The 56,289-nt window shown below is 38.2% G+C and carries 61 protein-coding genes (1 of these 61 only partly in view); 46 read left to right on the forward strand and 15 right to left on the reverse strand.

Going from position 1 to position 56,289, the window contains the following annotated elements; all coding sequences use genetic code 11:
- Positions 1 to 1,342: 1,342 nt before the first annotated feature.
- The 4 genes from BLR60_RS14335 to mutL all read right to left on the reverse strand — a co-directional run bounded on the left by BLR60_RS14335 (position 1,343) and on the right by mutL (position 5,976).
- A complete protein-coding gene (locus tag BLR60_RS14335; RefSeq protein ID WP_090501019.1) occupies positions 1,343 to 2,455 on the reverse strand; it encodes an endonuclease/exonuclease/phosphatase family protein in 1,113 nt (370 codons plus the stop codon).
- Complete coding sequence (locus BLR60_RS14340) at positions 2,455 to 3,309, reverse strand: rhomboid family intramembrane serine protease (RefSeq protein WP_090501021.1); 855 nt, start codon at positions 3,307 to 3,309, stop codon at positions 2,455 to 2,457. Before BLR60_RS14340 ends, BLR60_RS14335 begins: the two co-directional genes overlap by 1 nt.
- Positions 3,302 to 4,033: a rhomboid family intramembrane serine protease gene (locus tag BLR60_RS14345; RefSeq protein WP_090501023.1), complete on the reverse strand. Its 732-nt coding sequence runs from the start codon at positions 4,031 to 4,033 to the stop codon at positions 3,302 to 3,304. The genes BLR60_RS14340 and BLR60_RS14345 overlap by 8 nt, the downstream gene beginning before the upstream one ends.
- A gap of 107 nt (positions 4,034 to 4,140) precedes the next feature.
- Positions 4,141 to 5,976: a DNA mismatch repair endonuclease MutL gene (gene mutL / locus BLR60_RS14350; RefSeq protein WP_090501025.1), complete on the reverse strand. Its 1,836-nt coding sequence runs from the start codon at positions 5,974 to 5,976 to the stop codon at positions 4,141 to 4,143.
- A 591-nt stretch (positions 5,977 to 6,567) separates the two neighbouring features.
- Here mutL and BLR60_RS14355 point away from each other — a divergent pair.
- Positions 6,568 to 8,202, forward strand: a complete 1,635-nt coding sequence (locus BLR60_RS14355; protein ID WP_090501026.1) for an amidohydrolase — start codon at positions 6,568 to 6,570, stop codon at positions 8,200 to 8,202.
- Complete coding sequence (locus tag BLR60_RS14360) at positions 8,189 to 10,006, forward strand: serine hydrolase domain-containing protein (protein WP_090501028.1); 1,818 nt, start codon at positions 8,189 to 8,191, stop codon at positions 10,004 to 10,006. The genes BLR60_RS14355 and BLR60_RS14360 overlap by 14 nt, the downstream gene beginning before the upstream one ends.
- Positions 10,007 to 10,078: 72 nt before the next feature.
- On the opposite strand, the gene BLR60_RS14365 is transcribed toward BLR60_RS14360, so the two are convergent.
- Both BLR60_RS14365 and BLR60_RS14370 read right to left on the reverse strand, forming a co-directional pair.
- Positions 10,079 to 10,921 carry a DUF6929 family protein gene (locus BLR60_RS14365; protein ID WP_090501031.1) on the reverse strand — a complete coding sequence of 281 codons (843 nt, stop codon included), beginning with the start codon at positions 10,919 to 10,921 and terminating at the stop codon, positions 10,079 to 10,081.
- Between the two features lie 99 nt (positions 10,922 to 11,020).
- On the reverse strand, positions 11,021 to 11,983 hold the full coding sequence (locus BLR60_RS14370; RefSeq protein ID WP_090501033.1) for an isopenicillin N synthase family dioxygenase: 963 nt from the start codon (positions 11,981 to 11,983) through the stop codon (positions 11,021 to 11,023).
- Positions 11,984 to 12,252: 269 nt separating this feature from the next.
- On the opposite strand from BLR60_RS14370, the gene msrA reads away from it, so the two are divergent.
- Complete coding sequence (msrA, locus tag BLR60_RS14375; protein WP_090501035.1) at positions 12,253 to 12,852, forward strand: peptide-methionine (S)-S-oxide reductase MsrA; 600 nt, start codon at positions 12,253 to 12,255, stop codon at positions 12,850 to 12,852.
- 296 nt (positions 12,853 to 13,148) lie between these two features.
- Here msrA and BLR60_RS14380 read toward each other — a convergent pair whose 3' ends face one another.
- On the reverse strand, positions 13,149 to 14,450 hold the full coding sequence (locus tag BLR60_RS14380) for a hypothetical protein (RefSeq protein WP_090501037.1): 1,302 nt from the start codon (positions 14,448 to 14,450) through the stop codon (positions 13,149 to 13,151).
- A gap of 384 nt (positions 14,451 to 14,834) precedes the next feature.
- Here BLR60_RS14380 and BLR60_RS14385 point away from each other — a divergent pair, with 384 nt between their 5' ends.
- Entirely contained in the window at positions 14,835 to 16,352 is a 1,518-nt protein-coding gene (locus BLR60_RS14385; protein ID WP_090501039.1) for a malate:quinone oxidoreductase, read from the forward strand.
- Positions 16,353 to 16,853: 501 nt separating this feature from the next.
- Here the strand turns inward: BLR60_RS14385 and ytxJ are convergent.
- The 3 genes from ytxJ to ribH form a co-directional block, all read right to left on the reverse strand.
- Positions 16,854 to 17,186: a bacillithiol system redox-active protein YtxJ gene (ytxJ, locus tag BLR60_RS14390; RefSeq protein WP_090501041.1), complete on the reverse strand. Its 333-nt coding sequence runs from the start codon at positions 17,184 to 17,186 to the stop codon at positions 16,854 to 16,856.
- 83 nt (positions 17,187 to 17,269) lie between these two features.
- The gene (locus BLR60_RS25330) at positions 17,270 to 17,392 is read right to left on the reverse strand and encodes a hypothetical protein (RefSeq protein ID WP_262502295.1); all 123 of its coding nucleotides are present in this window, start codon (positions 17,390 to 17,392) and stop codon (positions 17,270 to 17,272) included.
- Positions 17,393 to 17,502: 110 nt separating this feature from the next.
- Positions 17,503 to 17,994, reverse strand: a complete 492-nt coding sequence (ribH, locus tag BLR60_RS14395) for a 6,7-dimethyl-8-ribityllumazine synthase (protein WP_090501043.1) — start codon at positions 17,992 to 17,994, stop codon at positions 17,503 to 17,505.
- Positions 17,995 to 18,157: 163 nt separating this feature from the next.
- Here ribH and BLR60_RS14400 point away from each other — a divergent pair, with 163 nt between their 5' ends.
- A complete protein-coding gene (locus BLR60_RS14400) occupies positions 18,158 to 24,553 on the forward strand; it encodes an alpha-2-macroglobulin family protein (protein WP_090501045.1) in 6,396 nt (2,131 codons plus the stop codon).
- A gap of 228 nt (positions 24,554 to 24,781) precedes the next feature.
- On the opposite strand, the gene BLR60_RS14405 is transcribed toward BLR60_RS14400, so the two are convergent.
- Together BLR60_RS14405 and BLR60_RS14410 are read right to left on the reverse strand one after the other, a co-directional pair.
- Positions 24,782 to 25,456 (reverse strand): LytR/AlgR family response regulator transcription factor, encoded by a 675-nt coding sequence (locus BLR60_RS14405; protein WP_090501047.1) that lies wholly within the window; start codon positions 25,454 to 25,456, stop codon positions 24,782 to 24,784.
- A 196-nt stretch (positions 25,457 to 25,652) separates the two neighbouring features.
- Positions 25,653 to 27,191, reverse strand: a complete 1,539-nt coding sequence (locus BLR60_RS14410; RefSeq protein WP_090501049.1) for a sensor histidine kinase — start codon at positions 27,189 to 27,191, stop codon at positions 25,653 to 25,655.
- A 379-nt stretch (positions 27,192 to 27,570) separates the two neighbouring features.
- Between BLR60_RS14410 and BLR60_RS14415 the strand changes: the two genes are divergently transcribed.
- The 7 genes from BLR60_RS14415 (at position 27,571) to BLR60_RS24870 (ending at position 33,029) form a co-directional block, all read left to right on the forward strand.
- Positions 27,571 to 27,918 (forward strand): Spx/MgsR family RNA polymerase-binding regulatory protein, encoded by a 348-nt coding sequence (locus BLR60_RS14415; protein WP_090501051.1) that lies wholly within the window; start codon positions 27,571 to 27,573, stop codon positions 27,916 to 27,918.
- Between the two features lie 68 nt (positions 27,919 to 27,986).
- Positions 27,987 to 28,727: a carboxypeptidase-like regulatory domain-containing protein gene (locus BLR60_RS14420; RefSeq protein WP_090501053.1), complete on the forward strand. Its 741-nt coding sequence runs from the start codon at positions 27,987 to 27,989 to the stop codon at positions 28,725 to 28,727.
- 213 nt (positions 28,728 to 28,940) lie between these two features.
- Positions 28,941 to 30,926, forward strand: a complete 1,986-nt coding sequence (locus BLR60_RS14425) for a M1 family metallopeptidase (RefSeq protein ID WP_090501338.1) — start codon at positions 28,941 to 28,943, stop codon at positions 30,924 to 30,926.
- Between the two features lie 197 nt (positions 30,927 to 31,123).
- A complete protein-coding gene (locus BLR60_RS14430; protein WP_090501056.1) occupies positions 31,124 to 31,531 on the forward strand; it encodes a RidA family protein in 408 nt (135 codons plus the stop codon).
- A gap of 287 nt (positions 31,532 to 31,818) precedes the next feature.
- A complete protein-coding gene (locus BLR60_RS14435; protein ID WP_090501058.1) occupies positions 31,819 to 32,427 on the forward strand; it encodes a class I SAM-dependent methyltransferase in 609 nt (202 codons plus the stop codon).
- A gap of 23 nt (positions 32,428 to 32,450) precedes the next feature.
- Positions 32,451 to 32,672: a VF530 family protein gene (locus tag BLR60_RS14440; protein ID WP_090501060.1), complete on the forward strand. Its 222-nt coding sequence runs from the start codon at positions 32,451 to 32,453 to the stop codon at positions 32,670 to 32,672.
- Positions 32,673 to 32,858: 186 nt separating this feature from the next.
- On the forward strand, positions 32,859 to 33,029 hold the full coding sequence (locus BLR60_RS24870) for a hypothetical protein (RefSeq protein ID WP_167354744.1): 171 nt from the start codon (positions 32,859 to 32,861) through the stop codon (positions 33,027 to 33,029).
- Between the two features lie 509 nt (positions 33,030 to 33,538).
- On the opposite strand, the gene BLR60_RS24875 is transcribed toward BLR60_RS24870, so the two are convergent.
- Positions 33,539 to 33,682, reverse strand: coding sequence for a hypothetical protein (locus tag BLR60_RS24875; protein ID WP_167354745.1), 144 nt, complete (start codon positions 33,680 to 33,682; stop codon positions 33,539 to 33,541).
- A 204-nt stretch (positions 33,683 to 33,886) separates the two neighbouring features.
- On the opposite strand from BLR60_RS24875, the gene BLR60_RS14445 reads away from it, so the two are divergent.
- From BLR60_RS14445 to BLR60_RS14480, 8 genes are all read left to right on the forward strand, one after another.
- Positions 33,887 to 34,198 (forward strand): type II toxin-antitoxin system HigB family toxin, encoded by a 312-nt coding sequence (locus BLR60_RS14445; protein ID WP_090501062.1) that lies wholly within the window; start codon positions 33,887 to 33,889, stop codon positions 34,196 to 34,198.
- The gene (locus tag BLR60_RS14450) at positions 34,182 to 34,541 is read left to right on the forward strand and encodes a helix-turn-helix domain-containing protein (protein WP_090501064.1); all 360 of its coding nucleotides are present in this window, start codon (positions 34,182 to 34,184) and stop codon (positions 34,539 to 34,541) included. The genes BLR60_RS14445 and BLR60_RS14450 overlap by 17 nt, the downstream gene beginning before the upstream one ends.
- 492 nt (positions 34,542 to 35,033) lie before the next feature.
- On the forward strand, positions 35,034 to 35,447 hold the full coding sequence (rpsL, locus tag BLR60_RS14455; RefSeq protein WP_010599925.1) for a 30S ribosomal protein S12: 414 nt from the start codon (positions 35,034 to 35,036) through the stop codon (positions 35,445 to 35,447).
- A 17-nt stretch (positions 35,448 to 35,464) separates the two neighbouring features.
- Entirely contained in the window at positions 35,465 to 35,932 is a 468-nt protein-coding gene (rpsG, locus tag BLR60_RS14460) for a 30S ribosomal protein S7 (protein WP_025145241.1), read from the forward strand.
- Positions 35,933 to 36,061: 129 nt separating this feature from the next.
- Positions 36,062 to 38,176: an elongation factor G gene (gene fusA / locus BLR60_RS14465; protein WP_090501066.1), complete on the forward strand. Its 2,115-nt coding sequence runs from the start codon at positions 36,062 to 36,064 to the stop codon at positions 38,174 to 38,176.
- A 134-nt stretch (positions 38,177 to 38,310) separates the two neighbouring features.
- Positions 38,311 to 38,616 carry a 30S ribosomal protein S10 gene (gene rpsJ / locus BLR60_RS14470; RefSeq protein ID WP_008244591.1) on the forward strand — a complete coding sequence of 102 codons (306 nt, stop codon included), beginning with the start codon at positions 38,311 to 38,313 and terminating at the stop codon, positions 38,614 to 38,616.
- 99 nt (positions 38,617 to 38,715) lie between these two features.
- Entirely contained in the window at positions 38,716 to 38,961 is a 246-nt protein-coding gene (locus BLR60_RS14475) for a hypothetical protein (protein ID WP_143009090.1), read from the forward strand.
- A gap of 123 nt (positions 38,962 to 39,084) precedes the next feature.
- The gene (locus tag BLR60_RS14480) at positions 39,085 to 39,360 is read left to right on the forward strand and encodes a hypothetical protein (protein WP_090501070.1); all 276 of its coding nucleotides are present in this window, start codon (positions 39,085 to 39,087) and stop codon (positions 39,358 to 39,360) included.
- A 377-nt stretch (positions 39,361 to 39,737) separates the two neighbouring features.
- Here BLR60_RS14480 and BLR60_RS14485 read toward each other — a convergent pair whose 3' ends face one another.
- The gene (locus BLR60_RS14485) at positions 39,738 to 40,100 is read right to left on the reverse strand and encodes a hypothetical protein (RefSeq protein WP_090501071.1); all 363 of its coding nucleotides are present in this window, start codon (positions 40,098 to 40,100) and stop codon (positions 39,738 to 39,740) included.
- Between the two features lie 163 nt (positions 40,101 to 40,263).
- Here BLR60_RS14485 and dgt point away from each other — a divergent pair, with 163 nt between their 5' ends.
- Positions 40,264 to 41,607, forward strand: coding sequence for a dGTP triphosphohydrolase (dgt, locus tag BLR60_RS14490; RefSeq protein WP_090501072.1), 1,344 nt, complete (start codon positions 40,264 to 40,266; stop codon positions 41,605 to 41,607).
- 140 nt (positions 41,608 to 41,747) lie between these two features.
- On the opposite strand, the gene BLR60_RS14495 is transcribed toward dgt, so the two are convergent.
- Positions 41,748 to 42,359 carry a hypothetical protein gene (locus BLR60_RS14495; RefSeq protein WP_090501076.1) on the reverse strand — a complete coding sequence of 204 codons (612 nt, stop codon included), beginning with the start codon at positions 42,357 to 42,359 and terminating at the stop codon, positions 41,748 to 41,750.
- 169 nt (positions 42,360 to 42,528) lie between these two features.
- Between BLR60_RS14495 and BLR60_RS14500 the strand changes: the two genes are divergently transcribed.
- From BLR60_RS14500 to rplR, 25 genes are all read left to right on the forward strand, one after another.
- Positions 42,529 to 43,785 (forward strand): prephenate dehydrogenase, encoded by a 1,257-nt coding sequence (locus BLR60_RS14500; RefSeq protein ID WP_090501078.1) that lies wholly within the window; start codon positions 42,529 to 42,531, stop codon positions 43,783 to 43,785.
- A gap of 10 nt (positions 43,786 to 43,795) precedes the next feature.
- Positions 43,796 to 44,389, forward strand: a complete 594-nt coding sequence (locus BLR60_RS14505; protein WP_090501080.1) for a hypothetical protein — start codon at positions 43,796 to 43,798, stop codon at positions 44,387 to 44,389.
- 99 nt (positions 44,390 to 44,488) lie between these two features.
- A complete protein-coding gene (locus tag BLR60_RS14510; RefSeq protein ID WP_090501082.1) occupies positions 44,489 to 44,800 on the forward strand; it encodes a hypothetical protein in 312 nt (103 codons plus the stop codon).
- Between the two features lie 60 nt (positions 44,801 to 44,860).
- Positions 44,861 to 45,241, forward strand: a complete 381-nt coding sequence (locus tag BLR60_RS14515) for a hypothetical protein (RefSeq protein ID WP_090501084.1) — start codon at positions 44,861 to 44,863, stop codon at positions 45,239 to 45,241.
- A 451-nt stretch (positions 45,242 to 45,692) separates the two neighbouring features.
- On the forward strand, positions 45,693 to 46,526 hold the full coding sequence (locus tag BLR60_RS14525) for a sulfite exporter TauE/SafE family protein (protein ID WP_090501088.1): 834 nt from the start codon (positions 45,693 to 45,695) through the stop codon (positions 46,524 to 46,526).
- Positions 46,526 to 46,921 (forward strand): DUF1634 domain-containing protein, encoded by a 396-nt coding sequence (locus BLR60_RS14530; protein WP_090501090.1) that lies wholly within the window; start codon positions 46,526 to 46,528, stop codon positions 46,919 to 46,921. The genes BLR60_RS14525 and BLR60_RS14530 overlap by 1 nt, the downstream gene beginning before the upstream one ends.
- 65 nt (positions 46,922 to 46,986) lie before the next feature.
- Positions 46,987 to 47,580 (forward strand): hypothetical protein, encoded by a 594-nt coding sequence (locus tag BLR60_RS14535; RefSeq protein WP_090501092.1) that lies wholly within the window; start codon positions 46,987 to 46,989, stop codon positions 47,578 to 47,580.
- 417 nt (positions 47,581 to 47,997) lie between these two features.
- Complete coding sequence (locus BLR60_RS14540) at positions 47,998 to 48,270, forward strand: hypothetical protein (RefSeq protein ID WP_090501094.1); 273 nt, start codon at positions 47,998 to 48,000, stop codon at positions 48,268 to 48,270.
- Positions 48,271 to 48,551: 281 nt separating this feature from the next.
- Positions 48,552 to 49,169 (forward strand): 50S ribosomal protein L3, encoded by a 618-nt coding sequence (gene rplC, locus BLR60_RS14545; protein ID WP_057932251.1) that lies wholly within the window; start codon positions 48,552 to 48,554, stop codon positions 49,167 to 49,169.
- 4 nt (positions 49,170 to 49,173) lie between these two features.
- Positions 49,174 to 49,803 carry a 50S ribosomal protein L4 gene (gene rplD, locus BLR60_RS14550; protein ID WP_090501096.1) on the forward strand — a complete coding sequence of 210 codons (630 nt, stop codon included), beginning with the start codon at positions 49,174 to 49,176 and terminating at the stop codon, positions 49,801 to 49,803.
- A gap of 1 nt (position 49,804) precedes the next feature.
- Positions 49,805 to 50,095 carry a 50S ribosomal protein L23 gene (gene rplW / locus BLR60_RS14555; protein ID WP_090501098.1) on the forward strand — a complete coding sequence of 97 codons (291 nt, stop codon included), beginning with the start codon at positions 49,805 to 49,807 and terminating at the stop codon, positions 50,093 to 50,095.
- A gap of 20 nt (positions 50,096 to 50,115) precedes the next feature.
- Complete coding sequence (gene rplB, locus BLR60_RS14560) at positions 50,116 to 50,940, forward strand: 50S ribosomal protein L2 (RefSeq protein ID WP_090501100.1); 825 nt, start codon at positions 50,116 to 50,118, stop codon at positions 50,938 to 50,940.
- The gene (gene rpsS, locus BLR60_RS14565) at positions 50,940 to 51,206 is read left to right on the forward strand and encodes a 30S ribosomal protein S19 (protein ID WP_010599906.1); all 267 of its coding nucleotides are present in this window, start codon (positions 50,940 to 50,942) and stop codon (positions 51,204 to 51,206) included. The genes rplB and rpsS overlap by 1 nt, the downstream gene beginning before the upstream one ends.
- A gap of 7 nt (positions 51,207 to 51,213) precedes the next feature.
- A complete protein-coding gene (gene rplV, locus BLR60_RS14570) occupies positions 51,214 to 51,576 on the forward strand; it encodes a 50S ribosomal protein L22 (protein ID WP_090501102.1) in 363 nt (120 codons plus the stop codon).
- 7 nt (positions 51,577 to 51,583) lie between these two features.
- Complete coding sequence (gene rpsC / locus BLR60_RS14575; RefSeq protein ID WP_090501104.1) at positions 51,584 to 52,429, forward strand: 30S ribosomal protein S3; 846 nt, start codon at positions 51,584 to 51,586, stop codon at positions 52,427 to 52,429.
- A gap of 40 nt (positions 52,430 to 52,469) precedes the next feature.
- Positions 52,470 to 52,892, forward strand: coding sequence for a 50S ribosomal protein L16 (gene rplP, locus BLR60_RS14580; RefSeq protein WP_010599903.1), 423 nt, complete (start codon positions 52,470 to 52,472; stop codon positions 52,890 to 52,892).
- A 73-nt stretch (positions 52,893 to 52,965) separates the two neighbouring features.
- A complete protein-coding gene (rpmC, locus tag BLR60_RS14585; RefSeq protein ID WP_025145217.1) occupies positions 52,966 to 53,178 on the forward strand; it encodes a 50S ribosomal protein L29 in 213 nt (70 codons plus the stop codon).
- A 13-nt stretch (positions 53,179 to 53,191) separates the two neighbouring features.
- Entirely contained in the window at positions 53,192 to 53,446 is a 255-nt protein-coding gene (gene rpsQ, locus BLR60_RS14590) for a 30S ribosomal protein S17 (RefSeq protein ID WP_010599901.1), read from the forward strand.
- Position 53,447: 1 nt separating this feature from the next.
- On the forward strand, positions 53,448 to 53,816 hold the full coding sequence (rplN, locus tag BLR60_RS14595; RefSeq protein ID WP_010599900.1) for a 50S ribosomal protein L14: 369 nt from the start codon (positions 53,448 to 53,450) through the stop codon (positions 53,814 to 53,816).
- A gap of 1 nt (position 53,817) precedes the next feature.
- Positions 53,818 to 54,159, forward strand: coding sequence for a 50S ribosomal protein L24 (gene rplX / locus BLR60_RS14600; protein WP_090501105.1), 342 nt, complete (start codon positions 53,818 to 53,820; stop codon positions 54,157 to 54,159).
- Positions 54,156 to 54,722 carry a 50S ribosomal protein L5 gene (gene rplE, locus BLR60_RS14605; RefSeq protein ID WP_086547740.1) on the forward strand — a complete coding sequence of 189 codons (567 nt, stop codon included), beginning with the start codon at positions 54,156 to 54,158 and terminating at the stop codon, positions 54,720 to 54,722. The genes rplX and rplE overlap by 4 nt, the downstream gene beginning before the upstream one ends.
- On the forward strand, positions 54,722 to 54,991 hold the full coding sequence (gene rpsN, locus BLR60_RS14610; protein WP_025145214.1) for a 30S ribosomal protein S14: 270 nt from the start codon (positions 54,722 to 54,724) through the stop codon (positions 54,989 to 54,991). Before rplE ends, rpsN begins: the two co-directional genes overlap by 1 nt.
- 150 nt (positions 54,992 to 55,141) lie before the next feature.
- A complete protein-coding gene (gene rpsH / locus BLR60_RS14615; protein ID WP_010599896.1) occupies positions 55,142 to 55,540 on the forward strand; it encodes a 30S ribosomal protein S8 in 399 nt (132 codons plus the stop codon).
- 18 nt (positions 55,541 to 55,558) lie between these two features.
- Positions 55,559 to 56,116, forward strand: a complete 558-nt coding sequence (gene rplF, locus BLR60_RS14620) for a 50S ribosomal protein L6 (RefSeq protein ID WP_090501107.1) — start codon at positions 55,559 to 55,561, stop codon at positions 56,114 to 56,116.
- 5 nt (positions 56,117 to 56,121) lie between these two features.
- On the forward strand, positions 56,122 to 56,289 hold the start of the coding sequence (gene rplR / locus BLR60_RS14625; protein ID WP_090501109.1) for a 50S ribosomal protein L18. Its footprint extends 186 nt past the window's final position; 168 of the gene's 354 nt are visible here — the first part of the coding sequence; it begins with the start codon at positions 56,122 to 56,124; the stop codon falls past the right edge of the window.

The following is a 56,289-nucleotide window of genomic DNA, read 5'->3' on the forward strand; positions in this document are numbered from 1 at the left end:
TGCATATCATGAGTTACATCAGTCTATATCAGTTTCTCAACAACCCTGAAAAGCTAAATATCGGACGGAGAGATAACAGCGGTCTAAAAAGAGGGGCCTTGGAAATTGATTTTAAAACATAATCTAACCCAATTAGCCTAAAAACAAAGTATTTTCTTCCTTTGTAAATTTTAACCGGACAACAGTGAACTTGTTTCAGGATCTTCAGTTGGACAATTTATTTATCCTATCAGTTAGTGTCTCACCGACCGAAATAGAATTAGGAAATGATTGGCTTGTGGTTCTTGGCGGTTTTCAGCCCTGCTTTCGCTTATAGTCCCGCTACGCTGCGGGCTATTCCGCTCAATCCATTGCCATGGTTCGTGTCCTCACGCACCATAAAATTGTATTAAGCTTTTATCCCATCGGTTGTTGTCTCGCCGACCGAAATAGAATTAGGAAATGAATGGCTTGTGGTTCTTGGCGGTTTTCAGCCCCGCTTTCGCTTATAGTCCTCGCTACGCTGCGGGCTATTCCGCTCAATCAGGTTTATGCACAGGGGTTCTGCACCCTGCCAGCTCAAAAATTAATGCAACTGCGTCCACCTAGCCCCTGTTGAAGATCGAAAGCTTGATTTTTTCCATCGCCATGGTTCGTGTCCTCACGCACCATAAGATCGTATTAAGCTTTTATCCTATCGGTTGGTGTCTCGCCTACCGAAATAGAATTAGGAAATGAATGGCATGTGGTTCTTGGCGGTTTTCAGCCCTGCTTTCACTTATAGTCCTCGCTGCGCTGCGGGCTATTCCGCTCAATCAGGTTTATGCACAGGGGTTCTGCACCCTGCCAGCCCAAAATTGATGCAACTGCGTCCACCTAGCCCCGGTTGAAGATCGAAAGCTTGATTTTTTCCATCGCCATGGTTCGTGTCCTCACGCACCATAAAATTGTATTAAGCTTTTATCCTATCGGTTGTTGTCTCGCCGACCGAAATAGAATTTGGAAATGAATGGCTTGTGGTTCTTGGCGGTTTTCAGCCCCGCTTTCGCTTATAGTCCTCGTTGCGCTGCGGGCTATTCCGCTCAATCGGGTTTATGCACAGGGGTTCTGCACCCTGAAACCGCAAAAAATGGAATGCTGTTTGGCCCACATAGCCCCCTGCCCGTTGCAGGCGGACGGTTGAAGTGTTACCCTGCAACGAGGTACGAGGAAGCGAAGCGTAAAAGCGGAAAACGGGAAGAAACTTATTGTTTTGCACAGGTATTGCGCTCCAAATGAAAAATCACTACACTACAATCGAAAGCGTGATTTTTTCCATCGCCATGGTTTGTGCCTTTACGCACCATAAGATCGTAATTAAGCCTTAGGGAATAAACTTCAAATCACTCCTTACCGGAAAATGATCAGATAATTTGGCCTGGGTAATTTTGTAATTCAATACCTCGAGTTCTTTGGACGTGGCAATATAATCAATCTGAAAATTAGGAAATTTGCCATTATAGGTTTTACCAAAGCCGTTGCCCTTTTTAATAAAACTATTGTTTAATCCAGCTGTAATTTGGGTAACCACGTAAGATGCTGGTGTATCGTTAAAATCGCCTGCAATAAGATAAGGTGTTTTACACGTGGCCATTTCCTTTTTCATAATATCTACCTGACCGCTACGTTTAAAAAAGGCACTTTTCAGCATTCTTAAAATCCGTTTTGATGGTTGTAGTTGGGTATTCATTTCCTTAACCTTATCCAGGTATTCATAATCCTGTTTTTCGAAAGAAATAGATTGAAAATGCACATTATAAACCCTCAGCGTTTTCCCTTTAATATTTAAATCAGCGTAAATACTCATGTTGCCGGGATAACCCTCAACAAAAGGGATTTTACCAGAATTTTCAATGGGAAATTTGGAAAATATAGCTAAGCCCGTGGCTTCGTAATCGTTTTTATTGGTGGGTACAAAGTAGTAATATTTGGTGTTGAGCAGTGCCTTTAAGCTATCAACCGTATCAAATGCACCTTTGTAGCGGGTAAAAAATTCCTGAAAACAGATAATATCCGGATTTTGGTCTTTCACTACCTGGAGCATCTTTTCTTTTACCGATTCGGTATTGTCTTCGCCATATAATTTAAAACTGTGTACATTGTAGGTCATCATTCTGATGCTATGATCAGCCTTCTCGGTACCGCCTTCATCGCCACCTATGGCAAAGGTTGCTTTTAAAGTTTTAGCACCAAATGCGATAACCAAAATGGTAGCGACGGCGAAAATCCATTTTTTGCTTAAGAACCACCAAACCAGGAAAATAATATTAGCGAACAGGACAAAGGGATAGGCCAGTCCGAAAAAGGCAATAATGGCGTGTTTTCTTGGATCCATATTTCCGGCCAGCACGCCTAAAAGCAAAGCAATTGCCAATAGAACGGCAACAGGCAAGAGGAGTTTATCTATGAAATTGTATTTCTTCTTTTTCGTGGCCATTAATCTTTACTTGCCTTAAATAGTTTTTCTTTTTCTACGGCTGTTAATTTATCGTAGCCAGAAGTTGATATTTTATCTAAAATGGTATCTATCTCCTGTTGCGAGACACCACCTTTGAATTCAGGTTTTTTAACAGGTTTTTCATTCCGAACTACCTTTAGTTTCGGCTTGCGTTCAAAAACTTTGCTCCAATCTCTTCCGTTTTGCAAACTTTTAATGAAGGTGAAGCCTAAAAGTGCACCACCAATATGTGCTAAACTTCCGCCGGCATTTATGGAACCGATAGCAATGAAGTCCAGAATGAAATATACAATGGCAATCCATTTAATTTTAACCTCGCCAAAGAAAAGCAGCATGATGCTGTAATTAGGTACCAGCGTTGCAGCAGCGAAAATAATGGCCATTACGGAGGCTGATGAGCCAATGATGGTTACGCCAGTTAATCCATCAGCATAAACTGGGAATATATTTAATGCAGCAAGGGCAAATAAGCCACCAAACAAGCCGCCCGCGAGGTATACAAAATGAAACTGCCTGCTTTTTAAGAAATTCATAAATATGTTGCCGAACCAAAATAAGCCCAGCATGTTGAACAGAACGTGGAGTATCCCGTCATGAAAAAACATATAAGTGAACAGGGTATAAAAACGTTCGGGAAATTTCGAAATGGCAGCAGGTAAGCCTACATATTCTCTGATCCATAAATTAGCATCGATTGGAATGCGGCCAAAAAATATAATCAGGCCAATAATAGCTGTAACCAAAAACAAGATTACATTAACCCCTATGTAAAAGAACAGTGGGTTGCCCGATTGAAAAACCTTATATTTTAAATCTTTGAAAGTATTATTCATAGAGGGTATAAAATGTATCGTTTTTATCTTTCCATATTTTAACCAGTATAAAGCCGATTAAGGCTCCACCCAGGTGCGCGTAATGAGCGATAGAATCGCCTTCAAACTGGGCAACACCCAAAGATAACTCTACTAAAATATAAATGGGTATAATATATTTAGCTTTTACCGGAACCGGAATAAACATAATAAGTAATTCGGCATTTGGATAAAGCATACCAAAGGCAACCAGTAAGCCAAAAATAGCACCCGAAGCACCAACCATGCCGCCAAAATAGATACTTCTAAGGGTAACTGCCTGCGCCATGGAAAGTTGCGAAGTATTAAACTCCCCTTGAAATAATGCGTTAAGGTTTATCTTTCCATTATTGGTGGCGCTACCTATAATTTGGTGTACCTCATAAGCCTGCACGGCCCACTGTAATGCCAGTGCACCCAAGCCAGTAATAAAATAAAAAATGATAAACTTTTTGCCGCCCCATCTTGATTCGAGAATGCTTCCAAAAGAATACAAAGCAAACATGTTAAAAAAGATGTGAGCTATGCCACCATGCATAAACATATAGCTAATGGGCTGCCATATCTGAAATTTAGGAGAATCGAAATAATATACCGCTAACCGATCATCCAGGTGAAGCGTTGTGAGCAGGTAACTGGCTACGAAAAATAAAACGTTAATAATCAGTAGGTTTTTTACTACCGGTGGAATATATATGTTATTCATTTAATTTTTTTCTTGTTTTTAAGCGGCAAAGTTTAATCTTCAATTGTTTTTCCTAAACCCTAAACCCTAAACCCTAAACCCTAAACCCTAAACCCTAAACCCTAAACCTATTTCTCAAACTTCTTATCCAGCTCTGCCAGGGTAATGGTTTGGATAATCGGTTTGCCACTCACGCTAAAATTAGGTGTTTTACAGGCAAAAAGCTCATCAATCAAGGTGTTCATTTCCTCCTGACCAAGGCTTGTTCCTGCTTTTATTGCACTATTTTTAGCCAGGCTTCTCGCTAAGCTATCGCGTTTACTCAGTTTTAATTCTTGTTGTGAGTTTTTAAAGCCTTCAATCAACTGTTCAAATAACTGCGTTTCATTAATATTGCTGCTGCCCAGATCAACTGGTACACCTTCTACTACCAACGTGTTTTTTCCAAATTCGCGTACATCAAAGCCCAGACTTTTTATATCGTCCAATAAACTTTTGGCCAGTTCAAAATCATTCGCATTAAGTATAATGGTTTGCGGAAATAAACTTTGCTGCGATGCGCCCTTGCGGTCATCCAGATGTACGAGAAAACGCTCATAAAGGATCCGCTCATGTGCCATTTGCTGATCAATAACCATCAAACCCGACTTGATCTGCGAAACAATGTAACGGTTATGCAACTGCATATATTGCTTCTGTTTGGTTTCCAGAACAGTCTCATCAGCATAAATAGACGTTTGCTCTACAACAGGTTGTTCGGTGATATCGTAAAGAGAACCCCAATTTTTGGCACTCGGTTTTGCATCGTAATTTCTTGGCGATGTTGCGTAACCAGAGGTAGAGCTGCTATCGCTGGCAAACGGATTAAAATCGGGATTGAAATTAATGCTGGGTGGTACAATATCTTCAACTGCTTTATGCGTAATCATATTGCTGAAACCAGTTTCCTGATCAAAATCTAAAGTTGGTGAAATATTATACCGACCAATGGAACGTTTTACTGCCGATCTCATGATTGCGTAAATCGACTTTTCATCGAGATATTTAATCTCTGTTTTAGTAGGGTGGACGTTTACATCGATTTTCGACGGATCGATCTCAATGAATAACACATATAATGGGTAGCTGTCATCAGGCAATAACTCTTCAAAAGCAGAGCTCACCGCGTGGTTTAAATAAGGATCTTTAATGAAACGGTTATTCACAAAAAAGAACTGTTCGCCCCTGGTTTTTTTTGCAAAAGCAGGTTTTCCGATATATCCTTTCAGGTTGATGATCGTGGTTTCTTCTTCAACAGGAACCAAACGTTCGTTATAGTTATTGCCAAAAAGATGCACGATACGCTGTTTTAAATTGCCTTTTGGAAGGTTGAAAATTTCAACCCCATCATGATGGAGGCTAAAAAAAACACCTGGATGTGCCAACGCTACACGCTGGAATTCGTCCAGGATATGACGCATTTCTACCGGATTACTTTTAAGAAAGTTCCTTCTGGCGGGCGTGTTAAAAAAAAGGTTTTTAATTGAAATCTGCGTGCCGGGAGAGGTAGCTACCGGTTCCTGATTGGTTACCTGTGCGCCTTCAATAGAAATACACGTACCTATTTCATCTTCGTGCCTGCGGGTTTTCATTTCTACCTGTGCAATGGCCGCAATAGAAGCCATGGCTTCACCGCGGAAACCCATGGTGCGGATGGCGAATAAATCTTCAGCTTTTTTTACTTTAGATGTAGCATGGCGTTCAAAACACATCCTCGCATCGGTAACGCTCATTCCACAGCCATTATCAATAATCTGAATCAGTGCCTTGCCAGCATCTTTTATTACCAGTTGAATTTTGTCTGCACCAGCATCTATCGAATTTTCGAGCAATTCTTTTACAGCAGAAGCAGGTCGTTGAACAACCTCTCCGGCAGCAATCTGATTGGCAACAGCATCGGGCAATAAGTGAATAATATCAGTCATGTAATATGGCAAAGTGAATTTGCTAAATTATGCAAAATAAGCTTAAAGAACCCGATTTGTTTAAAACTCAACATGTAAATGACTGTAGGTAATAGAATTAATTGCTATCTGTCATTCTAAACGTAGTAAAGAATCTTGTAAGGAACAATTTGTTTTTCCTGTCTCGGTTTTTTTGAAAAGCAGGGTCCTGCATCAGTCGGTTCCGGTAGCCCTGCTGTACACTATATCCCGATAGAAAAAATCGGGATGCCGTTCCCATCAGGTTTATTTTACATGGGCCTGCCATTCTTAACCTGGTGAAGAAATTTCTGCTTACTTACTGGTATTTAATCAACTCAAGCTATATTTTCCGTGCTTCTGTATTTCCGTGGCAAAAAATAATTGTTGCTAGTCTTGGAGGCAACGCTAAGTGAAAGGAAAGTGGCTAGGAGACACAGACTGCAACGTATGATAAAAATCCGTGTTTATCTGTGTGCATCTGTGGCAAAAAAAAACTACTTGTCGCTAGTCTTAGCGGCAATACAGTACAAATCCTTCCTGTAAAACCGAATTTACAAATCCAAATGCTTTCAAATTTCTATCTTTATCGATATGAAACCCATCCTATACAGCCTTTTGCTTACTTTACTCTTTACTTCCTGCTCCAAAAAAGAAGCAGTTGATGTAATTGTTTACAACGCGAAAGTTTATACGGTTAACAGTAAGTTTGATACCGTTGAAGCTTTTGCGGTAAAAAATGGAAAAATCCTCGCGCTGGGTAAAAGTGACGAGGTAAAGGGTAAATATACTGCCAAAGAAGAAGTTAATGCCAATGGAAAAGCTGTATATCCAGGTTTTATAGATGCACATGCACATTTTTACGGTTATGGGCAAAGTTTGCAAACAGCCGATCTGCGGGAAACAAAGTCGTGGGATGAAGTGCTTGCCCGTTTAACGGAGTTTGCCAAAACGCATCCTGACGGCTGGTTAATTGGCAATGGGTGGGATCAAAACGATTGGCAGGATAAAGCTTTCCCAACAAACGAAAAGTTAACGGCACTTTTTCCGGGCCGACCGGTGTTTTTAAACCGGATTGACGGGCATGCCGCTATCGCTAACCAGAAGGCATTAGATGATGCGGGTATTAAAAGCGAACAAAAATTGGCGGGTGGCGATATGCTTACTCAAAATGGAAAACTCACCGGTGTGTTAATCGATAATGCTGTGGCCTTAGTAGAACGTAAAATCCCATCACCAGATGCTAAGTTGGCCGAAAAAATATTTTTAGATGCACAAAAAAACTGTTTTGCTGCTGGTTTAACCACCATTGATGATTGCGGTCTGAGTTACCTTGCGGTAGAATTCATCGAAAAACTGCAGAAACAGAACAAGCTGAAAATGAGGTTATATGTTATGCTTTCGGATGAGCCTGATAATTATACATATTTATTTAACCGCGGACCGATTAAAACAGATCGGTTAAATGTCCGGGCATTTAAGGTTTATGCCGATGGTGCTTTAGGTTCGCGCGGTGCTTGCTTGCTGCATCCGTACAGCGATATGCCCAATAAAACCGGTTTTCTGTTAAGCAATAGGAAGCATTTTGAAGAAGTGGCCACAAAAATTGCTGCCAATCATTTCCAGATGTGTACCCATGCCATTGGAGATTCTGCGAATCGGGTAATCCTTAATATCTACAATAAAATATTAAAGGGTAAAAACGACCAACGCTGGCGTATTGAACATGCTCAGGTTGTTAATGCAAAAGATTTTGACCTGTTCGGCAAAACCAGTATTATTCCTTCCGTTCAGCCTACACATGCTACTTCTGATATGTATTGGGCTGAACAACGTTTGGGTGCCGATAGATTGAAAGGTGCTTATGCTTACAAACAATTGTTAAAGCAAAATGGTTGGATTCCCTTAGGTACTGATTTCCCTGTAGAAAACATTAATCCATTATTAACGTTTTATGCAGCAACGGTGAGGGCAGATGCAAAAGGTTTTCCAAAAGGGGGTTTTCAGTTAGAAAATGCGTTTACACCCAAGGAAGCTTTGCGCGGAATGACGATATGGGCAGCAAAAGCCAATTTTGAAGAACACGAAAAAGGTAGTTTGGAGAAAGGTAAGTTAGCCGATTTTGTTATGCTCGATCACGATATTTTGAAATCAACACCACAAAACATATTAAAAACCAAAGTTTTAAAAACCTACCTGAACGGAGAAAAAGTATATGAAGCGAAATAGATTGTGTATTGTAGCTGTAGCATTTTGCTGCAATGTTTTATGTTTAATGGCTTGTGCACAGGATCATACAGCGAATGAGAAAAAATTGGCTATTGCAAATGCAATTGCTAACACAACAGTATTGTTAAACAATCAGGAGGGGATTATTCCCCTAAAATCATTGGAAAAGAAAAACATCGCTTCGGTTAGTCTTGGTTTTGCCTACAGCACCGTGTTTGATAGTTTGGCTAATAAATACGATAAAATAACATCATTTGCTGCCAGTTCTTATAAAGACAACCTGAATTTGAATGATTTGGAAGACGATCTTAAATATTTCAATACCATTTTAATCGCTATTGATGATCAAAATGTTACTAAGGCCAGCTATATCAATTTCATTAATAGTATCAGTAAAAATAAACAGGTGATCATTTCATTTTTTGGTAACGGACCTGGTTTAAAATCATTCGATCTGTTAAAATCACCAATTATATGGACTAACCAAAACAACGCTGATGCTGCGGCCATCGTACCACAATATATTTTTGGAGGTATGGCTGCTTCAAATAAGTTAACCACGGCATATTCTGCCCATTATACCGCAGGTGCTGGTTTTACTACAACAGTTACACGCTTAAAATATACCGTGCCTGAAGATGCAGGTGTAAATGCTAATAACTTAAAAGAAATTGATGCCATTGCTGCCGAAGCAATAGCACAGAGAGCTACCCCAGGGCTGGTGGTTTTAGTTGCAAAAGATGGAAAAGTGATCTTTAATAAGGCTTATGGTACCCATACTTATGATACCAATATGCCAGATAAAGTAACCGACATTTTTGATATCGCTTCAGTAACCAAAATAACGGCAACTACACCAGCGGTAATGCGTTTGTTTGAAGAGGGAAAACTGAAACTGGATACCAATATCGGCGCTTACATCCCAAAGGCACGTACTACACCTATGAACAATATTCAGGTGCGAGAAGTAATGTTGCACCAGGCAGGTTTTATCCCTTACATTCCTTTTCATGATTATGTAAAAGCCGGAGATTATAGCAGAGATTCATCTGCAGCCTTCCCAACCAAAGTGGCTGATAATTATTATATCAAAAAAGGCTTTTTTAAAGATTTTATGTGGCCTAAGATGCTTAATTCGCCAATAAGAACACGTGGTAAATATGTGTATAGCGATATCAGCATGTATGTAATGAAAGATATTGTAGAGCATATTAGTGAAGAGCCTTTAAATCAATATGCCTACGAAAACTTTTACAAACCATTAGGCATGCAAACAGCAGGTTTTTTGCCGCGCAACCGTTTTAAACCGGAGCAGATTATACCAACAGAAATGGACACCTATTTCAGGAAGACATTGTTGGTTGGTTATGTTCACGATCAGGGGGCAGCTTTGGCTGGTGGTGTTTCAGGTCACGCGGGTTTGTTTGCCAGCGCTAACGATCTGGCCATTATTTACCAGATGTTGTTGAATCGTGGTGCCTATGGTGGAATGGAGTATTTCAAAAACTCAACAGTAGATATGTTTACCTCGAAACAGTCAAATGTAAGTCGCAGGGGTTTGGGTTTCGATCGCTGGGATCCGGATAGTACCAAACATTACCCTTCTAATTTGGCTTCGCCGCAAACTTACGGACATACCGGTTATACCGGAACCTGCGTTTGGGTTGACCCATCAAGGGGTTTGGTTTACGTGTTTCTTTCAAACCGTGTTAATCCTAGCGTTACCGATAAACTATCCAATCTGAAAATCAGGGGAAGGATTCAGGATGTGGTAAATAAGGCTATAGACGAGTCGAAGAAATAAAACCTTGGTTTACATCATTCAGAGTTGTCAACTTTAATAGCCACCTAGCTAGAAAGTTGACAATTCTTTTAGCTAAAAATTGATCACCAGTCTGTATATTGACGTTCTAAGTTCTTCGTTATCACGATCTTCACACAATAAAAAAGTTGTATTATGTTCAGTTTGACTAAATAAAGTAATACCTTCAAATTTATGTTTGCCAGAGATTTTATTGCTGAAAGTTAGCTTCAAAGTCTGCAGGTTAATACTGCCAATAAAACTTCCCATAATTTCGCCATCGGCATAAGTCGATTGGCTATCTTCTGCGGTAGCAATGAAAAATATTTCATTTTTTACTAATGCAGCATCGGTAAAAGACGATTCCACGTGATTAATATTTGGAAGCTTAAAATAGTTAAACTGAGTTTGTGGAATTTTAGCTAAATCTGCTCCCTGGGTTTTGAATATGCCGTTCTGTGCTTCTATTCCGTTGCCACGGTTAAAAAGCATCCACTCAGTTCCCGTAAAAATTGCTCCTTCGAGGTTAAAGTTTTGATCATCTATTTTGGCAATAGCTTTAAGTTTGGCGTAGGTACTGGTCAGGTCTTTTTGAACAAACTTTTGTGTTTTCAGATCGAATTCGATCATCAGGTTTCTTTTGGGTGTTGAGCCTGAACCTAAAATGTAAAGCTTATTGTTATTATGACAAAGGATTTCAAAATCGGGTTTTAAGGATTTAGGTATATTTTCTAACTGATTAAGTGATCTATCAAATAAGATCTGAATTTTCCGCAGCTTCCTGGTTTTGATGTTATATTCGTTCAAATAGCCACTATTATCGCCAATGATATACAATAAATCTTCCTGAAGGAACAAGCCTGAGGCAGAACCAATCCCATCAATCTCGGCGAAAACTTCTAAAGTTATTGAATGCATGTTTTGAAAATAACAAAAAAGCACCGGTTTTGGCCGATGCTTAATTTTTTTTATTTACGGTTGGAAGGAGACTCTAAACTTACAACTCCAAACTCCCAACTATTTCTTCAAACCAATTTCCCTTAATCTTTCATCCAGATATTCGCCAGCTGTCATATCGCTGTAGGCTTTAGGGTGTTCTGCATCAATGGTTGATGGTAAACTGGTTAAATCCATATCGCTGCGTGGATGCAAGAAAAATGGAACCGAGAAGCGCGATGTTTTCATCAACTCACGTGGCGGGTTTACCACCCTGTGCGTCGTCGATTTTAATTTGTTATTGGTTAAACGCTGCAGCATATCGCCAACATTTACCACAATATCAGTATGGTGCGCTTTAATTGGCAACCATTCATTGCTGCGGGTTAACACTTCAAGACCATCGGCACTAGCACCAATTAATAAGGTAATCAGGTTGATGTCTTCATGCGCACCTGCACGTACCGCATCATCAGGAATAGTCTCAGGGTTTTCGATCGGGAAATAGTGGATACCCCTTAAAATAGAATTTCCGTTATGAACGTGTTTATCAAAATAATTGATCGGTAATGCTAAATAGGTAGCAATGGCACGCAATAAATGCGTTCCGTTTTCTTCCAGTTTTTTATAAATATCACCAGTTACTTTGTTAAATTCAGGTAATTCTGCTAAAATTTCGTTGTCAGGATATTCATTTTTAACCGGGTCGCCATCAGTAACTTCCTGGCCAATTTGCCAGAATTCTTTCAAATCCGGAGTTTTAGCCCCTTTTGCTGTTTCTTTACCTGCACTGGTATAACCACGTTGACCAGCTAACTCGGGTTTTTCATATTTCCTTTTGATTTCAACAGGTAGTGAAAAAGCAGCTTTAATATTTTCATAAAGCTTATCAATTAATTCTTGGCTTAAACCATGGTTGGTAATGGTAACAAAACCCGAATCGTTAAAAGCCCTGCCCAGTTCATCAGAGAACTTTTTGCGCTCTTCTTCAGAACCGTTGATGTAGGAACCCAAATCTAAACAAGGAATATACGGTGTAGACATAATTTTATATTTAATGTTATACGAATTTAAAAAGAATTGTTAATAAGTTCGTTTGACTGATGGATTAGCGATTTAAAAATTTGTTAACCAGTTCTTTAAGTTATTAACATGAACAGCGAAACCGACAAATTGTTGCGATTGTCATATAAAACCCATTATTGGTTTGATGCAAACTACTGCCTGTTTTTTTGCGTATAATTAGATATAAATAATTCAATATATCTGTAAGGTTTGGGAATTATTTCCGACTAATAAATAAAAACACACAAATGAGAAGAATAATTTTGATCCTACTTGCCGTATTGGCTTTAAACCAGGCCAACGCACAAGGGAAAAAGACAGAGAAGGCAACTTTCGGTATGGGCTGTTTTTGGTGTACTGAGGCCATATTTCAAAGATTAAAGGGTGTAATTTCAGTTAAATCTGGTTACGAAGGCGGTAAATTAAGCAATCCAACTTATGAAGAAGTATGTACGGGGGCTACCGGCCATGCTGAGGTTTTAGAGATTACCTATAACCCGATGGTGATTTCTTACGATGACTTATTGGAAGTTTTTTGGAAAAGCCATGATCCGACTACACTAAATCGTCAGGGCGCTGATAGTGGCACGCAATACCGCTCGGTGGTTTTTTATCACACGGCTGAGCAAAAAGCCTTGGCAGAAAAATATAAAGCAGAATTGAATAAAACCAATGCCTACGGCAAGAAAGTGGTCACCGCTATTGAAGCTGCCAAACCTTTTTACGTGGCTGAGAATTACCATCAGAACTATTTCAATAAAAATGGAAGCGAACCTTATTGCAGGTTAGTCATCCAGCCCAAAATAGACAAGCTGGAAAAAATATTTAAAGCGAAGCTTAAAAAGTGATAATCGTAGTTAAATTAGCCCTGTAATAAACATTGCAGGGCTTTTCCTTTGGTAAATTGATCAATATTTTAGGATGTATTCAGGGCTGTTTTGTTATAAAAACATTAAAGTTGCAATGACAGATTGAAGTGGAACGTCATTTCGACCGCTGAGGAGAAATCTTTTAACTATGTTAAAAGATCTCTCCCCGCCCGCACAGGCGGGCATTTCGCTGTGCTTCAGTCGAGATGACGACCGAATTTATCACAGTATTAACGGACTGGCAGGTGTACGTCCTTTTCATCTGTGATTAAAAATTAATTCCATAATCCTTTGGTTTTTTCGAGCAATTCGCTGCCTTTCTTGCCAATTTCTTTCTTACCTTTTTCTATCGTTGATGGCTGAGTATATTGGCTTACCGAATTGGAAAGTGCTTTAAACTTCCCTATGCCGGCAAATACTTCTTCGGTATAAGGAACACCCTGCTGTTTCATCAGTTTCTCCCAGTCTATTTTCGAAAGCACCGCAACCATGTATTTTGTTGCGATTTTACCAATAAATGCTTTATCATACACATTGGTTAAAGCCTGATCAGATTTGCGGTCTCTTACATAAACCATCGTTTGTTGTATGGCTTCGCGCTCAGTGTTAGAAAATAAAGGGCTTTTGCTCAATTTTTCCAATGCCGGAAGTGATTTCTCGGGTCTCTCTTTTTTTAGATTCAAATAAGCCGTTATTCCCCAAACCAGTTCGTTTTGGATACCTAGTTTATTCATATCGTTTAAAAAAGCTTCAAAATCTTCCAGCGATCTTTCTTCGTCAATTTTTCGCTCCATCCTCATTCGGTCAAAGCCTCTGAAAAGATAATTCATGCTATGGAAAGCAACGTGGGTTTGCGTATCATTTAAACGGCTCCAGCCAAAGAACGACTTTGTATAAGGTAGCGGAATATTCTCATTTTTATCCAGCCACTTAATGTTCCTTGAAAGGCCATCTTCAGATAAATAAAATAGATTGTTACTGAAAAACAGGAAACCGCGTACGAATTCTAAAAGTGTTTTAACTTCGCAATCATCCAGCAATTCAGGTTGCGTTTTAGCGCATTCATATAGGGCAAAAGGCTGTCCCAAATCCCTGGTGGCCAGTACAGCCATACTCAAAATAGCATGTTCTATATTTTGATAATATGCTTTATCTATATTCTTAAAAAAGGGTTGCGGTGTTTTTACGCCCGTCTTCATTGTGATAAGACCAACGGTAAGCAAAGGGAAAACATCCTCATCCGTTTCTTTTACAAATTGTTTAACCGATCGATATTCTTTATATATCCTTAAGGCATCTATTACTGAAATAGTTTCGTTGCCTTTTCCGTTCACCGCATTTAAGGTTTTAACAACACTTTGTGCTTGCTTGCTAAATTTTTGGTATTCAGGTTGGGTGGTATCTTGAACTGCAGTAGCGCGTACAGCTATTTTAGCGAACTTATAGAAAGTGATTTTGTCGTAATTAATGTTTTCTGATAATCGCTTTTTGTCCAGCTCGAGGAGGACTTGATCTGTTTTTTCGCTAGAGCAGGAAGCTAAAAATAGTATGGTACAAAATAAAACTAAATTCTTCATGTGATGTTTTAAACAGATTAGAGATATAAAACTAACATTTTTAGAAAGAAAAAAGCATGTATTCTGATTTCTGTCTTGTTTTGTCTTCTGAAAGATAGAACTTATTGTAGAAATTTGAATTTTTTTGATCATTCGAAGATGAAATCACAAAATTTATAAAGAAATAGGTGAAGGAATTAGTAAGTTAACAATAAGCTCTTCATCGTGAATTAAGGTAATTTTTTGTCTGTATTTACTCAAACTATTTTTTGGATTAAAATTTGATTATAACTTGTTTGAAAACAGAAAATATTTCTAATTTTTAGGCAATTTTTTAAGATTTAATGACTTAAAATTCGTGCTATGTTTAAAATCATTCTAAATTTGTAACTCCTTTAAACTAAGATGACAAAAAAGAAAAAGACAGTTGGTAAAACTGACGTGGATGTAATTTTAATAGGGGCTGGCATCATGAGTGCGACCCTTGGCGTTTTATTAAAACAATTAGAGCCGAATTTAAGCATAGAAATTTACGAACGTTTAGATATTGCGGCAGCCGAAAGTTCTGATGCATGGAATAATGCTGGAACAGGACATTCTGCTTTTTGCGAATTAAACTATACGCCAGAAAAGAAAGATGGCACTATCGAAATAAAAAAGGCGGTTCAAATTGCAGAACATTTCGAGGTTTCTAAACAATTTTGGTCATATCTGGTGAACAAGGGATTAGTTTCTGATCCTGGTAATTTTATCCGCAACATTCCTCACATGAGTTTTGTTTGGGGTAAAAAGAATGTAGAATACCTTAAAAAACGCTACGATGCATTAACTCAATGCGATCTGTTTAGCGACATGCAATATACCGAGGATGCAGAACAGGTAAAAAACTGGGCCCCATTGATTATGGATGGCCGCAAGAAAAACGAAAAAGTTGCAGCAACCAAGATGGATCTGGGAACCGATGTTAACTTCGGAACCTTAACCCGCGACATGTTTAACAACTTAAAGGAGCAAAGCAATGTGAGCATGTATTTTAACCACGAGATTCGCGATCTTAAAAAGAATAAAGATGGCAACTGGAGTGTAAAGGTTAAAGATCTGGAAAGTGGAGACAAACGCAAACGTGTAGCCAAATTTGTATTTATCGGTGCAGGTGGTGGTTCATTGCCATTGTTAGAAAAATCTGATATTCCTGAAGGAAAAGGTTTTGGCGGTTTCCCGGTTAGCGGACAATGGTTAAAATGTACCAACGAGGAAATTATTAAAAAACACCACGCTAAAGTTTACGGTAAAGCTGCTGTTGGCGCGCCACCTATGTCGGTACCACACCTGGATACCCGCATGATTAATGGTAAGCAGGCATTATTGTTTGGGCCTTATGCAGGTTTTTCTACTAAATTTCTTAAAAATGGATCGTTTCTGGATTTACCAAAATCGATAAAATTTAATAACATCCGCCCGATGATTTCGGCAGGCTTACATAACCTCGATTTAACAAAATATTTAATTGAGCAGGTTAGGCAGTCGCCAGAAGATAGATTGGAGGCACTGAAAGAATATTTACCAACTGCCGAATTAAAAGATTGGGAGTTGGAATATGCCGGCCAGCGCGTTCAGGTGATTAAAAAGGATGAGAAACAAGGCGGTATTTTAGAGTTTGGTACTGAGGTGGTAAGTGCTGCTGATGGTTCTATTGCAGCCTTGTTGGGTGCATCTCCCGGAGCTTCAACAGCAGTTTCTATCATGCTTGATCTGTTAAACCGTTGTTTTAATGATGATTTAGCGACTGATGAATGGCAGGCAAAAATTAAGGAAATGATTCCTACTTATGGAAAATCACTTGCGCAGGATCCTGAATTGTGCAAAGAAACCAGGACAAGAACATCAAAGGTGTTGAAAATAGAAAATACGGTAGTAGCTTAGGCTATAGCAAATATGAATTTTATAAGGTCACGATGTAAATCGGGACCTTTTTTTATGGCATCCTTGGCCTGTGTCACCAAAGGCCGGAATCTGATCAATAATCAATTGTGGTTTCACGAAACCTTCCTACGGAACGACACAGATAATAAAAACATTATTTGTGCTCCCCATGATACGTCCCTCTGGGGACGGTGCTGGTAACGTTATGTATATTGTTATACGTCCCATCGGGACGTCTCATGGGTAATATAAACGAATAGGCGTTTTTCGTTCCATAGGAACGTTTGATGTTTGCTTTACACAGGCCTTAAGGTAATAAACCTGATGGGAACGGCAGCTTTTGGCTGTCACCCTGAGCGGAGTCGAAGGGTAGCCAAAAAGGTACAGTGTACAGCAGGACTACCGCAACCGATAACATACCGGACATTGCTTTTCTAAAAAAAAACACGAAAAAAGGGTATCCAATTGTTTGGATACCCCTTCGTCTGAATTTTTTTATCGTTAAGCTGCAATCACTTCTGCAACCTCTTCGGCAGAAATATCACTATGTGATGCTTCTAATATACAATCTCCATTTTTAATCAACAAAATCTGAGGTGATTGGTGTGCTACCTGAAATACTTCTGCAATCTGATTAGAAATATCACGATAGCTGATTAAATCCAAAAAGTAAAGTTTTGTTTCTGCCGGAATAACATCCCAATCAAATTCGAAATTCCTTTTAGCCATTAAACTAATTGAACAACGCGTGCTGTGTTTAAAAATAAGACTAAAACCGCTTGCATTCTTGATGTCGTCAAGCTGTTCTACTGAAGTTAAGTTAACCCAAGTCATGATATTTATGATATTATTTACAGAGTAACAATTGCAGTTAAATAAAGTTCTGCAAATGACCTGAAAATGAAAAATGAGGTAGCTTAGTTTCTTCTGTGTCTTCCTTCAGGATAAGATCCGTAAGCCGGGCAAAGTTTAGAAGAACAAGATTCTAAAATGGTAATGGTGCAAAACACCGCCAATAATAAAATGGCTACTTTTTTCATTTGTTTAAATTTGTTTGAATGGTAATGAAGCGATCATGAAATAGCCATGATATTTCACTGGTCCGGTGAATTTAAACCGCTAAGTTACAAATAATTATTAAACTGCAAGTTTAAATTTGAGCAGAAAAATCAGCCATTTTAATTGCTGTAATTGCAGCTTCATCACCTTTATTACCATGTTTTCCACCTGCACGGTCTTGGGCCTGCTCGAGGTTATTGGTAGTTAAAACCCCGAAGATAACCGGTTTGCTGTATTTGATGCCAACATTGGTTATTCCCTGCGCTACCGCATCACAAATAAAATCGAAATGTTTCGTGTCGCCCTGAATTACGCAACCTAAGCAGATTACGGCATCTATATCACTTCTTTTGCTCAATAAAATTTCTGCACCACCTGTTAATTCGAAACTTCCCGGCACGGGTAAGGAAATTATATTTTCTTCGGCAACGCCATTGGCTAACAGGGTTTTTAATGCACCATTGTATAATGCACCGGTAATTTCGGCATTCCACTCGGCTACAATAATCCCGAATTTATAGTTTGCACCGCTAGGAACTGTAGTGTGAGAGAAATCAGATAGATTTTTTAATTGTGTTGACATGGCGCAAAGATAATGTTATGCTTTGAATGTTAAAAACGTTAATGTTTGTGGCTTGCAACATTTAATCTGGTTATCGTTAGATTAGCATCATAATCAGATAAAATTTTAACAGGTTATGGAATTTTTGAGTTTTGCCCATCTATATTAAAATACAATTCATCTTATGAATATATCATTACGTATCTCCGCTTTACTTCTTTTTACCTTTTTGTTTTCCTTCGATGTTGCTGCGCAGCATAAATATACGCTGGCAGATTTCTATAAGGCGGATTCAATTGCCAACCAGGCCAAACCAAAAGATGCGCTTGCTTTGATTAAAAAAATAAATAAGCAGGCCCGTCAAACCCATAATTTACCTTTGTTCGTTAAATCGGTTATTTACCGCATGATGTTTCAAAGTTACCTGGAAGAAAATGCCTTTGATCAGATTTTGGTCGATTTACGCGAAGATATTAATACTGCCAAACAGCCTGAGAAAAGCATTTTACAGTCACTTTTAGCTGAGACTTATTGGAATTACCTGCAACAGAACCGCTGGCAGATTAACCAAGGTACGCAGGTACAAGGCGATATTGGAGATAATATTAAAACCTGGAGCATCAAAAAACTAAATGATGAAACCGTAAAATATTACTTGTTATCATTAAAAGAGCATCAAATTTTACAACAGATAAAAGTAGACACTTTAGATGCAGTTTTGGCTGGAGATAAAACATACAGAAGTTTTAGGCCTACATTATACGATCTGCTGGCTCACCGCGCCATCGATGTTTTTAGTAATACACAGATAGGCCTTACCCAATATGATGATCAATTAACTGATATGAGCAATGTTAATTGGTTTGGAGACAGGAAGACATTTTTAAATATTCCAGTACCTATCGACAGTACTTCATTTAAAACGCAGGCGCTGCAGCTGTTTCAAAATCTGATCAGATTCCATCAGAACGGCGGCAATTCTTCGGCACTGGCAGATGTAGATTTAAAACGGTTAAAGTTTATACAACAGCATTTTACCGGCGACAGTCAGGAATTATATTATAACGCTTTGAGCCAGTTGGCTGAAGAAAGTACACAAAGCGAAGTTTTTGCTGATATTTTGTACGAACAGGCCGTTATACATAAAAATGCACAATTGCCTGTTGATTCCAATAAACAAAACCTGATCAAGGCAGTTGCTTTGGCCGAAAAAGCAATAAAAAATTTTCCGAAAAGCATTGGAGCAAAGAATGCCAGGCATTTAATTGAAGAGATAAAAAGTAGTAGTTTTTTGGTCAAAGTAAAAGAATTTGGACTGCCCGATCAACCTAGCCAATTATATCTATCTTACAAAAATACCGATACCGTACAGTTGAGTCTGTACCATGCGCCCGACTTTAAAAATGAATATGAACAATTTAATAACAGGGCCGATTTTTTAGCTTTTTTAAGAAAGAATAAGGCAACTAAACAGTGGGTCATTGCTGTTCCCAAAACCAACGATTATCAAACCCACAGTTTGATAGATAAAATGGAGGGATTGCCTTTTGGAAGTTATACTTTGATTGCACAGACCATTAACCGGGAACAGACCGATACCATTTATAGCAATATTAATTTTAAGGTTACGGCAATGGCGGTAATCAATAGGCGCAATATTGCAAAACACGAATATTTTGTGAGCCAGTTGAATAACGGTGCACCTTTAAAAAATGTTAAAATTCAACAACGCAGATATGATTACAGTACCCGAAAGTTTGTTAATGGTGTTTTGATTATAACCAATGATAAAGGTTATGCCAGTACACCTGAAACGGACAGTAATATGTCTCAGGCAGTAGTTACATTCGGAAAAGACGAATTAAAATTAAACATCAACAATTATAATAGCTACCAGGATGACAAAGATGAGGAAGAGGAACGGGTAATTCTTTTTGCCGACAGGCCCATCTACCGCCCTGGGCAAACCATTTATTATAAAGGTTTATGTCTGAATATCCTGAACGGAAAAAATAAAATTGCCGTAAATAAGGCCGTTGATATTTCCTTTAATGATGCCAATGGAAAAGAGATTACCAAAACGAAGTTGGTGAGTAATGATTACGGTACATTTCAAGGCTCTTTTGCCATTCCAATGGGTATATTAAACGGTCAGATGGAAATTGAAACAGAATATGGGCGTATTGCTATACAGGTTGAAGAATATAAACGGCCTACTTTCGAAGTGGTTTTTGATAAACCCAATAAACATTATAAACTGAATGATAGCATTAAAGTATCCGCTAAGGCCAGTTCTTTTTCGGGCTATTCTGTAAGTAACGCTAAGGTAAATTATAAAGTTTTTAGGAACCTGATATATGATTACAGGCTTAGCTATGGGCAACGGAACGCAATTTATGGTTCTGGGATGAATGCTCCAAGAAAACAGGTAGCTATTGGTAAAACGAATACTAAAGCAGATGGTAAATTTGAGATTACTTTTTTTGCAAGCGCTACCGATATCAATGCGAATTATAGCTACGAAATTGTGGCCGATGTCACGGATTTGAATGGAGAAACCCGCTCGAAAACGATCAACCTAACTGTAGGGAAGAAAGACATTATGCTTAACATCAGTACCGAACAAGTGGTGTATTTGAGCAACAAAGCAGATAGCATCTCATTTTCGGTTACCAATTTAAATCATGAACCCATTAAAGCCGATGTCAAAGCAGAATGGAGTTTATTGCAAGCGCCATCCAGGTTGATGAACAAAAGCCCGTTTTATGCTGAAAACTATGCCATGAGTAAGGAAGATTTTATCAAAAACTTTCCTCATGACGATTATGATAATGAACTTGAAGTAGCCAAATGGCCGGTAAAATCTGTTGAATTTAAACAGAACCTGAGTGCCAAAAATGGCCTTGGAAATTTAACTTTCAGCAAGAAAGACCTGAAGCCAGGTTATTATAAAATCAGCTTAACGGCTGTAAATGGACAAAGTGATACGGTTAAACTGGATAAATACCTGGTGATTTATCATGAAGCGCCAGCAGTAATACAATCAAACATCGAATGGATTACACCAGAAGTTACGGTGATCAAACCAAACGAAAGCGCTGTATTCCGTTTGGCAGGTTTGGCAGAGAACAGCAAGGCTTATTACGAAGTTTACTATCGCGATAGCATAGCCGAAAAAGTGTGGATCAATTTATCGCCGAAACAGACCATTGTTAAAATTCAACCAAAAGCCAATTACGAGGATGGTTTTGCCGTGCAGTTTACCATGGTACATCAGGGTACTGTCTACAACTCCATGCAGCAGGTTAAAATTGTTGATCCGCAGAAAGAACTGAACATCCGCTTTTTAACCTTTCGTAATAAATTACAGCCAGGTGAAAAGGAAAGCTGGAAATTGCAGATCAGCAATAGCAACGGAGAAAAACAAATGGCCGAAATGGTGGCCACACTCTACGATGCAAGTTTAGACGATCTTAAGCAAATGGACTGGAACACGAATCTGCAAAACAGTTTTAATTATGGTCTTTATAACTGGAATTTTAATGTAAATAATGTGGCTAACCCAGGTTACCTCTGGTTTTTAAGACGGGGTAGCGATTATGGCGTGATTACCCGGGGCTACGAAAACCTTAATCTGTTTGGTTATAACTATTATGGTGGATACAACTCGGGTTACCGGAACTACATTAGCAATTTACAAAGAGCTAAACGAAAAGGCTTATCTCCGGAAGCGGTAAAAAAACTCGCGGAGTTAGAACATGGTAAATTAATTTATGGGGTGGTGTTTGATCATCAGGGCGAAATACTCCCGGGCGTACAGGTTAGTATAGGTAAAAAGGTAACCACCACCAATGTTTTTGGTATTTATACCATCGATGGCAAAGCTGGGGAAACACTTCATTTTTCTTATATCGGCTATAAAAACTATGCTATAAAAATAGGCAGTAAAAAGCGTGTTGATGCAACGCTGAAAGAAGACGGTACGGTTTTAAGAGAGGTAGTAGTTACTGGATACGGAGCACAAAAAAAGCAAAATATGACTGGTTCGGTTGTTCAGATTAGAGGGATGTCAACTTTGCAGGGGAGGGCTGCCGGATTAAGTGTCGCGGCCCCAGCCGTTGAAAAGCTAAAAGAAGAAGCCGTTGCGGTAGATGATACTGGGACATATGATTTCGTAAGCATTAACAGTTACGATCCTAAAACAGGTTTAGAGATTATAAACGGTAAGCCTGTTATCAAAAAAACAAATATCACAGCGCGAACCAACTTTAATGAACTTGCATTTTTCTATCCGCAGTTGTTAACTGATGCAAAGGGCGAAATCAAGATCGAATTTACCATCCCCCAAAGTTTAACCCGCTATAAAATGATGGGTTTTGCACATACCAAAGATTTAAAAACGGCATCTATTACTAATGAATTGGTTACCCAGAAACAATTGGCCATAGCCATAAATGCCCCACGCTTTTTCAGAGAAGGAGATACGATTTTATTAAGTGCCAAGCTGAATAACCTTGCTGGTAAAAAACTGGTTGGCAATGCCAGTTTAGGACTTACCGATGCCTTAACGGGAAAACCGGTCCAAATTTTTGAGGCAAATGAAAAGTCGGAAAAAACTTTTGAAGTGGATGATGCAGGCAATACTGTTTTAAAATGGGCATTAATTATCCCATCAGGAATTAGTGCCATTACCTATAAAGTTTTGGCCCAAAGTGGCAAATTTAGCGATGGCGAAGAAAATACCATTCCGGTTTTGGCAAATGCCATGTTGGTTACCGAAAGTATGCCGATAAATGTGCGTGGCAACATCACCAAAACTTTTGATTTTGAGAAACTCGAGAAATCAGGCGCTTCAAAAACTTTACGCAACCAAAGTTTAACTTTCGAGTTTACCTCCAATCCGGTTTGGTATGCGGTGCAGGCCTTACCTTACTTGATGGAATATCCGTACGAGTGTGCGGAGCAAACTTTTAGCCGCTTTTATGCCAATAGTTTTGCGACAGGGATCATTAACTCCTCGCCAAAAATTAAAAAGGTTTTTGAACAATGGAAAAATACCAATAATGGCGAAGCATTGTTATCGAATCTGGAGAAAAACCAGGAATTGAAATCGATTTTGTTAGAAGAAACGCCCTGGGTGCGCAATGCAAATAATGAAAGCGAACGTAAAAAACGTTTGGCTACACTTTTCGATTTAAACAGAATGACTTATGAGTTGAAAAACAATTTCGAAAAGTTAGAAAAAATGCAGTTTAATAACGGTGCTTTCCCATGGTTTAATGGAATGCAGGAAGATCGTTATATTACTCAACACATTGTTTTGGGCATGGGCCAGTTAAAAAAGCTAAAACTGATCGACGAAAAAGCTTATCCAAATTTTAATGCCATGCTTAATAAAGCCATTATTTATCTTGATGCAGCATTGGTACAAGATTATAAAAATGAAGTGAAAGGAAAACATTTTGCTTATTTGCCGCTACATTACTTATTCGCCAGAAGTTATACCGATCAAAAAAATACCAGTGCCGATTTTGTGAAGGCCAAAGATTTTTACCTCAAAAAATTAGTTGCCGAATGGAAAACCTTTGATACTTACCAACTGGCGCAAGCAGCTTTGGTTTTAAGTAGAAACGGCAATAATGTGGAGGCAAAAAAGATCATCAACCTGTTAAGTCAAACCGCACAACAAAATGATGAAATAGGCATGTACTGGGCTACCAATAAAGCTGGTTGGTGGTGGTACCAAAGTCCGATTGAAACACAGGCTTCGGTGATAGAGGCTTTTGATGAGGTAGCCAATGATACCAAAGCGGTAGAAGAAATGAAAATCTGGTTGCTTAAAAATAAACAAACCAACGATTGGAAAACGACCAAAGCTACTGTTGCGGCCTGTTATGCTTTATTAATGAAAGGTACCGATTTGTTAACCGAAAATAATGAACCAGAAATTACCATTGGTGGTCAGAAATTAGTGGAGCTGCAGCAACCCAATGCTACAAAAGAGGCCGGAACCGGTTATCAGAAAGTAAGCATTTCGGGCGCTAATGTTAAACCTGAGATGGGACAGGTAGAGGTTAAAAATAATAACCAAACCATAGCCTGGGGTGCCTTATACTGGCAATATTTTGAGCAATTGGATAAAATCACATCGGCCAATACCGGGGTCAAAATTAAAAAACAATTATTTATTCAGAAAGCCAGCGATAAAGGTGATGTGCTTACGGCGCTTACCACCAGCAACGTTTTGGCACCAGGTGATTTGCTGAAAGTGCGCATAGAAATTTACTGTGATCGGGATATGGAATACATCCATTTGAAAGATATGCGTTCATCGGGTTTCGAGCCCGTAAATGTGATCTCCCAATATAAATATCAGGATGGTTTGGGTTATTATGAAAGCACTAAAGATGCTTCAACCAATTTCTTTATCAGTTACATGCCAAAAGGAACTTATGTGTTCGAATATCCGTTAAGGGTTACGCATGCCGGCAATTTTTCGAATGGGATTACCAGTTTGCAAAGCATGTATGCGCCAGAGTTTACGACGCATTCGGCCGGGATCAGGGTAAGTGTAAAGTAAATGGTTTACAAACCTACAATTACTTAGATGGCTTAGGGTGTCAGTTTTTTTGGAAAGCAGGGTTCGGCGCACTTGGGTTGTAACAGTCCTGCTATCCGCTTCAAAGCCTTGGTTCGTGCCTTACCTTCGGGTTTTACGCTACTATCAGGTTTACTTAACCATGGTTCTGCATTTCATATCACTGTTCAATACCTGCAGATTTCAAAAACCTGCTAGGTTTAAATAGCATTACGTAAGTTGAATGCCGCCATAAGTAGCACCAATGGGAATAATTTTTTCTCCAATCCAAATTTGGCTGCGGTCAAATTTGGATATTTTGTTTTTAGCTACAATGAATGCACGGTGGCAACGGATAAAATCTGTCTTTGGTAACAATTCAGCCAGGTCGTTGATGGTGATGCGTGAGCTTAGTAATTTGCTTTGAAGCCGGATTTGGGTATAATTACCCGAAGCTTCGATATATAGAATTTCATCAAGTGCTACTTTTACCTGTTCGTAACCATCTTTTACAAAGATATGGCCCGTTTTTATGTCTGGTTTTCCGTTTCGCAGGTTAAACAGTTCGTGTGCTTTATTACATGCTTTTAAAAAGCGAGAAAGCGAAAAGGGTTTTAACAGGTAATCAATTGCATCAAGTTCAAAACTTTGTACCGCATGTTCGGTATAGGCGGTAGTAAAAACAACCATTGGTGGCTTGCTCAGGCTTTTTAAAAAATCGATTCCGCTGATATCGGGCATTTTAATGTCCAGAAAAATCAGGTCAACTTTGTTGTGTTGTAGATAAGTGATGGCTGCAAAAGCATCGGTAAAGGTTTCCTGCAAAATAATAAACGGAACTTTTGAGGCATGCGATTTTATAATCTCTAATGCAATCGGTTCATCATCTATAGCAATGGCAATCATTTTTTATTTTGTCTATTTTGTTCTTTACACGTAATCGTCATCTCGACTGAAGTGAAACGAAATGGAGAGATCTGCTGATATAGATTTCTCGGCTTCGTTGCACTGCGCTCGAAATGACGCCATCTCAAGATCAATAATAAGAATTTTTATAAATACATTATCTTTTACTGATATTTCTGCTTTTAGTTTATATAGACTAATCCAGCTGCAAAGTTAAATGAACAAAAAACTCATTGGCACTTTCGCGGATAATTAATTCATGTTTTCCATAATAGAGTAACGATAAACGTTGTTTAACATTTTCAAGTCCAATACCGCTTTTCAATTTCTCGGGATCGTGATCTGCCTTGATATAAATGCTGTTGCTTACATCAAAATATAAAGTACTTTCTTTAGTTTGAAGTGTAATTTTAATGTACGAAGGTTGTTGTAAACTAATCCCATGTTTAAATGCATTTTCGATAAACGGGATCAACAACATTGGCGTAATCTGCAAATTGTTTAATTGTTCTTCAATATGGGTGTCAATTCTGATATCGGCAGAACGTGAAGTGCGGAGTTTTTGTAAATCGATATAATTGTTGAGGTATTCTACCTCCCGGGTCAGCGAAATTTTGTCCTGTGTATTTTCGTGGAGCATAAAACGCATCATGTCGCCCAGTTTTTGAATCCCCTCGCCGGTTCTTTCTGCATTTTCCTGTAAAGCAGTTCCATATAGTGTATTTAATGCATTAAATAAAAAGTGTGGGTTGATCTGCGACTTTAAAAAATTCAGGTTGGCATCCGATTTACCTAACTCTGTTTTCAGCATCTGGATTTCGCTGAGTTTTTCAAATTTATGCTTGTAAATATACCAGGCAGATGGTGTGGTGATACAGATTAAACAAATAATATTTAAGACCAAGGTAACTGGTATAACTTCGCCATTGCGCATAAAAGGGATCAGGATAATCAGCAATAGAATGGAAATGATTATGGTTAAACCTACATTTCCCCAAAAATACCGGCCAAAACCCTTAAAGTTTTTACGAAGATTTGGAATGATATAATAAATGGCACAGAAGGCGAAGAAAATATTTACAGGTGGTACCAGTAACCAAACGATCAATATTTCATAATCTATTTTTAACGAGATTACTGCAGCAAATACCAGGAGCGAAATTAGCCAGATTTTAGTGGTCACAAATATCTCTGAAATAATATTTTTGTTATAGCGCTTTAGAAAATTGATTCTATTAAAAAGTGCCATGCCACCCTCATTAAAATAGGCGTAAGTATTAAAAAGCAAGTAAAGAAAAAAGATATAAGTAAAGGCTTCACCAAAAAACATATCGTAAGCTTTATCTATATCATCAAATTCTACTATCCTGTACGCTTGCGTATAAGTATTGGCCACCATCCAGGTGATAATAGAAAATGCAGTAACAGCAACGGTCATGATTAGATTCATTGTAACGTTACGGCCTTTTGCCAGTTGAGGCATGGAAACAAAATTGAAAAGCAAAAAACTGAAATAGATAATACTGATCTTAAATATTTCAGGAAGAAAGAAGTTCGCCATAATGCTATATTCGACCGAACTTTCAGAAAAACGGTAAGACCCGCCCGAACCATAAGTGGTTTGTGTGCAAATGCTGATTAAAGCAAGGATGAATAATGTTGTAGAAATCCAAAACTCAAGTTGGTTGATATTTCTAGATTTGATAGCAGTTGAATGACCTGAAAGGATTTCCATTTTGTTCTAAGTTATAGCACAATTTTACAAAGAGAATTTATACCAATAATCAAAATGTGATGGATGGGTCTAAAAATGTGATGAATGATCAGAATTGTAGAATTGTCAACTTTCATCGCCCGATCACTAGAAAGTTGACAACTCTTTTGTTTTTAAGTAAATGTATTTATTTGCGGTTAGGTGTCTGTTGGGCAGGCAGATGTTTACCATCTGACTATTCGCGAAATCAATCATGCAGCTTTGTATCGGATAGCAATATCCAACACCACGGATAAACAATTTTATTATCTTTGAAACGGATAGCTGGATTCATTTTTTCCATCATCCATATAACATTTTTCCATTTATCATTTACTCATTCAAAATTCATTCATTCAATATGACCGTTTACGGAATTCCGAATTGCAATACAGTTAAAAAGGCGCTCGATTGGTTAAAAGCCCATCAAATTGATTTTGAATTTCACGATTTTAAGAAAAAAGGCATTACCAGCGAAAAGTTAAACGAATGGTGTAATACTTTTGGCTGGGAAACGGTGTTGAACCGTAAAGGTTTAACCTGGAAAAAATTAACGAAAGAAGAACAAGCCAAAATCGATAATCAGGATTTGGCGATCGCTTATTTAAAAGAAAATACCAGCGCCATAAAACGTCCGGTTATTGCGCAAAACAACAAAGCCATATTGATTGGATTTGACGATGACAATTATTTAAAAACACTAACCTGATTCATTTGTTCTAATGTTAAAGTTTGTTAAATGCAGATTTTAAATGTCGAACTAAGTTACTTTTGAGTATGTACAAACTGATCATTTTTCTATTGCTGGCCTCGCCTACAGCTGTTTTTGCACAAACGGTAACTACCGGCACAGTTTTCGATTTTTCGAAAAAAACGCTTTCTCTTCCTGGTGTTAGTATCAGAAATCTGAACAGTAAAAAATCAACCAGTACAAATAAAGACGGAAAGTATACCATAAGTGCCAATGTTGGCGATCTTTTAGAATTTTCTGCAGTAGGCTATCATACCGATACGCTCTACCTGACCAACCTTTTGAACAGAACAATTTATCTGCCCGCTAAAACAAATAGCTTAAAAGATGTAGATATTACGGCAGTAAGGATGAATAGTCAGATTACAGATGCTAAAGATCCATTGGCCGAGAAATATACGCTGTTAGGTACCGGCGGAAACCTAAACCGTAAGCGTATGACTGATAAAGTTGGAGGCTTAAGCCTAAATCTTGGTTATGGAAAATATAAAAGACAACAGCGTAAAGAAGCCGATTTAGAAGAAAAAGAAATGTATCAGGATGAAATAGATGAAAATTTCACACCAAAGGCTATTACCGATCTCACTAAACTGGAAGGAGATGAGCTCAAGAACTTTATGATCATTTATAGACCTTCCATCGAAGCTGTAAAGGCCGAAAGACCATTCCGCTATGCTTTTTACATCTCACGTGCCTTTGCTGCATGGAACAAATTAACTCTTCAAGAAAGAAAATTGCAGGATTTGCCGAAATTAAAGAGCAATTAAAAAAAATAACTCATCACCCTGAATTCATTTCAGGGGCTGCCTAATGAAAGCTTACCACCTAATAAAATTGATAAGTATGAATAAATATTGATTTGATTAGGGTTAAAAAGCGTTTTAAAATAAACACAACATTATTGGTAACATTATAACCACATATAAATCTCTATGTGGTTATTTTTTATATTTACCGCAGTATTATACCTTATTATGATCATGAAATTGACTAAACTGATTAATTTTGGTTTGGTTTGTTGTGTTTTTGCTTTTTCAGCATCTGCTCAACAGACTACAACCCCTGCACCAGCAACTAACTATAATCCTGCTGAAGCATTTGGACCACTATTTTATACACAAAATGGGAATGAGTTCCGTTCTGCAAACGGTGCACCCGGCCCGAAATACTGGCAAAACCGTGTGGATTATAACATTACTGCTAACCTCGATGAAACCAAAAACATGGTTAGCGGAACAGTTACCATTACTTATAAAAACAACAGTCCCGATAAATTACCCTATGTATGGTTGCAATTAGATCAAAATACTTTTAAAGAAACTTCACGTGGTTATGCCATTACCCCTTCGCGTAGCCGTTATGGCGCACAGGGCGAAAAATTTGATGGTGGATACCAAATCCAGAATATTAGTGTAGCTCAAAAAGCAGGTGCCGTAAAGTTCACTTCCATCGTTGAAGATACCCGTATGCAGATCCGTTTAGATCAGCCTTTGGCTCCGAACGGCGATCTGGTTACCATTAAAATGGATTATTCTTATATAGTACCTAAAGAAGGATCAGACAGAACCGGGCATTTAACTACGAAAAACGGCGAAATTTTTGCCATTGCGCAATGGTTTCCACGCATGTGTGTATATGATGATGTAATTGGCTGGAATACTTTGCCTTATTGGGGCGGCGGTGAGTTTTATTGCGAATACGGTGATATTAACTTTGCCATTACTGCACCGGCAAGCCATATCGTAATGGGTTCTGGTGAGTTGTTAAACCCTGCCGAAGTTTTTACACCAGAGCAATTAAAAAGATGGAACGCTGCTAAATTGAGCGATGCTACTGTACACATCCGTAGCGAAGCAGAAGTAACCGATCCAAAATCACGCCCGGCTAAAGATAAATTAACCTGGAAGTTTAAAATTATCAATGCACGCGATGCGGCCTGGGCTTCATCAAAAGCATTTGTATTAGATGCTGCCAGGTATAAATTGCCAAGTGGAAAAACAGGTTTAGCAGTTTCTGCACAACCGGTAGAAAGTAATGGTATTGATTCTTATGGTCGCGGCGTAGAGTATGTAAAATCTACCATCGAGCATTATTCATCAAAATGGTTCGAGTATCCATATCCAATGGCTGTTAACGTAGCAACAAATATCGGCGGTATGGAATATCCGGGTATTGTTTTCTGTGGTTGGACCGCCAAAAAGGCTAGTGCGTGGGGCGTAATTGATCACGAATTTGGCCATACATGGTTCCCAATGATTGTGGGGTCTAACGAACGCAAATATGGTTGGATGGACGAAGGTTTTAATACTTTCATCAATGGTATTTCGAAGAAAAACTTTAATAAGGGTGAGTACGCCGGTCCTCCGGCTGATTTACACAGAATTGGTAAAAGTGTAATTGGTAACCCGATTTATGAAAATATTATGCAGATGCCTGATGGTATGGCTGAAAGAAACATCGGAGTTAACCTATACAGTAAACCAGGATGGGGCCTTGATATCCTGAGAAACCAGATTTTAGGCGAAGACCGTTTTGATTATGCTTTCCGTCAGTACATTAAAAACTGGGCATTTAAACACCCAACACCTTTTGATTTCTTCCGTTCGATGGAAAATGGAGCAGGAGAGGATTTAGCCTGGTTCTGGAGAAGCTGGTGGTTAAATAGCTGGAAAATGGATCAGGGCATTGCCGGAGTTGAGGCAATTAAACAAGATGGTAAACTGGTAAGCTATAATATCAGGGTGGTGAACCTGGAGAAAATGCCAATGCCGATTATTCTTCAGATCAAAACCAAAAGTGGAAAAACCGAAACCATGAAAGTTCCCGTTGATGTTTGGATGAAAAATACGAGCTGGTTGGTTCGTTTCCCAACAACAGAAGAAATTGAATCGGTTACTTTGGATCCGGATAAAGTATTGCCAGATTCGAATCCTGATAACGATACATGGACCGCTTCAGGCAATTAAGCTATGTGATTAAGTGAAGCACTACGCTCAGGGTTGACATCTTTTTAAGATTTATCCTTTAATTAACGGCATTAGGAACCAAGCTGACCTTAAATAATTCCAGACCTCTTGATTTTAAAAGATCAGGAGGTTTTTTATTGCAAAGTACCGACGTATTAATTTCAAATATCAATTAGTTTAGCAATAAAATATATAACATGAGCACTTCTCTAATAGCAATAAGCAATCCTGAAGGAATTTACGATCCACGTCCACATGGCTATTCACATGTGGCCTCAGTTCCGGCCCGGAGCCAGCTGGTATTTGTTGCAGGCCAGGGAGGGAGTAAAACGGATGGTGTTTTAAGTCCCGATTTCAGGACACAGGTAGCTATCGTATTTGAAAATATTGCCATTGCTTTGGCGAGCAAAGGTTTGAAAATGGAAAATATTGCCAAGTTAACCACTCTTGTGGTCGATTACGACGAGGCGAAACATGAGATCCTGATCGAAGAGTCTAATAAAATCTGGCCCGATCAAAAATTTCCTGTAAATACGCTTATTCCGGTACAAAGACTGGCCTTAAATGGGATGCTCATTGAAATTGATGCTACGGCTGTTGGTTAATTTATAAACCAGGTTAAAATGATGTCTCATCTGATATTGGCCGGATTTAAAACATAGCTTGATATTTTGGCGCTATGCCGGAGCGGTCCATTCATCCTAAACCTGACAGCAGCGAACACGATTGTAACGGAGTAAAGCGGATGGCAGGGCTGCATTTGCCATGAATCATTGAACGTTGGTTTTCAAAAAAAAGCAAAATATGATTAATTTAGCATTGCTAAAGCATCATTGGGTGCCCTGGATGTTTTAAATCTCTAAAATAATATTAATAACAATCGAAATTAAAGATGGAAAGAGGGGAACGCAACAATGTTTACGAAGTTTACAATAAGATAGGTCGCTGGTTTGCCGAAAATCGTTACGCCGATTCGGTAGAAAAAGCTTACTTAAATGATATCCTCGAACACCTTCCACCTGATGCAAAGGTTTTAGACCTTGGCTGCGGTGATGGGAAACCCATATTGGAATATTTTATTCGCCATGGCATCAATGTTTTAGGCATTGATGCCAGTGCGCTCATGATCGAATTGGCTAAGGCCAACTTCCCGGCCACAAGGTTTCTGATTAAGGATATGCGAGAACTGGATCTGGATGAAAAATTTGATGTAATTATTGCCTGGCATAGCTTTTTCCATCTTCCGGCTGATGACCAGCCTAACATGTTTGATATTTTTAAGCGTCATTTAAAGGCTAACGGTATTTTATTGTTTACATCTGGAACGGAGCGGGGGGAAGCATGGGGGATGAACGGAGGTGAAAACCTTTTTCATGCCTCATTGGCTACAGCTGAATATCAGGACTTGCTTCAGGTAAACCAATTTGAGGTGATCAGTCACAAAGTAAACGATCCTGATTGCGGCGGTGCAAATGTTTGGATGGCACAGTATAAACCCTAATAATTTTGCCTTAACTTTGTAAAATGGCCGAACAGCAACAGAACAATCCTTTACATGGTATCACTTTAGAAAAAATAGTAACCGACCTCCACGCGCATTATGGTTGGGAAAAACTGGGATCATTAATCAGGATCGATTGTTTCAATAATAACCAGTCAATCAAATCGAGCTTGAAATTTTTAAGAAAAATGCCCTGGGCAAGAAAAAAGGTAGAAGATTTATATCTTGATACGTTTAATAAATGACGGAATGAGTAAATTTAGAATGATTGAATTTTTGCTGATAAAACGGGCTAGTGAATATATACCAACGGGTAAAAGGTTAAATTATACCTTTGGTTTCGACTTACCATAATTCATTAAATCTTCATTTTGATTTTCGAGATTTAATCAACAAATAACAAGGATTATTCATTATTAATCAATTCGAAAATGAAAGCAATTAAAGTTTTGAGCATCGCTTTATTAGCCATGTTTACCTTTGCAACGGTTAATGCGCAAACTGCAGCACCTGCAAAACCAACTACAGAAAAATCTATGGCTAAAAAAAGTCATAAAAAACATCATCATAAAAAACACACAAAAAAAGTAGCTAAAGCTTAAAAAAGGAAAGTCTTTCAGGTAAACTGGAAGACTTTTTTTGTTTTCAGAGCAGGACGATCAATCGAAATCAGGTAATAGTTTTACTTTTTTGCGAGTTATGGGGCAATTATTGGCTGTCGGTTCCTTCAAAGGTTATCCGTTTGTCGCGCGTGCTTACCAATTCAGAAAGTTCATACACATTTCTATATCCATAGCCATATAGGTTAATATAAGTAGGGATATTTAAGGCCAATGAAATTGGTGCTATTTTTTTCTTTACCAATGCAGGTACAACCTCTTTGCTGGCGAAATTTACCTGGTCATCGATAAAATTATTATTGCAGTAAATTAATATTCCGGTATCTGCGTGGGGAATGATCTTTAACAGGTTTTGCTGAGTGAAATCAGAAAAATTTAAGTGAATGGCCTCCTTTATATGTTGTCTTTTAAAAAGGCTGTCTTAGCGTGTATCTAAAATAACGGTACCTTTTTCGCTTGCCATTTTTAAAAATGCAGCTAAATCAACTAGCTTACTTTACGGTGTGCTTTAACCTTTGGTATGGGTTTTCGTAAGCGTCAAAATCTACATTGGCCTTTCTTTTAGTAGAAGTAGTTTGTGCATGACATAGATATGCAAGGCTACAAAGTATAATGGTGGTGATTCTTATTTTCATTTTTTGGACTAAACGGTTAATAATTCTACTTCTTTTATTTAAAGATAAAGTATTTAATATAATGGGTATAAAAAAACAGCCAGGTATTTTACCCTTTATCACAATCTAACTTGAGTGGTGGCGGCTAAGTAGCGCTGTGAAATTACGAGTTGTGAGATCACAAAATAAATTTGTTTTGTTACCATTTTGGTAATATATTTGTGTATGCGGATTATTGCTAAAAAGACACTTGTTGAATATTACAGAAAGCATAGTACCGCCAAGGGTAGTTTAGAGGCTTGGTATGGTGAGGTTGTTGAGCAAGATTGGAATATGCCTGCAGATGTAATTAAATTTTATGCAACTGCAGATGTTATAACAGGTAAGCGATTTGTATTTAATATTAAGGGTAACGATTATAGATTGATTGCCGATATAGAATTTAAATTAAAAATTGTTTTTATAGTTTGGATTGGCACGCATGCTAATTATGATAAAATTAATGTGGAGGAGGTAAAATATGTTAAAAATAATTAAAACAGAGGAGGAGTATGAGTTGGCTTTAGAAAAGGCTTACCTGTTAATGCAAAAAAATCTTGATTTAAATACCAGGCAAGCTGATGAGTTGGATTTGTTAACATTATTAATAGAACATTATGAAGAAAGCCATTATCCAATCGCACCGCCATCTCCAATTGAAGCCATCAAATTTAGGTTAGAACAACTGGGTAAAGCACCAAGTGAACTATCTAAAATTCTAGGTGCCCGCAGTCGCCAATCTGAAATATTGAGTGGTAAACGCAAGCTCAGCTTAAGTATGATTCGAAAATTGCATGAGGTTTTGAATATTCCGGCCAGTAGTTTGATTGGTGCTTATTAAACTGTCAGTGCTATTTATTAAATATCGCGAAACCCCGCAGGCAAACTGATCTTCTTTAAACTTTGCAGGAAACACGTTAATATTAGAAACCTAATTGCAACCTAAACCCAATATACGTGGAAATCGAGGTATTCACGAGCTTGTAACATTAGCTGGGCCGGACCCAGCCTAAGGATGGCTGAAACTGCTCTCCAAATTAGAGTATAACAATGATGAAACAATGCCTGGGTGGCTTGAATGTTAAGGTGAAAAAGATTGCTTCACGCCATCATCATCGCCTCTTCTTCAGTTCGCAATGACGATAAGGGAAAGGAAGAACTGCAACTCCTTAATCTTCAACTTCAAACTGGCAACTGCCAACTGAAAACTTTTTGCGCTAACCCCTTGATTTTTAAAAAGAATTGTTCTACTTTTGCAGTCCGTTTTATGGGCTATCTGTAAGGATGCCGGGGGAGCGGTAAATTTTTTAAATAAAAAACATAAAAAAGCACAATGCCAACCATTCAACAATTAGTTAGAAAAGGTAGAGTAGCACTGGAGTTCAAGAGTAAGTCTCCAGCGTTGGACAGCTGTCCACAGCGAAGAGGTGTATGTACACGTGTGTACACCACTACCCCTAAAAAACCAAACTCAGCAATGCGTAAAGTAGCCCGTGTTCGTTTAACGAACGGTAAAGAGGTGAATGCTTACATCCCTGGAGAAGGTCACAACTTACAGGAGCACTCTATTGTATTGATCCGTGGTGGTCGTGTTAAAGATTTACCAGGTGTACGTTACCACATCATCCGTGGTGCATTAGATACATCAGGCGTTGCTGGTCGTAACCAACGTCGTTCTAAATATGGTACTAAACGTCCTAAACCAGGTCAGGCAGCTGCTGCACCTGCAAAAGGAAAGAAAAAATAATCGGGAGGAAATAAGAAATGAGAAAGTCAAAACCAAAAAAGAGAATTATTCTTCCTGATCCAAAATTTAATGATGTTCAGGTAACCCGTTTTGTAAACAACATGATGTACGATGGAAAAAAATCTATCGCTTATTCAATTTTTTACGATGCTGTTGAAATTGCTGAGAAAAAAGCAGGTGAAAACGGTTTAGAAGTATTTAAACGCGCGTTAACTAACATTATGCCAGCTGTAGAGGTTAAATCTCGTCGTGTTGGTGGTGCTAACTTCCAGGTTCCAACTGAGGTTAGACCAGAGCGTAAAACTGCTTTAGGTATGAAATGGTTAATTTTATACGCTCGTCGTCGTGGTGAAAAAACGATGAAAGAGAAATTAGCTGGTGAAATCGTAGCTGCTGCTAAAGGTGAAGGAGCTGCTGTTAAGAAGAAAGAAGATACGCACAAAATGGCTGAAGCTAACAAAGCGTTCTCTCACTTCAGATTCTAGTTTAGAATTAACAGATTAGTAAGATTACACAGATTTAATTAGAAGATTATACTGATTAGATAAATTACACCGATTTGTTTTTACATAATCGGTGTAATCATTTAAAATCAGATAAATCAAAAACATAACATGGCAAGAGATTTAAAATTTACAAGAAATATTGGAATCGCGGCTCACATTGATGCGGGTAAAACCACAACAACTGAGCGTATCCTTTATTATGCTGGTGTAAGTCACAAAATTGGTGAGGTGCACGAAGGTGCTGCAACAATGGACTGGATGGCACAAGAGCAAGAGCGTGGTATTACCATTACTTCTGCTGCAACTACAGTTAACTGGAAATACAGAAACCAGAACTATCACATGAATATTATCGACACACCGGGACACGTGGATTTTACCGTAGAGGTAAACCGCTCGTTACGTGTATTAGATGGTTTAGTGTTCTTGTTTTCGGCTGTTGATGGTGTTGAGCCTCAATCAGAAACTAACTGGCGTTTAGCTAACAACTACAATGTTGCCCGTATCGGTTTTGTTAACAAAATGGACCGTTCTGGTGCTGACTTCTTAAAAGTAGTTAAACAGGTTAAAGACATGTTGGGTAGTAATGCAGTTCCATTGCAATTACCTATCGGTGCTGAAGACGGATTTAAAGGTGTGGTTGATTTGATCAACAACCGTGGTATTGTTTGGAATGAGCATGATAAAGGTATGACCTTTACTGAAGTGCCAATCCCTGATGATATGATTGATGAGGTTGCGGAGTGGAGAGAAAAATTATTAGAATCAGTTGCTGATTATGATGAGTCTCTAATGGAGAAATTCTTCGACGCTCCTGATACCATCACTGAACGTGAAGTTTTAGACGCTTTACGTGCAGCTGTTTTAGATGCTAAAATCGTTCCTATGGTATGTGGTTCATCTTTCAAAAACAAAGGTGTGCAAACCATGTTGGATTACGTAATGGAATTATTGCCTTCACCTCTTGATTCAGAAGGTGTAACAGGTACTAACCCGGATACAGGTGCAGAAGTTTTATTAAAACCAAGCATCAGTGAGCCATTTGCAGCTTTAGCATTTAAAATTGCAACTGACCCATTTGTAGGCCGTTTATGTTTTATCCGTGTTTACTCAGGTAATTTAGAAGCGGGTTCTTACGTTTACAACACCCGTTCAGAAAGTAAAGAGCGTATCTCACGTATCTTCCAAATGCACGCTAACAAGCAAAACCCTGTGCCTAATGTGGCTGCTGGTGATATTGCTGCGGTAGTAGGATTTAAAGATATCAAAACTGGTGATACACTTTGTGAAGAGAAAAACCCAATCGTTCTTGAATCTATGAACTTCCCTGAGCCAGTTATCGGTTTAGCTATTGAGCCTAAAACTCAGGCTGATGTAGATAAATTAGGTATGGGCTTATCTAAATTAGCTGAAGAAGATCCTACATTCAGAGTTCAGACAGATCAGGAAACTGGTCAGACTGTAATTTCTGGTATGGGTGAGCTTCACTTAGATATCTTAATCGACCGTTTAAAACGCGAATTTAAGGTAGAAGTTAATCAAGGTGCGCCACAGGTAGCATACAAAGAGGCAATCTTCGGTACTACCGAACACCGCGAAGTTTACAAAAAACAATCAGGTGGTCGTGGTAAATTCGCCGATATCAAAGTGGTAATCTCTCCAATTGATGCTGACTTTGAAAAAGGTGGTTTACAATTCGTAAATGAAATTGTAGGTGGTTCAATTCCTCGTGAATTTATCCCTTCAGTTGAAAAGGGATTTGCTTCTGCAATGACAAATGGTGTACTAGCTGGTTATCCGCTTCCTGATATGAAAGTACGTTTGATTGATGGTTCATTCCACGCAGTCGATTCAGATGCTTTATCATTCGAGCTTGCAGCCCGTATGGCATATCGTGAAGCTTTACCTAAATGTAGACCATCGTTGATGGAGCCAATCATGAAAATCGAAATCTTAACCCCTGAAGAAAACATGGGTGATGTTATCGGTGATATGAACCGTCGTCGTGGCCAGTTACAAGGTATGGATACCCGTAATGGATCTCAGGTAATTAAAGCATTAGTTCCACTTTCAGAAATGTTCGGTTATGTAACGCAGTTACGTACCATCACTTCAGGCCGTGCAACTTCTACAATGGAATTTGACCACTACGAGCCAGCGCCTAAAAACGTTCAGGATGAAGTAGTAGCTAAATCTAAAGGAAGAATTAAATCTGAAGACTAATAAGGTATAAGGCTAAAGGCATAAGGTTTAAGGTTTTCAAACCCTAAACCTTACGCCTTCCACCCTCAACCTTGAAAGATAAATCCGGTTTCTGTTGTTAATAGCTCTAACAGGAAACCATAATTAAAAATAAGATGAGCCAAAGAATCAGAATTAAATTAAAATCTTACGATTACAACTTAGTAGATAAATCTGCTGAGAAAATCGTAAAAACTGTTAAACCTACGGGTGCAGTGGTAAGTGGTCCTATTCCACTTCCTACAGAGAAAAAAATCTTTACTGTTTTACGTTCTCCACACGTAAACAAAAAAGCTAGAGAGCAATTCCAATTATGCGCCTACAAACGTTTATTGGATATTTATAGCTCTAACTCTAAAACAGTTGATGCTTTAATGAAACTTGAATTACCTAGCGGTGTTGAAGTTGAAATCAAAGTTTAATTGATTTTAAACGAACAGGAAGGTCCCGATGCAAATCGGGACCTTTTTTTGTATAGACCCAATTCTAAAACAAAACTTCGGCTGACTGGTTGTACTGGTATGACAAGTAAAGATAAAGAACAAGAAGGATTACCTGTTGAAGGACAGGATTTTGCTGATCCTACGGAAGAACTGGAAGATAAACCTTCCTCACATGGCGAGGTAGCCAATCAAAAAGGCAGTGATTTTTCTGAACTGGAAGAAAGCAGGATGGAAAATCCACCAAAACACCGGGATGAAAATGGTTCATCTAAAGATGATCTGGATAGTGGTACAGAGATAGATCAAAGTAAAGGCGTGAGCTAGTTCATGATTATCTAAAATAGATAAATGAGCAAAGAGTTCTATAATAGTAGGTAATTGCTTCAAGATTAAACCTTTCTATCATATCTATTGTTCTTATAGGAATATTTACAAAAATAAATCGCTATGGAAAGTAACGAAAATAAAAATATTGATCCTAACGAGGGGATTAACAACAATGAGGAGGGGATAGAGTGGGATAATGGAGAGGCTACCTATGGACATAAACGAGCTGATTTCAAACGTAAAGATGAGCCAGCCGCATCGCAGGTAGTGAGCTCGGAAAATGATCCTGCCCGGGGCGTAAATGAAAATTTAACTAATTCAAATTTAAGCCAGGGAGAAGACATTGGAAACAGAAACAAAAATGATGAGAAAGGTTTGCGCGGGAAAGATTTATGATTTTATTATAAAGAGATTATCCGCGTAGAATAATCCCTTTATAATGCTTATGAATTTTCCGGTAGATGGAAATAGTTTAGAATTCAACAACTATAATGCCTTATTTAAGTAGCAAATGCCCTTAAGTAGTTAGTTAATGATTTATATTTAATTTGTCGCGAATCCTACAGCGATACAAATTTCCAAAACTTAAAATCAATTCACAAGAAATATGGTTTTAATGCATTGACTTATGTCAATTTCTGATACCAGAATAATATTTAGTAAAAAAGCGTTGGTAAAACATAGTCATTTTCCCGTTTCTAGGGCCTAATTTATTCCTATATATCGAGTAAATCTTTAACGTCAGTTATATGAGTAAGCCTTGATAATTTCTTTTAGATTCCCGTATTTAAAGCATGGTTTTCATCAGCCTCATTAATATCGGTTTTCGTTTTAAAGTCTTCAGATGAACTTCCGGTATGGCTTTCTGCACTCTCTAAGGTTGGGTTTTCGTCAGTGCTATTATAGGCATCATCGCTAAGCGAATCTTTACCTTGTGTGCCAGAGTTATCTAACCCGTCTTTTGCTAAAGGATTCCCTTTAATCAATTCGCTAGGCTCCTTACCATAACTGGTTACCACATTGGTATCATTACCATCCTCAAAGGCTTTTTGTACGTCAGATTTTTCTGATTGTTCCTCACCTGATCCTACATAACCTTCCATATGCTCTTTTTTATTATAGATGCTCGTTTTCATGTTGTTATCATTTTATAAATAAACAGGGCAGGCGCTAAATGGTTTGAATCTGGATAAATCAATAACAATTAGTTTTGTTTGATAAATTTTACCTGAAGCTTTATGCTTAACCATTTTGGCGTTTTGTTTAACTTGCACCAAATTTTAAATGCCAACGGGATAAATGGAGTGGAAATATTTACTTTCTAATAAAAGATACGGACAAGAACAATATGGTGCCAGCACAGATCGGGCACGTTCAGATTTTCAGCGTGATTACGACCGGTTGATTTTTTCATCGCCATTTAGAAGACTGCAGAATAAAACCCAGGTTTTCCCTTTACCGGGGAGTGTTTTTGTACACAATCGGTTAACACATAGTTTAGAAGTGGCAAGTGTGGCGAGTTCTATGGCAAATATATTTTTAAAAGGTATAGAAGAGCACCAACCGCAACTCATTAAAAACGTTCCATTAATTAATGAAGTAGGCAATATTGTGGCTGCCGCCGCACTAGCGCATGATTTGGGTAACCCAGCATTTGGACATTCTGGAGAAGCAGCCATTTCGCGCTATTTCACCGATGGTGATGGCAAGGTTTATCAGAAAGAAATGAGTGAATCGCAGTGGCACGATTTAATTAATTTCGAAGGAAATGCCAATGCCATCCGTATCCTTACACATCCTTTAAAGGGAAAGGGGAATGATGCTTATGCGCTCACCTATTCTACATTGGCTTCTATAGCCAAATATCCATGTGCCTCCATTGCCGGTAAACAGAAAGGTTTGCTTCACCGTAAAAAATATGGTTTCTTCCAATCAGAAGAGGAAAGTTTTAAAAAGATTGCTACCGAACTTCACTTGGCACAGGAAGATAGTGAGTACCTTATTTATAAACGCCATCCTTTAGTTTACCTGGTAGAAGCGGCAGATGATATCTGTTACAGCATTATCGATCTGGAGGATGCACACCGCCTCAAGATACTTTCTTATGAAGAAGTAAAAGGTTTCCTGTTACCTTTTGCCAATTCAACAACAATAGAAGAGCGATTAAAAAACGATTACGAAGACGATGATGCCAAAATTGGTTTGCTTCGTGCTAAAGCAATTAATACCTTAACAAACCAATGTGCAGCCATATTTTTTAGCGAACAAGAAAAACTATTAAAGGGGCAACTTAATCATAGTTTAACTGATTTACTACCCGAACCTTATATTTCGGCCTGGAAAGCAGTAGAAAAAATCTCAGTAGAACGTATTTACAATTTCTCTTCAGTAATACAGAAAGAAGTGGCAGGTTATAAAATTATGGCCGGTTTATTAGAAGAGTTTGTGCCTGCACTTATTCATAATAATACACACTATTATAAAAAACTGGTTAAACTTATTCCTAAACAATATCATACCGATTTGACTGATATTTATTCTATTATACAAAGTGTATTAGACTTTGTATCCGGAATGACAGACCTATATGCTGTAGATTTATACCGGAATATTAAGGGGATATCATTCCCTTCAGAAACGTAGTTGTTTTAACTTAATAATGATCTGTTTTTCAAATCATTATTTTTTATCTGTGGTGTCAGATGTTACCATCTGACACCACTTTGAATCTTCTTAGTATGGTTCCGGAAGCAAAAAACTCCGAATTGATTTGTGGATAGCGTTTATCTTCCCCGGCCTTCATCCCATTTATTACGCTCATCCTGCAATTCGCGCGCAAGTTTCATTTCTTTATCTTTTGCCTTTACCTTATGTGCCTGAAACTCATCGGCCACTTCCTGGTAGAGTTCAGTCCTATATTTGGCCTCATGCCTTAACTTTCCGGATTGGAAAATAATAAAAGCCAAACCGATGCCCAGTACGATGATAATACTCCAAACAATGGTATTATAAGTACCTTTATTAAATGAAATTCCTAAAAACTTAATTTCGTTTACTGAGGCCGTAGCGTTGGCTAGTGAGCTTTCTTTTCCCGTAACTTCACCTTTTAAACTCGAAATATTGCCAGCCTGTGCCTTAATTTCCTGTCTGGCTTCCTGTAATTGTTTGCGTTCCTTTTTTAGTGTATCATTAACACTTTTCCATAAGGAGGATAAGCGGTTTGGATTAATCAGCTTGGCGCCATACAAACTTTTAGATTTTTTTAACATAAACTGATACTGACCGTTTAGTGATGGGTCGGTATTTTTGGTCGTGTCAGGAGCGGTTTGCGCAAACGCAACGTTTAAAAATAGCATAGCGCCTAAAAACAATAGGGTGTGTTTAATTTTCTGCATAGTTTAAATATAGGTATTAGCTTGTAAAACTACATTTTTATCTATTTGCGGTTAATAAAATTGTTTAAGATTTTGGCAAATCGATAAAATTATATTGGTTTAACATTCTAAATAACAATTTTATCTAAGTTTTATTATAAATTTATTTACGATAGGTTACATTTGTTTCATGCAAATAGGAATTATTGGTATGGGCGATATGGGCAAATTGTATGCTTTATCGTTTGTAAATGCTGGTTATAAGGTATGTGGGGCAGATATGCCCTTGCGTTTTACAGATTTAAAGAATGAGCTTGAACCTAAGGGGATTGAAATTTTAATTGATGGCCATGAGGTAGCACGTAAATCTGATTTTATCATTTACTGCGTTGAAGCCGAAAAAATTGATGAGGTGGTGGCTACTTTTGCACGCTCTACCAAGTATGGCGCAATTGTTTCGGGCCAAACATCAGTTAAACACCCCGAAATTGCTGCTTTTGAAAAACACCTTTCGCTAGATACACAGATTGTAACCTGTCATTCTTTGCACGGTCCTGCTTTCAGTCCAGAGGGGCAAACGCTTGTGGTGGTGCGACACCGCGCTACCGATGAGGTTTATGCACAGGCATTAGAAGTTTATCAGTCTTTAAAATCGAACATTATCGAAATGGATGACTACCGCGAACACGACCGTATTGTGGCCGATACGCAAGCGGTTACGCACATGGGTTTTGAGAGCATGGGTTCTGCCTGGAAAAATGCCGGTTTCTTCCCATGGGATAATCCTGCTTACGCAGGTGGAATCGATAATGTGAAGATCCTGACTACCCTGAGGATTTTTAGCTATAAATCGCACATCTATGCCGGTTTGGCCATTCTAAACCCTTATGCGCAAAAACAGGTTAAATACTATGCCCAGGCAGAATCTGAACTTTTTAAGCTGATGATCTGTGAAAATGAAAAGGAATTCAGGGAGAAAATTTATGCAGCCCGCGATTTCGTTTTCCATGAGAGCCGTTCGCTTTTGCTTTTGGATGATAATATCATGAAAGAGTTCAGCCTATCTGATGCAGACCATAAGCAGAAACCCAATTCGCACCTCAGTTTATTGAGTATGGTGTATGCCTGGTATAAAATGGGCGTAAACCCTTATGATAACCTGATCTGCCAAACACCGCCCTTTAAATTAAGGTTGGGCATTGCCGAATACCTTTTTAAAAATGAGGCCATGCTCGAAGAATCGATCAATACGGCATTATATGACAAATCAATCCGTGGCGATGATTTGGAATTCCATACTGCGGTGCATGAATGGGCATCAATTATCGGTTATGGAGATTTAAAGGGATATAAAGAACATTTTGAAGCGGCCAAATCATTTTTTGCCAACCGGCTGAATGATGGCAGGGATTTAAGTGCGGAGATGATTAAACGATTAGGTAAATAAACCATTGAGTATGAAAACCACTTTAAATAAACCTGAATTGATTTCGCTGTTGCAACAACAACTAGAAGAGATACAAATACTTTGTGTTGAATACGATAATGGATCTGGTGATGTTATTTTATCAATTGCGCAAAAAGTTGCTTTGATTTTTCATAATTCAGATCATTCAAAATCATTGGTTAGCCAGCTTAAATTGGGTCACCTTAATCTGTATTGCAGTTCCGAGATTTATAACACTAAAAGCCTGACCAATTTTATCGGTTTGTTAAAACTAGAGTACAAGGCTGGTAAAGGATGGGATTATTTTTCCAAATCAGATCGTTCGGCGTTAAAAAAAGTATCGCAAGAGAACTGGTGGAACAATAAAAAAGTAATTATTGATTCGGATGGAATTGCTTTTACCAGAGCTAAAATAATTAAATCACTCGCCAATTCCGGTCCATTATTACTGAATACTTCAGGATGGACAGTAAAGGATGCTAATGGCAACAAATCAACTATTTCTCCGATAGCGGAAACCGTTAGACAAATCGCTTTTGAGCTGTTAGAAAGTTTTCGGGAAGTTGATATAGATAAAGAAAGTAAGCTCTATTATAAAGCATAATTAAATGGCTTAACAATAGTCTGTACAATACAATTTTATGGTGTAAACGGCTAGCATTTCTGAATATTAAATTTTTTAAATACTATAATAAGTCATTATATGAAACTAAGTGAGGTTATTTTAAGTCATAATGAATATGTCGACTCTGACGAAACGATTCATGTAGTTTTTGCTAAAAAACCTGATGATAGGTTTCAATCATTTTCTGAAGCCTTAGTTTTGAAATTATCGACAGAAGAAATGGAGCTGGATTTAAATCAAATTTCTAATTCAAAGTGCATTGGATTTACATATTTTTTAGAAATGTTTATTATTCAGGATTTTTTAGGGGGATTACAGAATACTGATAACTATAATTCTAATGATGACAAAGTCAATAGGGTTATTTATTATGCAGAAAATGATGCTTAAATACTTTAGCAGCATGTACAAGTTGACAGTTTTTTTAAAATTTAAGTTTTGTATTTAATTATGGTACCAGAAATAAAAATCTCAGTCGGCAATAACCCGTTTTTCAATTTAGTTCAGGCTGTTTACCAATATTATCCGATAGGTACAAGAGATATAAATGAGGCGTACCCAGGCTATGGCAAGCTTACCGCTATTATAAAAGATAAAATAGAGCGGCTTATGAGCAATACACTTCCTGCAGCAGGCATTCAGCTTGATCATGATGTTAGGGCTGCATTCAATGAACTCACAGTGCTGAATAGTTATCATCGTCAATTTCCCAATTATGCAATGGATATTCGCTTTCCCAAAATAGAGTATCGGGAAGTAGATTTGAATTATAAATTAAGTTTGCGGGTATCTCTTTTAACAAATTACTATACCATTTTTTCGAAGAGTTAATTTCGCATAAAACCTTAAGTGCAGAACCTGATGGGCCCAGATCAATTTCGTTTGCTGTTTCTTCATCAATTGGCCATATTACTGATGCGGGAGATGTAGTGCAAAGGCTTAAAAAGATAACCGAAAACTGTTTTCCGGATCATAAATTTGTTAACCATGGGTTGCTGTTTAACCGTAAAATTAATGGCGGATATCCACACGGTACCGATGGTAATTCATTTGATAAATCATACACGCTTTATAATTTCCTTTTTGATAATGAATACCAGGCATTTGAAGATATAAATGTAGTTAGTTAACCAACCTGATTTTTCATTCATATGTTCCAAAATTGGGATGGCACAGCTTCCACGTTCTATCTCCCATCTTACATCATCCATATAACATATAGACTTTATTTTATTCCCTAAAACCTTCGTTTCACCAAAACAAGTGTTTTATATTTGCCTACATGTCGGTTTTGCTGTTTACCATTATCGTTTTGTTAGGTGCTTTTTTAGCCGGGTTATTGGGCTCGCTAACTGGTTTAGGCGGGGGAGTAATCATCATTCCGTTGCTTACACTCGCTTTAGGTGTTGACATTCACTATGCAATTGGTGCATCCATTGTTTCGGTTATTGCGACTTCTTCAGGCTCTGCAGCTGCTTATGTAAAAGAAGGCATCACTAATATCCGTATCGGGATGTTTTTAGAAATCGCCACCACTATAGGAGCCATTTGCGGTGCAATTGTGGCCGTTTACCTCAATGCAAATTATATTGCTATTCTGTTTGGCTGTATTTTAATCTTTTCGGCTATCATGACTTTAAAGAAAAAGGTAGATCATACTACTTTGGAAAATACAGATAAATGGGCCAGGTTTTTTAGACTCAACAGCTCTTACCCTGATAAAGGAATAGACCATCCATACACAGTAAAAAATGTTCCCGGTGGTTTTTTAATGATGCTTTTTGCTGGAACCTTATCAGGCTTACTCGGTATTGGGAGTGGAGCCCTAAAGGTAATTGCAATGGATAATATTATGCGATTACCCTTTAAGGTATCAACCACAACCAGTAATTTTATGATGGGCGTTACGGCAGCGGCCAGTGCAGTAGTTTATCTGCACCGTGGCCAGATTGATCCTGGTATTGCCATGCCGGTATGTATTGGTGTTTTAACAGGGGCAACCGTGGGCTCGAAAGTATTGGTAAAGGCCAAAACCGATAAACTTAAAATTGCGTTTGCCATTGTAGTTGCTTTTTTGGCATTGCAGATGATTTATAAAGGAATAAGTGGATTATAATGGATACAGCAAAAAAAGAAAATCTGAACGACAAGGATATCCAGGTCATTCTCGGCACACTTTTACGTGCAGGTGTAATCATTTCGATGTCCATCGTTTTAATCGGCGGTGCCATTTTCCTCCTCCATAACAAAGGAGCCATTACGGATTATAAAGTTTTCAAACCGGAACTTAGTAAGTTTTCTTCCATTTCAGGTATATTTAAAGGCGTAGCTAGTTTTCAGGGTGATGCTATTGTACAGTTTGGCATACTGATGCTTATTTTTACGCCGATTGCGCGGATCGTCTTCGCAATTTTTAGCTTTTTGATCGAGCGCGATTACCTATATGTACTGATAGGATTTATTATTTTGGCTATTATAACCATTAGCTTAAACGGCGGGATTGCGCATTAATTTTATCAGATATTAAAATTAAACAGCTACAATTGCTGTTTGATACTTGAAAAAAAACAGAGCCAATGGCAAAATCAGGTAAAACTGTTCAATTGTTCCAAAAACCGGAGAATTTTATTAAAGCCCGGGCTAGGGGATTACAACTAGGTAGCTGCTACATCAATTCGGATTGGGAAGAGTCGGGTATGGCCAATATATTGGTAAGCCGGAAACATACTAATGGAAATGTGACCATTGGTTTTTATCTGGTTGATTTGAAATGTTTAGGGGTTAAGGACGCCTTTTTTAAGTTCAATGTATCTGAAGATGAAATGTTCGACCTTATAGATTACATCAAAGGCGAAGAAATTGAATACAATCAGGCGCATAATATCATCTACGGAGCGGTAGCTTTCGCGAATGACTGCGGCCTCAAACCGCATAAAGACTGGACGGTTGCTCAATTTATATTAGAAGAAGATGATGATCACATCCCCTTGATTGATATTGAATTTGGACAAAACGGTGTGCCTGCCTATTATGTTGGCCCAAATGATAGTCCTGCTAAAATAAATCAAATACTAGCCATGCTGGATAAAAATGTTGGACAGGGAAATTACCTATTTTACTATGATGGGGGTGGGTTTGAAGAGGATGAGGATTTTGATATGGGTACATAATTTGACGACATCCTGGAAGGGAGAAAAACTCCGGATTTAAAGCAACGTTTTTCTATTTCTGCAGGCGCTTATATAAATATACTTCGTAAACAAAACCTGCCAACATTGAATGAAGACCGTTTATCCGAGATTTGAATACAATGGTTATGCCCTAGAACTTTAGTGTTAATGAAGCGCTTGAGGATGAAATCGCAGATTGCATTGATGATTATGGAGTTCTTTTTGATGAAAAATCTGAAGAAAATTTAGAACAGATTAAAAGCTTATAACCGAGCATCCTAATAACCCATATTTATGCGGAGTTATTTTTACAATATAAATGCGGCACTTAGCGATGAGGCAAATGCAGTATTAAAAGAGGGGATGGAACGTTTTCCTGATTTTTGATACCTCAGGTTTTTTGTTGCCCATGCGGCTATGATAGATAAGGATATTGAAAAAGGATTTAAGTTGTTAAATGAGCAATATTATATCGATCAGGGCTTTCCGGACCGGGAAACTTTTTCAGACGGTGAGTTTATGTTTTTCTATTCGGCCTTATGTGAGTATTTCTTATTAAAAAAAGACATGATAATGGCCCTAATTTGCGGTGATTTATTAGTAGCCGAGTCGGATCTTTATGGCTGTAATGGGTTGGCAATATATCATATTTGTGAAGCAATTGATAATAAGGCTGAAGATCAGGTTTAAAATGTTAATTTTAACTTCTTTTCAAAGCATTTTTTATTTTAAAAAGCTATATAAATTGCTTTTAATCAGGTTTGTAACAGTTGGTTTCAGCATCAGGATGGCTCATTAACATCCATTTTTCAGTTAAATCCCATCATATCAGCAATTTATTTGAAAAAATATTTAGCTAACTATTTGAAAATTAATAATTCTTGCCTATCTTTGCCGTCCCTTTCGGGGGATGTACAACCACCTTGAACGAAGCCCTACTGCTTCGATGGGTGTTAAAAAGAAAAGATAAAATGTCAGGAATTATTGGAAAAAAAGTAGGAATGACCAGTATCTTTGATGCCGAAGGAAGAAACATTCCTTGTACGGTAATCGAGGCTGGGCCTTGTGTAGTTACACAAGTAAAGACCGAAGAAAAAGACGGGTATTCATCAATCCAACTGGGTTACGATGAGAAAAAAGAGAAAAACACAACTCAACCGTTAAAAGGCCATTTCGCGAAAGCAAACACAACTCCGAAACGCAAGCTGGTAGAATTCGATTCGTTTACAACTTCACTTAATTTAGGTGATGTGGTAACCGTTGATGCATTCGCAGAAGGCGATTTTGTTGATGTTGTAGGTACCTCAAAAGGTAAAGGTTTTCAAGGTGTTGTAAAACGCCACGGATTTGCCGGTGTTGGTATGCAGACTCACGGTCAGCATAACCGTTTACGTGCCCCAGGTTCATTGGGAGCATCATCATTTCCATCACGTGTATTCAAAGGAATGCGCATGGCTGGAAGAACAGGTGGAGACAGGGTAAAAATTCAGAACTTACAGGTTTTGAAAGTTTATGCTGAGCAAAACTTATTAGTAGTTAGTGGTTCCATTCCAGGAGCTAAAGGTTCTTACGTAATCTTAGACAAATAATCAGATGGAAGTTAAAGTATTAAACATTTCAGGTAAAGAAACAGGTGCCAAGGTGCAACTTCCTGAATCGGTATTTGGTATCGAGCCTAACGACCACGCGATTTATTTAGATGTTAAACAGTATTTGGCTAACCAACGTCAAGGTACTCACAAATCTAAACAACGTAATGAGATTGCTGGTTCAACCCGCAAACTATACAAACAAAAAGGTACAGGTGGTGCCCGTGCTGGTAGCATTAAATCTCCGTTATTTAACGGTGGTGGTCGTGTTTTCGGTCCTCAGCCACGTGATTACAGTTTTAAATTGAATAAGAAATTAAAATCATTAGCACGTAAATCTGCTTTAGCTTACAAAGCAAAAGACAATAACGTGGTAGTTTTAGAAGATTTTAACTTCGATACGATTAAAACTAAAAACTACACAAGTTTATTGGCTGCTTTAAAAGTAGATGATCAAAAAACTTTGTTGGTTTTACCTGCACAAAATAATAATATCTATTTATCAAGCAGAAACGTTCAGAAAACTAAAGTAATCTCTGCAGCAGATTTAAATACTTATGATGTATTAAACGCTGGTGTACTTGTGTTAACTGCTGATTCTGTTAAAACTTTGGAGGAGGCGTTTGCCAAATAATATGGAAATTTTAAAAAAACCAATATTAACCGAAAAAGCTTCAGCTTTATCTGAGAAATCTAACCGTTTCACGTTCAGTGTTAACCACAAGGCTAACAAAATCCAAATCAAAGCTGCTATTGAGAAATTGTACGGTGTAACCATCGTTGCAGTGAATACAATGGTTGTTGATGGAAAAGCTAAATCTCGTTACACTAAAGCAGGTTTTGTATCAGGCCGTAGCCCGAAATACAAAAAAGCAATCGTAACGTTAAAAGACGGCGAAACAATAGATTATTACGCAACCCTTTAATTTAATAATTCATTATAACTATGGGCTTAAGAAAATTTAAACCAGTTACTCCAGGTACCCGCTTCAGAGTTGGTGCTAGTTTTACGGAGATTACAGCAACCAAGCCCGAAAAATCATTGGTTGTATCATCAAAAAAGTCTGGTGGACGTAACAATACAGGAAAAATGACTATGCGCTACATGGGCGGTGGTCACAAAAAATCATATCGTTTAATCGACTTCAAACGCGATAAATTCGATATTCCTGCAACAGTAGCTACTGTTGAATACGATCCAAACCGTACTGCCCGCATCGCATTATTACACTATGCAGATGGCGAGAAGCGTTATATCATCGCTCCTGAAGGATTGCAAGTTGGTTCGGTATTATTATCGGGCGACAAAGCAGCTCCAGAAGTAGGTAACACTTTAAAATTATCGAACATTCCATTAGGTTCTATCATCCACAACGTGGAGATCCACCCTGGAAAAGGAGCACAATTGGCTCGTAGTGCAGGTGCTTATGCACAATTAGCTGCACGCGATGGTAAATATGCTACTTTAAAAATGCCTTCAGGCGAAACCCGTTTAATCTTGACTACTTGTCTGGCTACTATCGGTGCTGTATCTAACTCAGATCACGCAAACGAAGTATTAGGTAAAGCAGGTCGTAAACGTTGGTTGGGCCGTCGTCCGAGAACTAGACCGGTAGCGATGAACCCAGTAGATCACCCAATGGGTGGTGGTGAAGGTAGATCATCAGGTGGTCACCCACGTTCAAGAAATGGTGTTTTAGCTAAGGGCTACAAAACCAGAGAACTTAAAAAATATTCTAATCGTTACATCATAGAGAGAAGGAAGAAATAATGGCTCGTTCGATAAAAAAAGGACCTTATATTGACCATAACGTAGAGAAAAAAGTAAACTCTATGAATGATTCAGGCAAAAAGTCTGTAATCAAAACTTGGTCTCGCAGATCAATGATATCACCAGATTTCGTTAATCATACATTTGCAGTACACAATGGTAACAAGTTTATCCCTGTGTATGTTACAGAAAACATGGTTGGTCACAAGTTGGGAGAATTTGCTCCAACCAGAACATTCAGAGGACACGCTGAAAAGAAAAAATAATTAGACAATGGAAGCAATAGCAAAATTAAACAATTGTCCAACCTCACCGCGTAAGATGCGTTTGGTTGTAGATCTTATCAGAGGTGAACGTGTAGAGAAAGCATTAAGCATTTTAAAGTTTACCAATAAAGAAGCAGCAATAAGAGTTGAGAAATTATTATTATCTGCTATCAAAAACTGGGAATCTAAAAATGAAGGTGCCCGCCCTGAAGAAAACCAACTTTTTGTAAAAACAGTAATGGTTGATGGTGGCCGTCAGTTAAAACGCTTACGTCCAGCTCCTCAAGGCCGTGGATATAGAATTCGTAAACGTTCTAACCACGTAACGCTGATTGTAGATAGTAAAAACACAGAAACAACTCAAAACTAATTAGGAAATGGGACAAAAAGCAAATCCAATAGGTGCCAGGTTAGGAATTATCAAAGGATGGGATTCTAACTGGTTCGGTGGCAACAACTACTCCGATAAATTAGTTGAAGATGAGAAAATAAGAAAATACCTTTCTGCCCGTATCGCAAAAGGCGGTGTTGCAAAAGTGGTTATCGAGCGTACGTTAAAACGTATCACGGTTACCATCCACACAGCTCGTCCGGGTATTGTAATCGGTAAAGCAGGTGCCGAGGTTGATAAAATCAAAGAAGAGTTAAAGAAATTGACTAAAAAGGAAATTCAAATTAACATCTTCGAAATTAAACGCCCGGAACTTGATGCACAATTAGTTGCAGAAGGTGTTGCAAAACAATTAGAAGCAAGGATCTCATTCCGTAGAGCAATGAAATCTTCTATCGCATCAACCATGCGTATGGGTGCTGAAGGTATCAAAATCATGACTTCTGGTCGTTTAGGTGGTGCTGAGATGGCACGTACTGAGCAGTACAAAGAAGGAAGAGTGCCTTTGCATACATTCCGTGCTGATATTGACTACGCTTTAGCTGAAGCCTTAACTACTTATGGTAAAATAGGTGTTAAAGTTTGGATCTGTAAAGGTGAGGTTTATGGAAAACGTGATTTGTCTCCAAACATTGGTGCAACAAACAACGGTCCAAAAGGCGCATCAGATAAACCAGCTTTCGGTGGAAGAGATAACCGTGGTGGTGGAAGAGATAATCGTGGCGGTGGTAACGACAGACGTGGTGGAAACCAAGGCGGTGGTCGTGGTCCAGGCCAAGGTGGTGCAAACAGAGGTGGTGGCGCAGGCGCTAACAGAGGTCCTCGTAAATAATTGATTTATTAACATCGTTTAACGATTAGAACAAAATAAAATGTTACAGCCAAAAAGAACGAAGTTCAGGAAGATGCAAAAAGGCAGAATGAAAGGTTTAGCTTCTCGTGGAGCTGAGTTAGCATTCGGATCTTTCGGTATCAAATCTCTAGAAGCTACTTGGATCACAAGTCGTCAGATAGAGGCTGCCCGTATTGCCGTAACTCGTTTCATGAAACGTGAAGGCCAAGTATGGATCAGGATCTTCCCGGACAAACCGGTAACTAAAAAACCTGCTGAGGTACGTATGGGTAAAGGTAAAGGTGCTCCTGAATATTGGGTAGCAGTTGTAAGACCTGGACGCGTAATTTTCGAAGCTGAAGGTGTGCCTTTAGAAGTTGCTAAAGAAGCATTGCGTTTAGCTGCTCAGAAATTACCGATCCAAACCAAATTCGTAGTACGTAGAGATTACGTAGAAGCATAGTAAAGTGTTGAGGTGAATGTTGTAAATACTTGTTTATTATAACCGCTACACTCAACGTAAAAGAAAAAGAAAAATGAAAAATTCAGAAATCACAGGGCTTTCAAAAGAAGAATTAGTAGCTAAGATTGCGGAAGAAAAAGAGAACTTATCAAAATTGAAGTTCGCTCACACTATTTCAGCTATCGAAAATCCTTCACGTATTGCAAAAGTAAGGAAAGACATAGCCCGTTTAAACACTGAGTTGACTAAAGTGAAAAACACTGAGTCAGCTACTGAAACTAAATAATTTGAGAGTCGACATGGAAAGACAATTAAGAAAAACAAGAACCGGGTTAGTGGTAAGCAACAAGATGGATAAATCTGTTGTAGTGAGCGTGGAACGTAAAGTAAAACACCCGATTTATGGTAAGTTCGTAAAGAAAACTACCAAATTTATGGCTCACGACGAGAAAAATGAGTGCGGTATCGGTGATACGGTATTAATTATGGAAACTCGTCCTTTGAGTAAAAACAAGAACTGGAGATTGGTACAAATTTTAGAAAGAGCTAAATAAGATGGTACAACAGGAATCAAGATTAAACGTTGCTGATAACAGCGGCGCAAAAGAAGTATTGGTAATTCGTGTGCTAGGTGGAACCGGCAAACGTTATGCTTCAATTGGTGATAAAGTAGTTGTTACCGTAAAAAGCGCGTTACCTTCTGGTAACATTAAAAAAGGTACAGTTTCTAAAGCAGTTGTTGTAAGAACTAAAAAAGAAATCCGTCGTAAAGATGGTTCTTATATCCGTTTTGACGATAATGCTGCTGTATTATTGAACGCACAGGATGAGCCAAGAGGTACACGTATCTTTGGCCCGGTTGCGAGAGAACTACGTGAAAAACAATTCATGAAAATTGTATCATTAGCACCGGAGGTATTATAAAATGGGAAACAAAGTAAATACACCATCAAAACTTAAAATCCGCACAGGAGATTTAGTTAAAGTCATTGCTGGCGATTCAAAAGGTCAACAAGGAAAAGTACTTTCAGTACTTACAGATAAAAACAGAGCCATTGTGGAAGGCATCAACTTAGTATCTAAACATACTAAACCAAATGCTGCTAATCCAAACGGTGGTATTATTAAAAAAGAAGCTGCTCTTCACATTTCTAACTTGATGTTGGTTGATCCAAAATCTGGTAAAACTACCCGCGTAGGTCGTAAACTTAACGCAGATGGTAAATTAGTTAGAGTTGCTAAAATTTCAGGAGAGGAGATTAAATAATGGCTACACCAAGATTAAAAAGCAAATACAAAGAAGAAGTTGTAAATGCACTAAAAGAAAAATTTCAGTACAAAACTGTAATGCAGGTTCCTAAATTGGAAAAAATCTGTATCAATCAGGGTGTTGGTCGTTTTTCTGTTACAGATAAGAAAATTATGGATACCACTATCGTTGAGTTGACTACCATTACTGGTCAGCAAGCGGTTCCGGCTAATTCAAAGAAAGATATCTCTAACTTTAAATTACGTAAAGGTATGCCGGTAGGTGTACGTGTTACTTTACGCGATAACAACATGTACGAGTTCTTAGATCGTTTGATCTCTGTAGCTTTGCCTCGTATCCGTGATTTCAAAGGTATTAACGATAAAGGTTTCGATGGAAAAGGTAACTACACGTTAGGTGTTACTGAACAAATCATCTTTCCTGAGATTAATATAGATAAAATCAATAAAATTTTAGGTATGGATATAACTTTCGTAACTTCGGCAAAATCTGACGTTGAGGCTCTTGAGTTATTGAAACAATTCGGATTACCATTTAAAAATCAAAAAACAGCAGAATAATGGCAAAAGAAGGTGTAAAAGCACGCGAAGTTAAGCGCCAAAAATTGGTAGCTAGATACGCTGAAAAACGTGCAGTATTAAAAGCTGCAGGAGATTTCGAGGGTTTAGATAAATTACCTAAAAACTCATCTCCGGTACGTTTACACAACCGTTGTAAATTAACTGGTCGCCCTCGTGGATATATGCGTACCTTTGGTATTTCAAGGGTAACGTTCCGCCAGATGGCACTAGACGGTAAAATACCAGGTGTTAAAAAAGCATCTTGGTAAATATAGCTTAGAGCTGAAAGCTTAAAGTCTAAAGCGAATAAACCCGCTTTAGGCTTTAGTCTTTTTGCTTTTCGCTTTGAAAGAATTTTAACCGATAGCAGGTCCCACAGCTGGGTAGCAGAAGGAAACCACTATCAAAAACAATAAATAATGAATACAGATCCAATAGCAGATTATTTAACAAGAGTAAGGAATGCCATTAAGGCCAACCACCGTGTTGTAGAAATTCCTGCATCAAACCTTAAAAAAGAAATTACTAAAGTTCTTTTCGATAAAGGTTACATCGCGAACTACAAGTTTGAAGATACTACAGTTCAAGGCACCATTAAAATTGCTTTGAAATACAATCCGATTACTAAAGTTCCTGCTATTCGTACATTAGTGCGAGTAAGTAAACCAGGTTTGAGAAACTATGCTGGTGTTGAAAATATGCCAAGAGTATTAAACGGTTTAGGTATCGCAATCTTATCTACTTCTAAAGGTGTAATGACCGATAAAGAAGCAGCCAAATTAAACATTGGTGGTGAGGTATTGTGTCACGTTTATTAATATTAGGAGAACAGCACAATGTCAAGAATAGGAAAAGCCCCAATTACAATCCCTGCAGGTGTTACAATTACCGTATCAAAAGATAACGTAGTAACTGTAAAAGGACCAAAAGGTGAATTAACACAAGCAGTAGATTCAGATATCACTGTAAGTCAAGAAGATGGAATTTTAACAGTTCAACGTCCATCAGATCAAAAGAAACACAAAGCATTACACGGTTTATATCGCTCATTGCTTAACAACATGGTTGTTGGTGTTACAGAAGGTTACAAATTAACTCAAGAATTAGTAGGTGTTGGTTACCGTGCTACAAACACAGGTAATACACTAGATCTGGTTTTAGGTTATTCTCACCACTATGTATTCCAATTGCCAGCGGAAATTACCGTAACTACGCAGTCAGAAAAAGGTCAGACTCCTAAAATCATTTTAGAGAGCACAGACAAACAATTGATTGGCCAGGTAGCAGCGAAAATCCGTTCGTTACGTGCACCGGAACCATATAAAGGTAAAGGTATCAAGTTTGTAGGTGAAGTGTTAAGAAGAAAAGCAGGTAAATCAGCATCTAAAAAATAGTAATCATGGCAGGTAAAAAATTATCAAGAAGAGATCGTATTAAAAAAGGGATCAGAAAAAGACTTACCGGTTCGGAAGAACGTCCAAGGTTATCTGTATATAGAAGCAATAAAGGGATTTATGCGCAGGTAATTAACGATGTAACCGGTACAACAATAGCATCAGCATCATCA

Source organism: Pedobacter terrae, from assembly GCF_900100705.1.
GTDB lineage: Bacteria > Bacteroidota > Bacteroidia > Sphingobacteriales > Sphingobacteriaceae > Pedobacter > Pedobacter terrae.

What these genes read in the sequence shown, in the direction of transcription:
- rplV (WP_090501102.1), top strand. Translation starts at nt 51,214, where the DNA reads ATGGAAGCAATAGCAAAATTAAACAATTGTCCAACCTCACCGCGTAAG.
- rpsJ (WP_008244591.1), top strand. Translation starts at nt 38,311, where the DNA reads ATGAGCCAAAGAATCAGAATTAAATTAAAATCTTACGATTACAACTTA.
- BLR60_RS14510 (WP_090501082.1), top strand. Translation starts at nt 44,489, where the DNA reads ATGAAACTAAGTGAGGTTATTTTAAGTCATAATGAATATGTCGACTCT.
- BLR60_RS14530 (WP_090501090.1), top strand. Translation starts at nt 46,526, where the DNA reads ATGGATACAGCAAAAAAAGAAAATCTGAACGACAAGGATATCCAGGTC.
- BLR60_RS25330 (WP_262502295.1), bottom strand. Translation starts at nt 17,392, where the DNA reads ATGAAAAAAGTAGCCATTTTATTATTGGCGGTGTTTTGCACCATTACC.
- BLR60_RS14495 (WP_090501076.1), bottom strand. Translation starts at nt 42,359, where the DNA reads ATGCAGAAAATTAAACACACCCTATTGTTTTTAGGCGCTATGCTATTT.
- mutL (WP_090501025.1), bottom strand. Translation starts at nt 5,976, where the DNA reads ATGACTGATATTATTCACTTATTGCCCGATGCTGTTGCCAATCAGATT.
- rpsG (WP_025145241.1), top strand. Translation starts at nt 35,465, where the DNA reads ATGAGAAAGTCAAAACCAAAAAAGAGAATTATTCTTCCTGATCCAAAA.
- BLR60_RS14360 (WP_090501028.1), top strand. Translation starts at nt 8,189, where the DNA reads ATGAAGCGAAATAGATTGTGTATTGTAGCTGTAGCATTTTGCTGCAAT.
- BLR60_RS14435 (WP_090501058.1), top strand. Translation starts at nt 31,819, where the DNA reads ATGGAAAGAGGGGAACGCAACAATGTTTACGAAGTTTACAATAAGATA.
- rplC (WP_057932251.1), top strand. Translation starts at nt 48,552, where the DNA reads ATGTCAGGAATTATTGGAAAAAAAGTAGGAATGACCAGTATCTTTGAT.
- BLR60_RS14425 (WP_090501338.1), top strand. Translation starts at nt 28,941, where the DNA reads ATGAAATTGACTAAACTGATTAATTTTGGTTTGGTTTGTTGTGTTTTT.
- BLR60_RS14345 (WP_090501023.1), bottom strand. Translation starts at nt 4,033, where the DNA reads ATGAATAACATATATATTCCACCGGTAGTAAAAAACCTACTGATTATT.
- rpsH (WP_010599896.1), top strand. Translation starts at nt 55,142, where the DNA reads ATGAATACAGATCCAATAGCAGATTATTTAACAAGAGTAAGGAATGCC.
- rplN (WP_010599900.1), top strand. Translation starts at nt 53,448, where the DNA reads ATGGTACAACAGGAATCAAGATTAAACGTTGCTGATAACAGCGGCGCA.
- BLR60_RS14410 (WP_090501049.1), bottom strand. Translation starts at nt 27,191, where the DNA reads ATGGAAATCCTTTCAGGTCATTCAACTGCTATCAAATCTAGAAATATC.
- BLR60_RS14480 (WP_090501070.1), top strand. Translation starts at nt 39,085, where the DNA reads ATGGAAAGTAACGAAAATAAAAATATTGATCCTAACGAGGGGATTAAC.
- BLR60_RS14405 (WP_090501047.1), bottom strand. Translation starts at nt 25,456, where the DNA reads ATGATTGCCATTGCTATAGATGATGAACCGATTGCATTAGAGATTATA.
- BLR60_RS14525 (WP_090501088.1), top strand. Translation starts at nt 45,693, where the DNA reads ATGTCGGTTTTGCTGTTTACCATTATCGTTTTGTTAGGTGCTTTTTTA.
- BLR60_RS14380 (WP_090501037.1), bottom strand. Translation starts at nt 14,450, where the DNA reads ATGAAGAATTTAGTTTTATTTTGTACCATACTATTTTTAGCTTCCTGC.
- BLR60_RS14485 (WP_090501071.1), bottom strand. Translation starts at nt 40,100, where the DNA reads ATGAAAACGAGCATCTATAATAAAAAAGAGCATATGGAAGGTTATGTA.
- rpsN (WP_025145214.1), top strand. Translation starts at nt 54,722, where the DNA reads ATGGCAAAAGAAGGTGTAAAAGCACGCGAAGTTAAGCGCCAAAAATTG.
- rplX (WP_090501105.1), top strand. Translation starts at nt 53,818, where the DNA reads ATGGGAAACAAAGTAAATACACCATCAAAACTTAAAATCCGCACAGGA.
- rpsS (WP_010599906.1), top strand. Translation starts at nt 50,940, where the DNA reads ATGGCTCGTTCGATAAAAAAAGGACCTTATATTGACCATAACGTAGAG.
- ribH (WP_090501043.1), bottom strand. Translation starts at nt 17,994, where the DNA reads ATGTCAACACAATTAAAAAATCTATCTGATTTCTCTCACACTACAGTT.
- BLR60_RS14505 (WP_090501080.1), top strand. Translation starts at nt 43,796, where the DNA reads ATGAAAACCACTTTAAATAAACCTGAATTGATTTCGCTGTTGCAACAA.
- rplP (WP_010599903.1), top strand. Translation starts at nt 52,470, where the DNA reads ATGTTACAGCCAAAAAGAACGAAGTTCAGGAAGATGCAAAAAGGCAGA.
- BLR60_RS14515 (WP_090501084.1), top strand. Translation starts at nt 44,861, where the DNA reads ATGGTACCAGAAATAAAAATCTCAGTCGGCAATAACCCGTTTTTCAAT.
- BLR60_RS24870 (WP_167354744.1), top strand. Translation starts at nt 32,859, where the DNA reads ATGAAAGCAATTAAAGTTTTGAGCATCGCTTTATTAGCCATGTTTACC.
- BLR60_RS14500 (WP_090501078.1), top strand. Translation starts at nt 42,529, where the DNA reads ATGCAAATAGGAATTATTGGTATGGGCGATATGGGCAAATTGTATGCT.
- rpmC (WP_025145217.1), top strand. Translation starts at nt 52,966, where the DNA reads ATGAAAAATTCAGAAATCACAGGGCTTTCAAAAGAAGAATTAGTAGCT.
- BLR60_RS14335 (WP_090501019.1), bottom strand. Translation starts at nt 2,455, where the DNA reads ATGGCCACGAAAAAGAAGAAATACAATTTCATAGATAAACTCCTCTTG.
- BLR60_RS14420 (WP_090501053.1), top strand. Translation starts at nt 27,987, where the DNA reads ATGTACAAACTGATCATTTTTCTATTGCTGGCCTCGCCTACAGCTGTT.
- rplW (WP_090501098.1), top strand. Translation starts at nt 49,805, where the DNA reads ATGGAAATTTTAAAAAAACCAATATTAACCGAAAAAGCTTCAGCTTTA.
- rpsQ (WP_010599901.1), top strand. Translation starts at nt 53,192, where the DNA reads ATGGAAAGACAATTAAGAAAAACAAGAACCGGGTTAGTGGTAAGCAAC.
- BLR60_RS14475 (WP_143009090.1), top strand. Translation starts at nt 38,716, where the DNA reads ATGACAAGTAAAGATAAAGAACAAGAAGGATTACCTGTTGAAGGACAG.
- rpsL (WP_010599925.1), top strand. Translation starts at nt 35,034, where the DNA reads ATGCCAACCATTCAACAATTAGTTAGAAAAGGTAGAGTAGCACTGGAG.
- msrA (WP_090501035.1), top strand. Translation starts at nt 12,253, where the DNA reads ATGAGAAGAATAATTTTGATCCTACTTGCCGTATTGGCTTTAAACCAG.
- rpsC (WP_090501104.1), top strand. Translation starts at nt 51,584, where the DNA reads ATGGGACAAAAAGCAAATCCAATAGGTGCCAGGTTAGGAATTATCAAA.
- fusA (WP_090501066.1), top strand. Translation starts at nt 36,062, where the DNA reads ATGGCAAGAGATTTAAAATTTACAAGAAATATTGGAATCGCGGCTCAC.
- BLR60_RS14370 (WP_090501033.1), bottom strand. Translation starts at nt 11,983, where the DNA reads ATGTCTACACCGTATATTCCTTGTTTAGATTTGGGTTCCTACATCAAC.
- BLR60_RS14385 (WP_090501039.1), top strand. Translation starts at nt 14,835, where the DNA reads ATGACAAAAAAGAAAAAGACAGTTGGTAAAACTGACGTGGATGTAATT.
- BLR60_RS24875 (WP_167354745.1), bottom strand. Translation starts at nt 33,682, where the DNA reads ATGAAAATAAGAATCACCACCATTATACTTTGTAGCCTTGCATATCTA.
- dgt (WP_090501072.1), top strand. Translation starts at nt 40,264, where the DNA reads ATGGAGTGGAAATATTTACTTTCTAATAAAAGATACGGACAAGAACAA.
- ytxJ (WP_090501041.1), bottom strand. Translation starts at nt 17,186, where the DNA reads ATGACTTGGGTTAACTTAACTTCAGTAGAACAGCTTGACGACATCAAG.
- BLR60_RS14415 (WP_090501051.1), top strand. Translation starts at nt 27,571, where the DNA reads ATGACCGTTTACGGAATTCCGAATTGCAATACAGTTAAAAAGGCGCTC.
- BLR60_RS14355 (WP_090501026.1), top strand. Translation starts at nt 6,568, where the DNA reads ATGAAACCCATCCTATACAGCCTTTTGCTTACTTTACTCTTTACTTCC.
- BLR60_RS14540 (WP_090501094.1), top strand. Translation starts at nt 47,998, where the DNA reads ATGATAGATAAGGATATTGAAAAAGGATTTAAGTTGTTAAATGAGCAA.
- rplD (WP_090501096.1), top strand. Translation starts at nt 49,174, where the DNA reads ATGGAAGTTAAAGTATTAAACATTTCAGGTAAAGAAACAGGTGCCAAG.
- BLR60_RS14535 (WP_090501092.1), top strand. Translation starts at nt 46,987, where the DNA reads ATGGCAAAATCAGGTAAAACTGTTCAATTGTTCCAAAAACCGGAGAAT.
- rplB (WP_090501100.1), top strand. Translation starts at nt 50,116, where the DNA reads ATGGGCTTAAGAAAATTTAAACCAGTTACTCCAGGTACCCGCTTCAGA.
- BLR60_RS14430 (WP_090501056.1), top strand. Translation starts at nt 31,124, where the DNA reads ATGAGCACTTCTCTAATAGCAATAAGCAATCCTGAAGGAATTTACGAT.
- BLR60_RS14340 (WP_090501021.1), bottom strand. Translation starts at nt 3,309, where the DNA reads ATGAATAATACTTTCAAAGATTTAAAATATAAGGTTTTTCAATCGGGC.
- BLR60_RS14365 (WP_090501031.1), bottom strand. Translation starts at nt 10,921, where the DNA reads ATGCATTCAATAACTTTAGAAGTTTTCGCCGAGATTGATGGGATTGGT.
- BLR60_RS14445 (WP_090501062.1), top strand. Translation starts at nt 33,887, where the DNA reads ATGCGGATTATTGCTAAAAAGACACTTGTTGAATATTACAGAAAGCAT.
- BLR60_RS14440 (WP_090501060.1), top strand. Translation starts at nt 32,451, where the DNA reads ATGGCCGAACAGCAACAGAACAATCCTTTACATGGTATCACTTTAGAA.
- BLR60_RS14400 (WP_090501045.1), top strand. Translation starts at nt 18,158, where the DNA reads ATGAATATATCATTACGTATCTCCGCTTTACTTCTTTTTACCTTTTTG.
- BLR60_RS14450 (WP_090501064.1), top strand. Translation starts at nt 34,182, where the DNA reads ATGTTAAAAATAATTAAAACAGAGGAGGAGTATGAGTTGGCTTTAGAA.
- rplF (WP_090501107.1), top strand. Translation starts at nt 55,559, where the DNA reads ATGTCAAGAATAGGAAAAGCCCCAATTACAATCCCTGCAGGTGTTACA.